The organism is Agromyces sp. NPDC058104 (assembly GCF_042884835.1).
Lineage (GTDB): Bacteria > Actinomycetota > Actinomycetes > Actinomycetales > Microbacteriaceae > Agromyces.
This window is the reverse complement of record NZ_JBHVTD010000005.1, coordinates 53381-109178: the sequence shown is the minus strand read 5'-3', so window position 1 is coordinate 109178 and position 55798 is coordinate 53381. Positions and strand designations below refer to the sequence as shown.

The window sequence follows — 55798 nt, the reverse complement described above, 5'->3', positions numbered from 1 at the left end:
GAAGCCGAACTCGCGGGTGTTCCAGAGGATGATCTCCTCGGAGATGCGCGACAGGTCGATGCCGATCATCGTGGTGACGAAGGCGAACTCGGCGACGACGTCGCGGCTCGCCGTGCCGTCGATCGAGTTCTCGGCGGGCGAGGCGAGCCCGAGGTTGCGCGCGACGGCGGCGGCGTCGAGGCCGAGCGTCGATCCCGCGAGGGCTCCCCCGCCGTACGGCGAGACGTCGGCGCGCTTCGTCCAGTCGACGAGGCGTTCGAGATCGCGGCCGAGCGCCCACGCGTGCGCGAGCAGGTGGTGCGCGAGCAGCACGGGCTGGGCGTGCTGGAGGTGCGTGCGCCCGGGCATGATCGCGCCGCGGTGCGCTTCGGCCTGCGCGGCGAGCGCGTCGATGAGGTGCACGAGCTGCTGCCCGATGACGGCGGCGTGGTCCTTCAGGTACAGCCGGACGAGCGTCGCGATCTGGTCGTTGCGGCTGCGCCCTGCGCGCAGCTTGCCGCCGAGCTCGGGCCCCACGATGCCGATGAGCGCCGCCTCGAGCGCGCCGTGCACGTCCTCGTCGCTCTCGGCCGCGATGATCTCGCCCGACAGCACGCGGGCCTCGAGGGTGTCGAGCCCCGCGAGCATGGTCGCGAGCTCGTCGTCGCCGAGGTAGCCGGCCGCGGCGAGCGCCCGGGCGTGCGCCCTCGACCCGGCGAGGTCGTAGCCCGCGAGCTGCCAGTCGAAGTGCGTCGACTTCGAGAGCCGGGCGAGTTCGGGCGACGGGCCGCTCGCGAAGCGGGCGCCCCAGAGCGAGCCCTCGTTGGTGCCGTGCTCGGCCATCATGCGTCCTTCCGGTTCAAGAGCGAAGCGAGAGCTGTCAGCGCAAGAGTGCCGTGCTCGGCCATCATGCGTCCTTCCGGTTCAAGAGCGAAGCGAGAGCTGCCAGCGCAAGAGTGCCGTGCTCGGCCATCATGCGTCCTTCCGGTTCAAGAGCCAGGTCAGCAGCGCCTTCTGCGCGTGCAGGCGGTTCTCCGCTTCGTCCCAGACGACCGACTGCGGGCCGTCGATGACCTCGGCGTCGACCTCGACGCCGCGATAGGCGGGCAGGCAGTGCAGGAAGATCGCATCGTCGGATGCCTCCGCCATGAGCGACTGCGTGACCCGGTAGTCGCCGAAGGTCGCGAGGCGCTCGGCCTTCTCGGCCTCCTGCCCCATCGACACCCAGGTGTCGGTGACGATCACGTCGGCACCCGATGCTGCGACGCCAGGGTCGGTGGTGACGAGCACGGAGCCGCCCGTGGAGGCGGCGATGCGCTCCGCGTCCGCGACGATGTCGGCGCGGGGCGCGTAGCCGGCCGGCGCGGCGATGCGCACGTGCATTCCGGCGGTGGCGCCGCCGAGCAGGTAGGAGTGCGCCATGTTGTTCGCGCCGTCGCCGAAGTACGACATCGTGAGCCCCGCGAGCTCGCCCTTCCGCTCGCGCACGGTGTGCAGGTCGGCGAGGATCTGGCAGGGGTGGAAGTCGTCGGAGAGGGCGTTCACGACGGGCACCGCGGTGCCGGCCGCCATCTCCTCGAGGCCCGACTGGGCGTAGGTGCGCCAGACGACCGCGGCGACCATGCGCTCGAGCACGCGGGCCGTGTCGGCGACCGACTCCTTGCCGCCGAGCTGGCTCTCGTTCGAGGCGATGACGAGCGGCACGCCGCCGAGATCGGCGATGCCGACCGAGAAGGAGACGCGCGTGCGGGTGGAGGTCTTGTCGAAGATGACGGCGACGGTCTGCGGCCCCTCGAGCGGACGCTCGGCGAAGCGGTCGGACTTGAGTCGGGCGGCCAGCTCGAGGACCTCGGCCTGTTCGGCCGGGCTGAGGTCGTCGTCGCGGAGGAAGTGGCGGGTCATGGGATCCGTTTCGTTCGGGAGGAGTTCAGTGGCTGGCGACGGCGTCGAGCGCGCGGGAGAAGCGCTCGACGAACTCGTCGATCTCGGCGTCGCCGATGATGAGCGGGGGCGCCATGCGGATGGTGGCGTCGTTCGCCGCGTTCACGATGAGTCCGTCGTCCATCGCTGCGGCGACGAGGTGGCCCGCGACGGGCTCGGACAGCCCGATGCCGATCAGGAGGCCGCGACCGCGCACCCCTGCGACGAGCGGGGAGTCGAGCTCGAGGATGCGCTCGCGCAACTGCGCACCGCGCGTCCGCGCGTTCTCGACGAGTCCCGACGACTCGATCTCGCCGAGCACCGCGTTCGCGACGGCGGTCGCCAGCGGGTTGCCGCCGAAGGTCGAGCCGTGCTGGCCCTTCGTGTAGAGCGACGACGCGTGCCCGTAGGTCACGAGGCCGCCGATCGGGAAGCCCCCTCCGACGCCCTTCGCGAAGGTGATCGCGTCGGGCGCGATGCCCGCGTGCTGGAACCCGAACCAGGCGCCGGTGCGCCCGGCGCCGGTCTGGATCTCGTCGACGATGAGCAGCGCGCCGTGGCGGTGCGTCAGTTCGCGCGCCGCCTCGAGGAAGCCGTCGGGCAGCTCGACGACGCCGGCCTCCCCCTGGATGGGTTCGACGATGAGCGCCGCGACCGCGTCGTCCATCGCGGCCTCGAGCGCCTCGAGCGTCGCCGGGATGTGCTCGACCCCGCCGGGCAGCGGCAGGAACGGGTCGCGCATGTGCGCCTTGCCGGTGAGGGCGAGCGAACCCATCGTGCGCCCATGGAACGCGTCGACGAGCGCGAGCACCCGCGTGCGCGCGCCGCCCGAGTTGTTGAGGCGCGCGAGCTTGAACGCGGCCTCGTTCGCCTCGGCGCCGGAGTTGCCGAACCACACGCGGCCCTCGTCGCCCGCCCCGGCGAGCCGGGTGATCCGCTCGGCGAGCTCGAGCGTCGGCTCGGTCGTGAAGTAGTTGGAGACATGGGCGAGCGTCGCGGCCTGCCGGGAGACCGCCTCGACGAAGGCGGGATGCGCGTGCCCGAGCGCGTTGACCGCGATGCCGGCGAGGAAGTCGAGGTAGGACTTGCCGGAGTCGTCCCACACGCGCGCGCCCTCGCCACGCTCGAGCTTCGCGAGCGGCATGCCGATCGAGCGCATGATGCGGGTGTCGAACCGCTGCTGCCAGTCGTTCACTCGGCACCTCCGGCGCTCTGGGGCACGACCTCCGTGCCGATTCCGGACTGGGTGAAGACCTCGAGCAGGATCGAGTGCGGCACGCGGCCGTCGATGATCGCCGCCTTCGCGACGCCGCCCTCGACGGCGTCGAGGCAGGCGCGCATCTTGGGGATCATGCCCGATTCGAGCGTGGGCAGCAGGGACAGGAGCTCGGGCACCTCGATGACCGAGACGAGCGAGTCGCGGTTCGGCCAGTCGCGGTAGAGCCCGGCGACGTCGGTGAGGATGACGAGCTTGGCCGCACCGAGCGCGACCGCGAGGGCCGCAGCCGCCGAGTCGGCGTTCACGTTGAGCGACTGGCCCGGCGTGTCGGCATCCGGCGCGATCGACGAGACGACGGGGATCCGCCCGGCGTCCAGCTGCGCCTGCACCGCCTCGGGGTCGACCGCCACGACGTCGCCCACCAGGCCGAGGTCGATCTCGACGCCGTCGACGACGGCTCCGCGACGACGACCGGTGAACAGCCCCGCGTCCTCGCCGGAGAGCCCGGCCGCGAGCGGCCCGTGCCCGTTGATGAGCGAGACGAGCTCGCGATTGACCTGGCCCGTGAGCACCATGCGCACGACGTCCATCGCCTCGGGCGTGGTCACCCGATACCCACCGCGGAACTCGCTCTCGATGCCGAGCCGCTCGAGCATCGCCGAGATCTGCGGGCCGCCGCCGTGCACGACGACGGGCTTGATGCCGGCGTAGCGGAGGTAGACCATGTCCTCGGCGAACGCGCGCTGCAGCTCGGGGCTGACCATCGCGTTGCCGCCGAACTTCACGACGATCGTCTCGCCGTGGAACCGCTGCAACCACGGCAGCGACTCGATGAGCACCCCGGCCTTCTGGGCGGCGAGGTCTGCACCGCTCTGCGCGGCATCCGTCTCGATCTCGCTCATGCGCTCAGCTCGCGTAGGCGCTGTTCTCATGCACGTAGTCGTGCGTGAGGTCGTTCGTCAGGATGGTCGCGGTCGCCTCACCGGCGTGCAGCTCGATGAGCACGTGGGTCGCGCGCGGCGTCAGGTCGACCTCGTCGCGCGGGCGGTCGGGCCGCCCCGCGTGGCAGACGCGCACCCCGTTCATCGACACGTCGACGAGGTACGGGTCGAACGGCGCCTGCGTGGTGCCGATCGCGGCGAGCACGCGGCCCCAGTTGGGGTCGTTGCCGAAGATCGCGGCCTTGAAGAGGTTGTTGCGGGCGACCGAGCGACCCACCTCGACGGCGTCGTCCTCGGTCTCGGCGCCGCGCACCTCGATCGTGATGTCGTGGCTCGCTCCCTCGGCATCGGCCTGCAGCTGCGCCGCGAGGTCGAGGCAGGCCGCGGTGAGCGCCTCGGTGAACGCCGCCTCGTCGGGCACGACGCCCGAGGCGCCGCTCGCGAGGAGCGTCACCTGGTCGTTGGTCGACATGCAGCCGTCGGAGTCGAGTCGGTCGAAGCTGACCCGGGTCGCCTGCCGCAGCGCCCGGTCGAGGGCGGATGCCTCGAGCTCGGCGTCGGTCGTGAGGACGACGAGCATCGTGGCGAGGCCCGGTGCGAGCATGCCCGCGCCCTTCGCGATGCCGCCGATGCGCCACCCGGCGCTCTCGACGACGACGGTCTTCGGCGTCGTGTCGGTCGTCATGATGGCCCGGGCCGCATCGGCTCCGGACTGGGCCTCGGCGGAGATGCGGTTCGCGGCGCTGAGCACACCCTCCTCGAGGACCTCGCCGTCGAGCTGGTCGCCGATGAGCCCCGTCGAGCAGACGAGCACGTCGCCGGACGACACGCCGAGTGCCGACGCGGCCGCCTCAGCCGTGCGGTGCGTGACCTGGAAGCCCTCGGGCCCGGTGAAGCAGTTCGCCCCGCCCGAGTTGAGCACGATCGCGGCGACCTGCCCGTCGGCGATGACCTGCCGCGACCAGATGATCGGGTTCGCCTGCGCGCGGTTCGAAGTGAACACCGCGGCCGCCTGCTGCGACGGCCCGCGGTTCACGATGAGGGCGAGGTCGAGCGCCCCGGTGCGCTTGATCCCGGCGGCGATGCCGGCGGCTTCGAATCCGGCGGGGGCGGTGACGGTCACGGGGCGACTCCGTTCACGGGGAGGCCGGTCGACTCGGTGAGTCCGAGCGCGAGGTTCGCCGACTGGATGGCGGCACCCGCGGTGCCCTTGACGAGGTTGTCGACCGCCGTGACGACGACGACGCGACCCGCGCGCTCGTCGACCGCGAGGCCCATGAGCGCGGTGTTGGCGCCGAGCACGTCGGCGGTGCGCGGGAACTGCCCCTCGGGCAGCAGCTGCACGAAGCGCTCCCCCGCGTACGCGTCCTCCCAGGCGGCGCGCACCGCCGCCGGGTCGGTGCCGGGCATGATGCGCGCCGTCGACGTCGCGAGGATGCCGCGCGACATCGGCACGATCACCGGCGTGAACGAGATGGTCGGGTCGGCGGCCCCGGCCCAGCGGAGCGCCTGCTGGATCTCGGGGATGTGCCGATGCACTCCGCCCACCGAGTAGGGGTTCGCGGAGCCCAGGATCTCGGAGCCGAGGAGGTGCGCCTTGAGGCTCTTGCCCGCGCCCGACGGCCCGACGGCGAGCACCGACACCAGGTCGCGGTCCTCGATGACGCCGGCGCGGATGCCGGGCGCGAGCGACAGCGCGACGGTGGAGGCGTTGCAGCCGGGTGCGGCGATGCGGCGCGACTTCGCCAGCCGGTCGCGCTGGGTGCTCGAGAGCCGCGGCAGCTCGGGCACGCCGTACGTCCACGCGGGGTGGAAGTCGCCCCCGTAGAAGGCCTGCCAGTCGGCGGCGTTCTCGAGGCGGTGGTCTGCGCCGCAGTCGATGACGAGGGTCTCTGGCGAGAGCTCGGCCGCGACCGCCCCAGAGGCGCCGTGCGGGAGCGCCAGGAACACCACGTCGTGGCCGGCGAGCGTCGCGGCGCTCGTCTCCTGCAGGGTGAGGTGCGTGTAGGTGCGCAGGTGCGGCTGCACCGCGACGAGCGGCTGGCCGGCGTTGGAGTGCGCGGTCACGGTGCGGACCTCGAACTCGGGATGATCGGCGAGCAGCCGCAGGATCTCTCCTCCGGCATAGCCGGACGCGCCGGAAACGGCGACGGAGTACGTCATGGAATCCACCTTAGGGTCTGTCTGGTCGGGGCGATGTTCCGGCGACGCCCCGCGACAGGCCGCTACGCCTGTGCAGGGGTCGCCGAGATTCGGCGGCCGCCACGGCGTCGGCTGCGCACGACCGAGACACGCGAGACGCGTGCGGTGGCGACGAACCGGGTGATGGACATGGATCGACCCTATCCGCGCGGCGCGGCGGGGTGCAAACCGAGTGGCGGTGTGCGTCGGAATGCGACGACGGCGCCGCGCGGAGTGCGCGGCGCCGTCGTCGGCGTCCCGAGTTCGAGCGGGTCGGGCGGCCTCAGTCGCGGATCGTCGCGCCGGTGCGCTCGGCCGCGAGGGCCGCACCCGCGAGCTTGGCCTCGCTCGCCTCGGCCGCGGTGAGCGTGCGATCGGGCGCGCGGAAGCGCAGCGCGAAGGTCAGGCTCTTCGACCCCTCGGGCAGGCCCTGTCCGCGGTAGTCGTCGACGAGGCCGAGGTGCTCGAGCAGTTCGCCCGCGCCCTCGCGCACCGCTGCGGCGACCTCGGCGGCCGGCACGGCGGCGTCGACGAGGACCGAGAGGTCCTGCGTCGCCGCGGGGAACGTGCCGATCGGCGACGCCTCGACCGCGGGGTCGGCGGCGGCGATGACGGCGTCGAGGTCGAGCTCGGCGACCGCGACGACGCGCGGCAGGTCGAGCTCCTCGGCGAGCGCCGGCAGCAGCTCGCCGGCGAAGCCGACGACCCGGCCGCCGACGCGGAGCTCTGCGGTGCGGCCAGGGTGCAGCGCCTGGTGCGACCCCTGCACGATCTCGAGCTCGGCGCCCGTCGCGAGCGCGACCCGGCGCGCGGCGTCGAGCGCGTCGACGAGGCCGAACGGCTCGGCCGGCTGGCCCGGCTGCTTCGCGATGCGGTCGCCCACGAGCAGCACGCCGAGGTGGCGCGGCTGCGGCGGGATGCCCGCGTCGAGCGCGGCGAGCGTCTCGTCGCTCGGCTTCGCGTCGCCGACGGGCAGCTCGGCGGAGCCGTAGGCGCGCCCGGCCTCGGGCAGGAAGACGAGTCCGAGCTCGAACAGGTCGACGTCGACGAGCCCGCGCGAGCGGTTGCGCTTCGCCGCGGCGATGAGCCCCGGCAGCAGCGAACGGCGCAGGTAGGGCGTCGACTGGTCGAGGGCGTTCGCGAGGCGCACGGATGCCACGGGCGAGCCGTCGGCGCTGCCGAAGCGGGCGTTCTCGGCCTCGGTCGCGAACGGGAAGCTCAGCACCTCGGTCGAGCCGGCGCCCGCGAGCACGTCGGCGGTCTGCCGGCGGAGACGCTGCGAGCGGGTGAGGCCGCGCCCGGGAGGCGCGACCGGCAGTACCGAGGGGATGCGGTGGTAGCCGACGAGTCGGGCGACCTCCTCGGCCAGTTCCTCACGGCCCGTGAGGTCGGGGCGCCACGCAGGGGGCACGACCGAGAAGCCGCCGTCGACGCGGGTGAGCACCCCGCCGATCTCGGCGAGCGCATCGTGCACCTCGTCGCTCGTGTACTCGACGCCGATGAGCTGCGAGACGAAGCCGTCGGGCAGCACGATCGCGTCGCGCGCGGGCGTCGTCTGGATCAGGGATCCCCCGGCGTCGGCGGTGCCGCCCGCCAGGTCGACCATGAGCTGCGCGACGCGCGCGACCGCGACGGTGCCGATGGTCGGGTCGATGCCGCGCTCGTAGCGCTTCGCCGCCTCGCTCGGCAGCTTGTGACGGCGGGCCGTGCGCGCGATCGACACCGGGTCCCAGTGGGCGGCCTCGATGAGCACGTTCGCCGTGCCCTCGCCCATCTCGGTCTCGGCGCCGCCCATCACGCCCGCCAGGCCGATGGGGCCGCGGTCGTCGGTCACGACGATGTCTTCCGCGTGGAGCGTGCGCTCCTTGCCGTCGAGCGTCGTGAACCGCTCGCCCGACTCGGCACGGCGCACGACGATGCCGCCGCGCAGCGCGTCGAGGTCGTAGCCGTGGATCGGCTGGCCGAGCTCGAGCATGACGTAGTTGGTGATGTCGACGAGCACGGAGATCGACCGGATGCCCGCGAGCTTCAGCCGCGCGATCATCCACGCCGGCGTCGGCTTCGAGGCGTCGAGGCCGCGCACGATGCGCGTGGCGAACGCGTTCGACGCGAGCCTGCCGCGCAGCGGCGCCCGGTCGTCGATGACGACGGGGAAGCCGTCGTCCGAGACATCCGTGGCGGGGGTCTGCAGCGCCGGGTCGCGGAACACCGCGCCCGTCGCGTGCGCGTACTCGCGCGCCACGCCGCGGATCGAGAAGGCGTAGCCGCGGTCGGGCGTGACGTTGATCTCGATCGCGGCGTCGTCGAGGCCGAGGAGCGAGATGGCGTCGCTGCCGACCGGGGCGTCGAGGCCGAGCGTCGACAGGCGGAGGATGCCGTCGTGCTCGTCGCCGAGGCCGAGCTCGCGCGCCGAGGCGATCATGCCGTCGGAGACGTGGCCGTAGGTCTTGCGCGCGGCGATCGGGAACGGCCCGGGCAGCACGGCGCCCGGGAGCGTCACGACGACCTTGTCGCCGACAAAGAAGTTGCGGGCGCCGCAGACGATGCCGTGCACGGCGTCGCCGCCGTCGGCCGCCTGCTCGCCGTCGGGTGCGACGCGCACCTGGCACCAGCGGATCGTCTTGCCGTTGGACTGCGGCTCCTCGACGAACTCGAGCACCTCGCCCACGACGATCGGGCCCTGGAGCTCGAAGGTGTGCACGTCCTCCTCTTCGAGGCCGACCTTCACGAGGGCGGCGTGGACGTCTTCGGGCGTCGTGCCCGGCACGAGCTCGACGTACTCGGCGAGCCAGCTGAGGGGTACTCGCATCGTTTAGACCACCATTCCGAACTGCTGGGAGAACCGCACGTCTCCCTCGACCATCTCGCGCATGTCCTGCACGTCGTTGCGGAGCATGAGGCCGCGCTCGACCCCCATGCCGAAGGCGAAGCCCGTGTGCACCTCGGGGTCGATGCCCGCCGCGCGCAGCACGTTCGGGTGCATCATGCCGCAGCCGCCCCACTCGATCCAGCGCGCGCCGCCCTTGAAGGTCGGGTGCCAGAAGTCGAGCTCGGCGCTCGGCTCGGTGAACGGGAAGAAGCTCGGGCGCAGGCGGATCTTCGCCTCGTCGCCGAAGATCGCCTTCACGAAGTGGTCGAGCGTGCCCTTGAGGTGGGCCATGGTGAGGCCCTTGTCGACGGCGACGCCCTCGAACTGCATGAAGACCGGCAGGTGGGTCGCATCGAACTCGTCGGTGCGGTACACGCGCCCCGGTGCGAGCACGTACAGCGGAAGCTCGCGGTCGAGCATCGACCGGATCTGCACGGGGCTCGTGTGCGTGCGCATCACGAGGTGCGCCTCGGGCGGGTCGACGAAGAAGGTGTCCTGCATCGCACGGGCCGGGTGGTCGGCGTCGAAGTTCAGGGCGTCGAAGTTGAACCACTCGCTCTCGACCTCGGGGCCTTCGGCGATCTCCCACCCCATGCCGGTGAAGACGTCGCACACGCGGTCCTGCAGCAGGGCGAGCGGATGCCTCGCGCCCGCCGTGATGCGCGTCGGCAGCGCCGTGACGTCGACGGCCTCGGCGGCGAGCTGGGCGGACGCCTCGGCCTCGACGATCTCGGCCTCACGGGCGGCGAAGGCCTGGTTGACGCGCCCGCGGGCGCCGCCGACCAGCTTGCCGAGGGCGGCCTTCTGGTCATTGGGGACGTTGCGCAGTTGCGCGTTGAGGAGCGCGAGCGCCGACTTCTCGCCGGTGTGCTCGCTGCGAACGGTCTTCAGGGCGGCGGAGTCGCCGGCCGACGCGATCGCCGCGAGGGCTGCGTCGACCGCGGACGCGACCGCGGATTCGGTGATTTCGAGGGGCTCGGACACGAAGACCGAGTCTACCGGCGCGGAGACCTGCCGATGCGACCGTCAGGTCGCGCCGCCCATACCGCCGGTCTGGTCCGATTGGCGGGCCGAGGCCGACGCCTGCGCGACGAGGATCGCCTGGTTCGGGTTGTCGGGATCGAGCTTCCTGCCGCTCGACTTCGACGCCGTGCGACGCGACAGCCAGCGCGCGAACCACGAGAGCGAGAGGTTCATGATCAGGTAGAGCACCAGCGTGACGACGAACAACGAGAACAGGTAGCGGTTGCCGAAGAAGCTCGCCATGTTGTTGAGGGTCACGCGCATGAGCTCGACGTAGCCGACGATGTAGCCGAGCGAGGTGTCCTTCAGGAGCACGACGAGCTGCGCGACGATGATCGGCAGCATCTGCCGGAACGCCTGCGGGAACTCGACGAGCATCTTCGACTGCAGGGGCCGCATGCCGAGGCTGAGCCCCGCCTCGCGCTGCCCGCGCGGCAGCGCGGCGAGCCCGGCGCGCAGCGCCTCGCCGATGAGCGCGCCGTTGTACAGCGTCAGCGCGACGACGACCGCCCAGAACGCCGGGACGCTGAACACGAGCAGGATGAACAGCATCATGAGCAGCAGCGGCATGCCGCGGAAGAACTCGAGGACGACCGCGGTCGGCACCCGGATCCACCGGATCTCGGAACTGCGGAGGAGCGAGAACACCATGCCGAGCACGATCGCGAACACCGAGGCGGTGAGCGCGGCCTGCAGGGTGCCGCCGACGCCGACGACGAGGATGCGCTCCCACACGACCGGGTCGGTGAAGATGTCCCATCGGCTCGGGTCGAAGAAGCCCGGCAGGGTGATGCCGCCGCTCTCGCGCGGGGCGGCGAGCGTCATCACGATCCAGGCGAGCCCGGCGACGATCACGACGCCGGTGACGATCGACGAGATCAGCGAGAGACGCCGGGCGCGAGGCCCGGGGGCGTCGAAGAGCACGCTGGAGCCGCTCATCGCTGCACCACCCACTTCCGTTCGAGTTGGGCGGCGATGACGCCGAGCGGGATGGTGATCACGAGGTAGAGCGTCGCCGCGGCGAGCAGGATCGCGATCACGGCGTTGCCGTTGGCGTTCGCGAGCTCTCGGGTCGCGGCGAAGAGCTCGAAGACGAAGAAGCCGCCCGCGACCGAGGTGTTCTTGGTCAGGGCGATGAACACGTTGATGAGCGGCGGGATCGTCATGCGGAAGGCCTGCGGCAGCACGATGAGGCTCACGGTCTGGCCGAACCCGAGGCCGACGCTGCGCGCCGCTTCGGCCTGCCCGACCGGCACGCCGTTGATGCCCGACCGCAGCGCCTCGGCGACGAAGGGCGAGGTGTAGACCGAGAGCCCGATCATCGCGGCGGTCACATAGTCGAGGCGCGAACCGAGGTAGGGCAGGATGATCGCGCAGAAGAACAGCACGAGCGTCAACGGGGTGTTGCGCACGAGCTCGGTGTAGACGGTGGCGAAGGTGCGCAGCGACGCCACCGGCGAGATGCGCATCGCCGCGATCAGCGTGCCGATCACGAGCGCCGAGACGCCGCTCACGCCGAGCAGCAGCAGGGTCATGCTGAACCCGCGCCAGTAGGTCGGCAGGTTCTCGATGACGGCGTCCATGCGCCTCCTTCAGGACGGGTCGCGGTCCGGGCGCTCGCGCGCCCGGACCGCGAACGGATCAGTAGCGGTCGACCGCCGGCGGGTCGACGAACGGCAGCACGGTTCCGGCGGTGGCGTTCCACGCCTCCTCGTACCGGCCGTCCTCGTACGCCTCCTCGAGCACGTCGTTGATCCACATGCGGAAGTCGGTGTCGTCGAGCTTCAGTCCGATGCCGTAGGGCTCCTCGGTGAACGGCTCGCCCACGAGCTTGAACTCCCCCTCGTTCTGGGAGACGAGCCCGGCGAGGATCACGTTGTCGGTCGACACCGCGACGACCTGGCCGCTGCGGAGCGGTTCGAGGCAGTTCGAGTACGTGTCGGTCTCGATGACCTCAGCGCCGAGCTCCTTCAGGTTGGCGGCCGGGGTCGAGCCCGTGACCGAGCAGACCGGCTGGCCCACGAGGTCGTCCTCGCTCGTGATGTCGTCGTTGTCGGCGAGCACGAGGATCGACTGGCCGGCCGTGTAGTACGGGCCCGCGAAGGAGACGACCTCCTTGCGCTTGTCGTTGATCGTGTACGTCGCGACGACGATGTCGACGTCGCCGTTCTCGATGAACGGCTCGCGGTTCGCCGAGACCGACTCGACCCACTCGATCTTGTCGTCGGCGATGCCCAGTTCCGAGGCGATGATCTTCGCGATCTCGACGTCGAAGCCGACGGGAACCCCGTCGGGCCCGACGAGTCCGAACAGCGGCTGGTCGAACTTCGTGCCGACCGTGATGGTGCCCGCCTCGGCGAGCTTCGCCATCGTCGTGCCCTCGTCGAAGGTCGGCGCCGGCTCGTCGGACGGCTCGGCCGAGTCGCCGCCCCCGCTCGAGCAGCCGGCCAGTGCGAGCGCGGTCACCGCCGCGGCCGCGAGGAGTGCGATGCTGTTGCGTTTCATGTCCCTGCCTCTTCTCCTGTGATGGTCCTCGCGACTCGTGATCGCGGAGGTCTAGTGTTCGAGGATCTTCGAGAGGAAGTCCTTCGCACGATCGGACTGCGGGTTGTCGAAGAACTCGGCGGGCGTCGCCTCCTCGACGATGCGACCGTCGGCCATGAACAGCACCCGGTCGGCCGCCTTGCGGGCGAAGCCCATCTCGTGGGTGACGACGATCATCGTCATGCCGTCCTTCGCGAGGCCGACCATGACGTCGAGCACCTCGTTGATCATCTCGGGGTCGAGCGCGCTCGTCGGCTCGTCCATGAGGATGAGCTTCGGGTTCATCGCGAGCGAGCGGGCGATCGCCACGCGCTGCTGCTGGCCGCCCGAGAGCTGCGCCGGCAGCTTCTTCGCCTGGTTCGCCACGCCGACGCGGTCAAGCAGCTCCATCGCCTTCGCATCGGCGTCCTTGCGCGACATCCGCTTCACCCGGATGGGCGCCAGCGTGACGTTCTCGAGCACCGTCTTGTGCGCGAACAGGTTGAACGACTGGAAGACCATGCCGACGTCGGCGCGGAGCCTCGCGAGCGCCGCCCCCTCTTCGGGAAGCCGCTCGCCGTCGATCGAGATCGACCCGGAGTCGATGGTCTCGAGGCGGTTGATCGCCCGGCACAGCGTGGACTTCCCGGAGCCCGACGGCCCGATGACGACGACGACCTCGCCGCGGTTCACGACCGTGTTGATGTCGTTGAGCACGTGCAGCTCGCCGTAGTGCTTGTCGACGTGGTCGATCACGACGAGCGGCTCGCCGCGGCGGACGCTGATGTTCGAGGTCGGCGGCGCGGGCTGGGTGGGCTCCATACCCCCAAAACTAGGGAGATTTCGACCCCGGCCGCCACTGTTCGACGCCGCGGTTACCGATTCGTGACCCGCGGTACGTGCCCGGCGCGGTTCAGCTGCGCTGCGCGAACGCGCTCTCGTAGAGGCACACCGAGGCGGCCGTCGCGAGGTTCATCGACTCGGCCTTGCCGTAGATCGGCACGATGACGACGCGATCGACCAGGGCGAGCTGCTCGTCGGGAAGGCCGCGGGCCTCGTTGCCGAAGAGCCACGCCGTCGGCTTCGCGAGCACGCCCTCGTTGCGGGCGGTCAGGAGGTCTTCGCCCTTGACGTCGGCGGCGAGCACGGTGAGCCCGGCGGCGCGTGCGCGCTGCAGCACGTCGTCGAGGTCGGCGCCGACCGCGACCGGCAGGTGGAAGATCGATCCCGTCGAGGAGCGGACGACCTTCGGGTTGTACAGGTCGACGGCGCGACCCGTGAGGATGACCGCGTCGGCGCCCGCGGCGTCGGCGGCACGCACGATCGTGCCGAGGTTGCCCGGGTCGCGCACCTCCTCGAGGATCGCGATGAGCCGGGGCCCCGCGGCGAAGACGTCCTTCACGGCCGTCGGGAACTGCCGGCAGACCGCGACGAAGCCCTGCGGCGTCACCGTGTCGGCCATCGCCGCGAGCACCTCTTCGGTGACGAACTCGACCTCGATGGCGGCGCGCACCGCGTCTTCGGCGATGCCGGTGTACCGCTCGAGCGCGGTCGGCGTGGCGTAGAGCTCGACGACGAGCTCGGGCCGGAACTCGAGCGCCTCGGCGACCGCCTGCGGCCCCTCGAGCAGGAACAGCCCGCTCTCGGCGCGGGCGGCCTTCTTCGCGAGTTTCGCGACGGCACGGACGCGCGGCGAGCGGGGGTTCTCGAGCATGGTCTCAGTCTATTCAGCGAGATGTCCCGGTCGAGGCATCCTCGGAACACCCGCGCGGCGACATGCGAAACGGCCCGTCGCTCTGCTGAGGCAGAGCGGCGGGCCGTTCGAGGAGAAGCCTGCGCTTACGCGGCGGTCTTCGGAGCCGAGGTGTCGGCGGGGAGCGCCTTCTTGGCCGACTCGACGAGCGCGGCGAAGGTCGCGGGCTCGTTGACCGCGAGCTCCGCGAGGATGCGGCGGTCGACCTCGATGCCGGCGAGGCCGAGGCCCTGGATCAGACGGTTGTACGTGAGGCCGTTCTGACGCGAGGCCGCGTTGATCCGCTGGATCCAGAGGCGACGGAAGTCGCCCTTCTTCTTGCGGCGGTCGTTGTACGAGTAGACGAGGGAGTGGGTGACCTGCTCCTTCGCCTTGCGGTACAGGCGCGACCGCTGGCCGCGGTAGCCCTCGGCACGCTCAAGGATGACCCGACGCTTCTTGTGCGCATTGACTGCGCGCTTGACTCTTGCCATTGCTCTGTTTCTTCCTTAACGGGTCTCGCGGCTCAGTGGCCGAGAAGCTTCTTGATGTTCTTGGCGTCGGGCGCCGACACGACCTTGTCCTGGTTCAGGCGGGCCTTGCGCTTCGAGGCCTTGACCTCGAGGTTGTGGCGCATCCCGGCCTGCTGCTTCTTGACCTTGCCGGTGCCGGTCAACTTGAAGCGCTTCTTGGACCCGGAGTGGGTCTTCTGCTTCGGCATCTCGTGTTTCTCCTTGGTTCTGCCGTCACGCGAGTGACGGACGGGGGTGTTGGCTAAGCCTCGGTCGACTCGGCCGTCCGCGACTCGGCGTCGGCCGGGGCATCCGCCGCCGGTCGCACCTTCGCCGCAGCACGCTGTGCATTCGCCTCGGCCTTGGCCTCGGACTTGTTCTTCAGGGGCGCGATGACCATGACCATGTTGCGGCCGTCGATCGTCGGGTTGTGCTCGACCGTGCCGAACTCCACCACGTCTTCGGCGAAGCGCTGCAGGAGGCGGACACCCATCTCGGGGCGCGACTGCTCGCGGCCGCGGAAGAGGATCATCGCCTTGACCTTGTCGCCGGCCTTCAGGAAGCCGACGGCGCGCTTCATCTTGGTCTCGTAGTCGTGCTTGTCGATCTTGAGGCGGAACCGGACCTCTTTGAGGATGGTGTTCGCCTGGTTGCGCCGGGCCTCTTTCGCCTTCTGCGCAGCCTCGTACTTGTACTTGCCGTAGTCCATGATCTTGGCGACCGGCGGCTTGGAGTTCGGTGCGACCTCGACGAGGTCGAGGTCGGCCTCCTGCGCGAGCCGCAGGGCCACCTCGATCTTCACGACGCCGACCTGCTCTCCGCCAGGGCCCACGAGGCGGACCTCGGGAACGCGGATGCGGTCATTGGTACGGGGATCGCTGATGCGTGTACTCCTCTACTCAAGCTGTCTGTGCGCCGAAGGAGGAGAATTCACGTAGTTCGCGCGGAATCTCACCGCTGCTCGTACGGCACCCTGCCTACTTCCCTGCCGTGACCCTGACGGACCACCGCGTGGAAGCGGAGTGCAATCGACCCGGTAACCTTGATGAAGCGGTATGCGCGGGTGGGAGAATCTCCACTTTCGTACCGGGGAGAAGCCCCGGAGCCCGAAGTAGTCTAGCAGAGGAAGTCTGTGTCACATAGTTCGCCCACCAACCCGGGTTCCGACGAGTCCACCCACCGCTACGAGGAGGCCGTCAACGAGTCGGTCGAGGGCGCGGTCCGCGACATCGCCGACGTGCCCGCCGTCGAGATCATCACGACCGCCGCGGTGCATCTCATGAGCGCCGCCGCCGTGAAGCTCGGACTCGCCGACGACCCCGACGAGCAGCTCGACCTCGACGAGGCCCGCAAGCTCATCAACGCCCTCGCCGGACTCATCACCGCCGGTGCACCCGAGGTCAGCGACATGCACGCGCGATCGCTGCGCGACGGGCTCCGCTCGCTGCAGCTCGCCTTCCGCGAGGCGTCGTCCATCCCCGACCCGATCGGGCAGGGCCCCGGCGAGAAGTGGACCGGCCCCGTCAGCTGACGCCGCGACGGCTCCGGCGCCCCGGCCGCCCCATCAGCGCTGGCAGTTCGGGCACCGGTAGGTGACGCGCTCCTGCGGGTCGTCGCCGGCCCGCACCTCGCGGCCGAGCGAACCGCGCTCGATCGTCGTGCCGCAACGCAGGCACGGCGACCCCGCGCGGCCGTAGACCCACAGTCGACGGCCGCGCCGGTCGACCCCGGTGGTCACGCGCGCCGGACGATCGCGGTTCGCCGCGATCAGCCGGCGCGCGAGCGCCACGACGGCGGGCAGCTCGGGCACGTCGGCCACGAGGCGATCGGGCCGGATGCCGCGGAGGAAGCACAGTTCGTTGACGTAGACGTTGCCGAGCCCGGCGAGGTTCCGCTGGTCGAGGAGGGCCACCGCGATCGGCGTCGCCGGGTGCGCCGCGAGCCGGCGTACCGCCTCCTCCGCGCTCCAGTCGGGGCCGAGCAGGTCGGGGCCGAGGTACGCGAGCGCCTGCTCGTCGTCGGCTCGGGCCAGCACCTCGACGAGCCCCAGCTCGAAGCCGACCGCGACCGACCGCCGGGTCTCGAGCACGACCCGCGCCAGGTGCGCGGGCTGCGGCCAGCGCTCCCCCGGCGCGAGCACGCGCCACTCCCCCTCCATCTTCAGGTGCGAGTGCACCGTGCGCGTCGGCGTGCGGATGAGCAGGTGCTTGCCCCGGGCGAGCACCTCGTCGACGGGCTCGCCCGCCAGGTCGGTCGTCGCGAACGCGGGGACGCGGAAGTCGGTGCGGGTGAGCACCTCGCCCGCGAGCGCCGACCGGAGTCGCGCCGCCGCCTGGTAGACGCTGTCACCTTCGGGCATCGAGCCGCACTCCGCGAGGGGTCTCGCCGAAGCCGACCGCGCCGAGCGCCCGGCCGAAGGGGGTGCCGAGCACGAACGCCCCGTTCACCGACTCGACGGCGAGGCGCCGCACGCGACCCGCGACGACCGTTGCGGCGAGCGCACCCGCGGCGAGCGCGAGCCGCTCGTCGTCGTCGTGATAGACGAGCACCGTCTTGCCGCCGCGTTCGACGTAGGCGATGAGCTCGCCGTCGACGAGCACGACCATGGCTCCAGCCTTGCGTGCCGCGCGGTGCGAGCTCTCGCCCGGCGGCTCGGGCCAGGGCAGTGCCGCGCCGTAGGCGTTGGCCGGGTCGGTCGCGGCGAGCACGAGTGCGGGGCCGGTGTCGCGCCCGGGGCGGGCCTGCTCGGACGAGCCCGCGCTCGACTCCACCGCCGGATCTGCCAGCGCCCGCAGCCGGTCGACCGCGCCGGGAGCGGCGAACTGCGCCGCACCGAGGCGCTCGACGAAGTACCCGCGGCGAGCGCGGCCCGACTCCTCGAAGCCGCGCAGGGTGCGGTAGACGAGGGCGAAGCCGCCGAGCACGCCCTCGGCGACGGCCGCGCCCCGCGTGACGACGCCGTAGCGGTCGAGCATCGTCTCGCCGAGGGCGTGACCGCGACGGGTGGCGTCGGTCTCGGCCACGGGGAGGATCGACCAGCGCCCCGCGACCGACGGCGGTCCGGTACGGCTCGGCATGGTGGCCCGCGGCAGGCTGCGCCCCCGAAGGGCGCGTGCGCGAGGGCTCGGGCGCTGCGGCTTGTGCGCGCTGCGCCCGCCCGCGACGAGGGCGCGCAGCGGGGCCGCGGTGTCGTTCGTCACGAGGCCCGACCAGACGAGCGACCAGAGCGCGTCGACGAGGGCCGCGTCGTCGGGCGGGGCCTCGAACGACCCGGCGGCGCCGACCGCGTCGGCGAGCTGGCGGAAGAAGAAGCCGCCGCCGGATCCGAGTGCGAGCAGCACCTCGCGCTCGAGCGCGTCGAGGTCGACCTCGGGCGACCAGGGCAGGGTCAGCGGAGCCGATTCGGCGAGGTGCAGGCTCACCCACCCGTCGTCGCCGGCGAGCGCGCCCGAGCCGGCCCAGAGCACCTCGCCCGAGCTCATGAGCTCGTCGAGCATCGCCGGCGAGTAGTCGGCGACGCGGGCCGGCAGCACGAGCGACTCCCACGCCGAGGCCGGCAGTCGCGCGCCCTCGAGCTGCTCGATCGCCGAGAGCACGCCGTCGATGCCGCGGACCCCGGTGCCGACACGCTGCCACGCCGGCAGGAACCGGGCGAGCGCGAGCTGGGGCACCGGTTCGATCTCGTGCCGCAGCGCCGCGAGCGAACGGCGCCGGAGCCGGCGCAGCACCTCGGCGTCGCACCACTCGGTCGACGTGCCGTGCGGGCGGAACTCGCCCTCGACCACCCGGCGGTCGTCGGCCAGCCGACGCAGCGCGCCGCGGGCGACGGCCACGCCGACGCCGAAGCGCGCGGCGAGGTCGTCGGCGGTGAACGGGCCGTGGCTGCGGGCGTAGCGGCTGACGAGGTCGCCCAGCGGGTCGGCGACGTGCGCTTCGAACGCCGCGGCGACCCCGGGCGGCACGGGCACCCCGAGCGCGTCGCGCAGCCGCCCGACGTCTTCGACCGCGGCGAGCTGCTCGCGTCCCGCGAAGCCGACGCGGACCGCCCGGCGGGCGGCGACGAGCTCGGCGACCGCCGACGGCGCGTCGGTCTCGGCATCGAGGCGGGCGCCGATCTCGTCGAGCGTCAGCGGGCCGAGGGCGCGCAGCAGGTCGGCGACGCCCTCGACGCCGCGGGCGCGCCGCTCGGGGGCGAGCCGTTGCAGCTCGGCCTCGACCTCGTCGAGCACGGCGGGATCGAGCAGCTCGCGCAACTCGACGCGGCCGAGCAGTTCGCCGAGGAGCGCCTGGTCGATCGCGAGCGCGGCGGCACGCCGCTCGGCGAGCGGGGCGTCGCCCTCGTACATGAAGGCGCCGACGTAGCCGAAGAGCAGCGCGCTCGCGAACGGGCTCGGCGACTCGGTCGTCGTCTCGACGACACGGATCTTGCGGGAGGCGATCTCACCGGCGACGGCGACGAGCGCCGGCACGTCGTACACGTCTTGCAGGACCTCGCGCAGCGTCTCGAGGATGATCGGGAAGGTCGGGTACTCGCTCGCGACCTCGAGGAGCTGGGCCGACTTCTGCCGCTGCTGCCAGAGCGGCGAGCGCTGGCCGGGCCGATAGTGGGGCAGCAGCAGCGCCCGCGCCGCGCACTCGCGGAATCGGCTCGCGAACAGGGCCGAGCCGCCGACCTCCTCGGTCACGAGCGGCTCGAGCTCGGCGGCGTCGAAGACGAACAGCTCGGCGCCGGGCGCCTCGCCGCCCGTGTCGGGGATGCGCACGATGATGCCGTCGTCGGCCGCGATGGCGGCGCCGTCGACGCCGTGCCGCTCGCGCACGCGGGTGCCGACGGCGAGCGCCCAGGGCGCGTGCACCGGCATGCCGTACGGCGAGTGCAGGATGATGCGCCAGTCGCCCAGCTCGTCGCGCGAGCGCTCGACGACGAGCGTGCGGTCGCTCGGCACGGCGCCCGTCGCGGCACGCTGGTCGGCGAGGAACCCGAGCAGGTTCGTCGAGGCGTTCGCATCGAGGCCCGCGGCGGCCACGCGCGCGAGCGCCTCGGGCTCGTCGGCGGAGGAGAGCTCGCGCATGAAGCCGCCGAGCGCGCGGCCGAGCTCGGCGGGCCGCCCGATGGCGTCGCCCTTCCAGAACGGCACACGGCCCGGCTGGCCGAAGGCCGGCACCACGTTGACCCGGTCGAAGGTGATCTCTTGAATGCGCCAGCTCGTCGCGCCGAGCGCGAAGACGTCGCCGACCCGGGACTCGTAGACCATCTCCTCGTCGAGCTCGCCGACCCGGCGGCCGGTGGCGTCGTCGCCGACGAGGAAGACGCCGAACATGCCCCGGTCGGGAATGGTGCCGCCGCTCGTCACCGCGAGGCGCTGGGCGCCCGGCCGCCCCGAGATCGTGCCGCCCTCGCGATCCCACACGACGCGCGGCCGCAGCTCGCCGAAGCGGTCGGAGGGGTAGCGGCCGGCGAGGAGGTCGAGGGTCGCCTCGTACGCCGAGCGGGGCAGGTGCTGGAACGGGGCGCTTCGCCGCACCGTCTCGAACCACGCCTCGACGTCGAGCTCGTCGACCGCGGCGGCGGCGATCGTCTGCTGGGCGAGGATGTCGAGCGGGTTCGCCGGCACCCTGAGGGTCTCGATCCGCCCCGCCAGCATGCGCTCGGAGGCGACGGCGGTGTGCACGAGGTCGGCGCGGTGCTTCGGGAACATGATGCCCCGGGAGACCTCGCCGACCTGGTGGCCTGCGCGGCCGAGCCGCTGCAGCCCGCTCGCGACCGACGGCGGCGACTCGACCTGCACGACGAGGTCGACCGCGCCCATGTCGATGCCGAGCTCGAGGCTCGAGGTCGCCACGACGCACCGCAGCCGGCCCGACTTCAGGTCGTCCTCGATCTCGGCTCGCTGCTCCTTGCTCACCGAGCCGTGGTGCGCGCGGGCGACGACGGGCGGCGCCCCGCTCGTCTGCCCCGACTGGGCCATGAGCGCGGCGGGCGGCCCGCTCGCGGCGGCGGCCGCCACGAGGGCCCGCTGCTCGTCGGCCTCGAGCGCCAGCTCGTTGAGCCGGGCCGTCAGCCGTTCGGCGAGCCGTCGCGAGTTGGCGAAGACGATCGATGATCGGTGCGCGAGCACGCGGTCGAGGATCGCCTGCTCGACGTGCGGCCAGATCGACCCCGTCGCGTCGTCGCTCGCGGGCAGGCGCGCCATGTCTTCGACCGGCACCTCGACCCGCAGCTCGAAGCGCTTCTCGCTCGGCGGGGCGACGACGGTCACCGGGGCCGCGGCAGAGAGGAACCGGGCGACCTCGTCGAGCGGGCGCACCGTCGCGGAGAGGCCAATGCGCTGGGCGGGCTTCGCGAGCAGGGCGTCGAGCCGTTCGAGCGAGACCGCGAGGTGCGCGCCGCGCTTCGTGCCGGCGACCGCGTGGATCTCGTCGATGATGACGGTCTCGACGCCGCGCAGGGTCTCGCGCGCCTGCGAGGTGAGCATGAGGTAGAGCGACTCGGGGGTCGTGATGAGGATCTCGGGCGGCCTCGCGACGAGCGCGCGGCGCTCGGCGGCGGGCGTGTCGCCCGAGCGCACGCCGACCGAGACCTCGGGCACCTCGAGGCCGTGCGCCGCGGCGGTGCGGGCGATGCCGATGAGCGGTGCCCTGAGGTTGCGCTCGACGTCGACGCCGAGCGCCTTGAGCGGCGAGAGGTAGACCACCCGGGTGCCCGCGGTCGCCGGGTCGGATGCCTCGTGGTGCAGCCGGTCGATCGCCCAGAGGAACGCGGCGAGCGTCTTGCCCGACCCCGTCGGCGCGACGACGAGGGCGTGCTCGCCCCGCGAGATCGCCTGCCACGCACCGCGCTGCACCGCGGTCGGCTCGGTGAACGACTCGGTGAACCACGCCCTGGTCGCGGGCGAGAACTCCGCGAGCGCCTCGGTCATGCCTCCATTCAAGCGGATGCCACCGACGCGAGCGCCGAGGCGGGCGCCGGTGCGCCGCACCGGCCCCGCGGGGACGGCGGTCGCGGCGGCGGTGCGTGCTCAGACAGCGGTCGCGGCGGCGGTGCGTGCTCAGTCGGACGCGGCTGCGGCGAGCGCACGCGCGACGGCGTCGACCGTGCGGCGCACCTCCGCGGCATCCGTGCGCCAGTTGCTCACCGAGAAGCGCACGACGGCGCGATCGTGCCAGCGCGACGTCATCGCGAGCACCTCGCCCTCGGCCCAGAGCCGCTCGCTGAGCGCCGCGGTCGCGGCGTCGTCGGCGAGCGCGATGCAGACCTGGGTGAAGACGACCTCGTTCAGCACCTCGACGCCGGGCAGGCGCCCGACGCCGTCGGCGAGGCCCTCGGCCGCGGCCGCCAGTCCGTCGACGAGCTCGGCGACGCCCGAACGGCCGAGCGCGCGGAGCACCGCCCAGACCGGCACGCCGCGCGCCCGCCGCGAGAGCTCGGGCACGCGCTCGTGCGGGTCGGCGCCGACCTCGGTCGCCTGCAGGTAGCTCGCGTGCATGCTGAGCGCGCGGTGCATGGCGCGGCCGTCGCGCACGATCGCGAGGCCCGAGTCGTAGGGCACGTTGAGCGTCTTGTGCGCGTCGGTCGACCACGAGTCGGCATCCGCCATGCCGTCCGCGAGATGCCGGAGGTTCGGCGACGCCGCGGCCCAGAGCCCGAACGCGCCGTCGACGTGCACCCAGGCGCCCGCCTCGTGCGCGGCGGCGATCGCGTCGCCGAAGTCGTCGAAGGCGCCCGAGTGGATGTTGCCGGCCTGGAGCAGCACGATCGCCGGGCCCTCGCCCGCGGCGAGCGCCTCGCGGAGCGCATCGACGCGGATGCGCCCCTCGACGTCGCTCGGCACGACGATCGGCGCCCCGAGCCCGAGGTAGCGAGCGGCGAGGTCGACCGTGCCGTGCCGCTCCTCGCCGGCGAGGTACCGGATGCGCGGTGCGCCCGCGAGCCCGTCCTCCGCGACGTCCCAGCCGACCCGGGCGAGCACCTCGTCGCGCGCCGCGGCCATGCAGGTGAACTGGGCCATCGTCGCCCCGGTGGTGAAGCCGACCTCGCTCCCCCGCGGCAGCCCGAGCAGGTCGACGAGCCACATGCCCGCGAGTTCCTCCGCCGCGGCCGCCGCCGGCGTGATCGTGCGCAGCCCGGTGTTCTGGTCCCAGCTCGACACGAGCCAGTCGGCGGCGAGCGCCGCGGGCTGCGTGCCGCCGATCACCCAGCCGTAGAAGCGCGGCGAGCCGATCGCGATGAGCCCGGGCTCGGCTGCGACGGCGAGGTGGTCGATCACGGCCGCCGCAGGCTCACCGTGCTCGGGCAGCTCGCGGCCGAGCCGGTCGAGCATCTCCTCGGTCGTCGCGCGGGGCGGGACGGCGCGCTCGCGCACGCCGTCGAGCCACGCGCGCGCGTGCAGCACGGCGCGGTCGAGTGCGGCGCCGTAGCCGTCGTCGTCGCGGCGGTCGCCGCCGTCGTCTCGTCGTTCCGTGCCGGGCTGATCGGTCATGGCCGCACCTGATTCCGCGCCGTCGCGCCCTCCGATCATGCTCCCCCGGCCGGTCGGGCGGCAAGCCACCAGAACGGGGTCGCCGCGCACGGCGCGACCCGGGAACGCGTCGGGCTCGCGTCGGGCTCAGGCGTCGGATGCCGCGGCGACGAGTTTCACCGCGAGCGAGTCCACGCCCGTGGCGATCGCCTCGTCGGCCGCCCAGCGGTGCGCCAGCCGGGTGGTCGTCGCGTCGAGCGCCTCGCGGCTGAGGCCGGCGACGAGCTCGAGGCGCACGATCAGCTCGGGGCCGGCGAGCCTCGCTTCGGGGTCGCCCGCCAGGAGCGTCACCCCGAGCACCGAGAGCTCGCGCTCGGCCGCGCGCGCGAACGCGTCGCGCACGGCCTCGGACTCGAACGGAGGCAGCCACGGCAGCGACTGCGCGACCGCCCAGACGGCGGGACGCCGCAGTACGAACTCGCCGGGCGACCCGGGGTCGAGCACGACGAGCTCGGTGCCGTCGTCGGCGGCCGCGAGCGCGACGCGCACTCCGTCGGCCGGCACCGGCCGCGCGACCGGATTCCATCGCGACATCGCCTCGACCGAGGAGAACACCGGCAGCACCGCACGCCCGTCGGGACCGGCGACGGTGACGATCGAGAGCTCCTGGCTCTTGTCGACCGCGAGCCCGTGCGCGCCCGTCTCGGTGCCGCCGTCGCCGAGCTCGGCGAGCAGCGGGATCAGCAGGCGCGAGCCGGCGAACGCTCGGACGACATCGGCCTGACCGCCCTCGCCCGCGCGGAACCGCTCGATCGCCGCCGCGAGCCCGGCCGGAGCGCTGCCGTCGTCGGCGGCGTGCGGGTTCGCCTCGAACGAGCGCCCCGCCCACGGCACGCCCGCGGAGTCCGCGGCGGGCGGCCGGGGCGCCGTGGCATCCCCGTGCGCGCCCGCCCGGTCGTCAGCGTGAGGCGACATCCAGCGCCTCGGCCAGCGTGAACGCGCCGGCGTAGAGGGCCTTGCCGACGATCGTGCCCTCGAGGCCGAGCGGCACGAGCTCGCGCAGCGCCACGATGTCGTCGAGGCTCGAGATGCCGCCGGAGGCGACGACCGGCCGCTCGGTGCGCTCCATGACCTGGCGGAGCAGCTCGAGGTTCGGGCCCTGGAGCGTGCCGTCCTTCGTGACGTCGGTGACGACGTAGCGGGCGGCGCCCGCCTCCTCGAGGCGGTCCATGACCTGCCAGAGGTCGCCGCCGTCCTTCGTCCAGCCGCGGGCGGCGAGCGTGGTGCCGCGCACGTCGAGGCCGACCGCGATCGCCTCGCCGTACTGGGCGATGACCGAGGCGGCCCACTCGGGGTTCTCGAGCGCCGCCGTACCGAGGTTGATGCGCTTCGCACCGATCTCGAGTGCGTGCTCGAGCGACTCGTCGTCGCGGATGCCGCCCGAGAGCTCGACGTTCACGCCGCGCACTTGACGGATGACCTTCTTCAGGATGCCGCCGTTCGACCCGCGACCGAAAGCCGCGTCGAGGTCGACGAGGTGGATCCACTCGGCACCCTGGTCGGCCCAGTCGACGGCCGCGTCGACCGGGTCGCCGTAGTTCGTCTCGGTGCCGGCTTCGCCCTTCGTCAGGCGGACGGCCTTGCCGCCGGCCACGTCGACTGCCGGAAGCAGCACGAGGCCGGGGGTCTTGTTGAACTCACTCATCACTGTCCTCGTTCGCGGAATGCCGCCGGGAAATCGACGGTCGGCACAGTCACAGAATCTTAGTCGCCTCCCGCTCGAGCGACGTGTTCGTGACGGGCCTGGTCTCGGCGGGTCGTCAGCCGAGGGTGCCGATCCAGTTGGACAGCAGCCGGATGCCGGCCTCGGCGGACTTCTCGGGGTGGAACTGGGTCGCCGAGAGCGGGCCGTTCTCGACCGCGGCGAGGAAGGAGCCGCCGTGCTCGGCCCAGGTCAGCTTGGGTCCCGGGAAGGGCGGGATCACGTCGAGGTGCCACTCCTGCGCCGCGAAGGAGTGCACGAAGTAGAAGCGCTCGTCCTCGATGCCGTCGAACAGCACCGAGCCCGCGTCGGGCGTCACCGTGTTCCAGCCCATGTGCGGCAGCACCGCGGCCGGGAGCTCGGTGACGCTGCCCGGCCACTCGCCGAGCCCCTCGGTGTCGACGCCGCGCTCGACGCCGTGCTCGAAGAGCACCTGCATGCCGACGCAGATGCCGAGCACCGGACGGCCGCCCGCGAGGCGCCGATCGATGATCTCGTCGCCGCGCACCGCGCGAAGCTGCTCCATGACGGCCTTGAACGCGCCGACGCCCGGCACGAGCAATCCGTCGGCCTCGCTCGCCGCGCGGCGGTCGGACGTGACCTCGACCTCGGCGCCCGCGGCCTCGAGCGCCTTCGCGGCCGAGTGCACGTTGCCCGAGCCGTAGTCGAGCACGACGACGCGACGGGTGCCCCTCACAGCGCGCCCTTCGTCGACGGGATGCCGGTGACGAGCGGGTCGAACGCCTTCGCCTGGCGGAACGCGCGCGCGAACGCCTTGAACTCGGCCTCGGCGATGTGGTGCGGGTCGCGGCCGCCGAGCACGTTGACGTGCACGGTGAGCCCCGCGTTGTACGTGATCGCCTCGAAGACGTGGCGCACCATCGACCCCGTGAAGTGGCCGCCGATGAGGTGGAACTCGAAGCCGGCGGGCTCGCCCGTGTGCACGAGGTAGGGACGACCAGAGATGTCGACGACGGCCTGCGCGAGCGCCTCGTCGAGGGGCACGAGTGCGTCGCCGTACCGCGAGATGCCGCGCTTGTCGCCGAGTGCCTGCCGGATCGCCTGGCCGAGGACGATGCCCGTGTCCTCGACGGTGTGGTGCACGTCGATGTGGACGTCGCCCGAGGCGCGCACGGTGAGGTCGGTGAGCGAGTGCTTCGCGAACGCCGTCAGCAGGTGGTCGTAGAACGGCACGCCGGTCTCGATGTCGCTCGCACCGGTGCCGTCGAGGTCGATCGAGAGGTCGATGCTCGACTCGCTGGTCTCGCGCTGCACGCGCACCGCGCGGTTGTGGGTCTGGCCGCTCATGCGTCGATCCTATTCTCGGCGGCGCCCGCCGCCCGGTTCGGGGCGAACACGGCGATCGCCTCGAGGAACGCGGTGGTCTCGGCTTCGGTGCCCGCGGTCACGCGCAGGTGCCCCGGGATGCCGAGTTCGCGAATGAGGATGCCCCGCGCGAGGAGCGCCTCGAAGACCGCGTGCGGGTCGTCGACGCCGCCGAAGAGCACGAAGTTCGAACCGCTGCGGTGCGGCGCGAAGCCGAGCCGCGCGAGCTCGACCGAGATGCGCTCGCGCTGGCCGCGGATCTCGTCGACCATCGCGAGCATCTCACCCGAGTGGGCGAGGGCGCCGAGGGCGGCGGCCTGGGTGAGCGCGGAGAGGTGGTACGGCAGCCGGACGAGGCGCAGTGCATCGATCGTCACCGGATCGCCGGCGAGGTAGCCGACCCGGGCGCCCGCGAAGGCGAACGCCTTGCTCATCGTGCGCGAGACGACGAGGCGCGGCCGCCCTTCGAGCAGGGTGAGGGCGCTCGGCGTTCCGGGGTCGGCGAACTCGAAGTACGCCTCGTCGACGATGACGATGCCCCGGGCGGCGTCGGCGACCGCCCGGATCGTGTCGAGGTCGAGCGGGGTGCCCGTCGGGTTGTTCGGCGCGCAGAGCAGCACGAGGTCGGGGTCGTGCTCGTGCACGGCGGCGACCGCGGTCTCGGGCGTGAGTTCGAACTCCTCGTCGCGAGGCGCGGCGATCCACTCGGTGCCGGTGCCCGAGGCGAGCAGCCCGTACATCGAGTAGGTCGGGTCGAAGCCGAGCGCGCGTCGGCCCGGGCCGCCGAAGGCCTGGAGCAGGTGCTGGAGCACCTCGTTCGACCCGTTCGCGGCCCAGATGTGGTCGGGCGTGAGCCCGTGGCCGAGGTAGCCGGCGAGCGCCTCGCGCAGCTCGGTGAACTCGCGATCGGGATAGCGGTTCAGCCGGAGGATCGCCGCCGCGACGCGGGCCACGATGTCGTGGGCGACGTCTTCGGGGATCGGATGCGTGTTCTCGTTGACGTTGAGCGCCACGGGGACGGACTTCTGCGGAGCGCCGTACGGCGAACGCCCTCTGAGGTCGTCACGGATGGGGAGGTCTTCGAGACTCGTCACCGAACCATGCTAGCCACGCGGGCGCAGGCGGTCGGCCCGTGCGACCCCGTGTGACCCGGGGTCGCGATCACTCGCCCGCCGGGACGGCGAGTCGCTGGCCGGGGACGATCGTGGCCTCGTCGAGCCCGTTGAGTCGGAGGATCTCGGCGATCGTGTCGCGCGGGTCGGCGGTGGGGGCGACCGACTCGGCGATCTCCCAGAGGGAGCCGCCCACCTCGACGGTGACGTACTCGAGCGCCGCCCCTGCGCCCGCCCCGGCGACGTCGGCGGCCGCGCCGCCCGCACCCAGGACGAGCGCGAACGCCCAGACGACGAGCGGGAGTGCGGCGAGCGTCGTGAAGACGAACCGGCCGCGGGAGGTCAGCCGCAGGCGCGTGCGGACCGCAGCACCCTCGGCGGCCGCGGTCGCCCGAACGGTGCGTTCGGGCTCGCGGAGCGGCATCGGGCGGGACTGCACCGGGCCGTAGCCGCCGGTCATGATCGCTGCGCTCATCTCACACCTCCTGAGTGAATCGCATCCGGCCCTCGGCCGGGAGGGCCGAATGCGAATCTATGTTCCGAATATATCTTCGAATGAATTCGAAGGCAAGCACCCGGACACCCACGTTCTCGTGCACGAATACCCCGACACACTCGAACGAATGTTTGCCGCACCCCTGCGAGGCGGATACAGTTTCGAATGTCTGGACACAGTGCAACAGACACCACCGACATCCGATCGCGAGGCGATCGCAACGAGGGGCGGAGACCGTGAGCGACAACGACGTGCGTGAGATCGGGAAGGCGCGTCGACGCAAGAGCCTGAGCGCCAAGCAGCTCGCCATCCTCGAGGTCGTGCAGCGCTCGGTCGCGAGCCGCGGCTATCCGCCGAGCATGCGCGAGATCGGCGACGCGGTCGGGCTCTCCTCGCTCTCGAGCGTCACGCACCAGCTCAACCAGCTCGAGCTCGCCGGCTACCTGCGACGCGACCCCAACCGCCCCCGCGCGCTCGAGATCCTCATCGAGGTGCCGGGCCTCGAGGAGCGCACCCCCGCCGCGGGCGAGGCCACGCCCGTCGGCGACGCCGCGATGGTGCCGCTCGTCGGCCGGATCGCCGCCGGCGTGCCGATCACCGCCGAGCAGCAGGTCGAAGAGGTCTTCCCGCTCCCCCGCCAGCTCGTCGGCAAGGGCGAGCTCTTCATCCTCAAGGTCGTCGGCGACTCGATGATCGACGCCGCCATCTGCGACGGCGACTGGGTCGTCGTGCGCTCGCAGCGCACCGCCGAGAACGGCGAGATCGTGGCAGCCATGCTCGACGGCGAGGCGACCGTCAAGGTCTTCCGCCAGCGCGACGGCCACACCTGGCTGCTCCCCCGCAACAGTGCGTTCGAGCCGATCGTCGGCGACCACGCCGAGGTGCTCGGCAAGGTCGTCTCGGTGCTGCGCGCCGTCTGACGCTCACCACGGGTCGGCGCGGGCCGGCCGCACGAACACCCGCGCGCGTCCCACGGAGACGTCGAAGGGGCGGATGCCGCGCAGCACGCGGCATCCGCCCCTTCGCTCGTCGGTCGACTAGCCCGCGAGCGCCGGCTCGGTGCGCGCCTCGAGCTCGGCGCGCACGGCGCGCGTCGCCTCGAGGATGTTCTCGAGCGAGGCGACCGTCTCGTCGTAGCCGCGGGTCTTCAAGCCGCAGTCGGGGTTCACCCAGAGCCGCGACGCCGGGATCTCGGCGACCGCGCGCTCGAGGAGCGCCTGCACCTCGGCCGTCGACGGCACGCGCGGCGAGTGGATGTCGTAGACGCCCGGGCCGATGCCGTGATCGAAGCCGCTCGTCGAGAGGTCGTCGACGACCTCCATGCGGCTGCGCGCCGCCTCGATCGAGGTCACGTCGGCGTCGAGGTTCTTGATCGCGTCGATGACGACGCCGAACTCCGAGTAGCAGAGGTGCGTGTGCACCTGCGTCGCCGCCGCCGCGCCCGCGGTCGCGAGCTTGAACGAGCCGACCGACCAGTCGAGGTAGGCCGGCTGGTCGGCGAGCTTCAGCGGCAGGAGCTCGCGGAGCGCGGGCTCGTCGACCTGGATCACCTTGATGCCGGCCGACTCGAGGTCGGCGATCTCATCGCGCAGCGCGAGCGCCACCTGGCGAGCGGTGTCGCCGAGCGGCTGGTCGTCGCGCACGAACGACCAGGCGAGGATCGTCACCGGGCCCGTGAGCATCCCCTTGACGGGCTTCTCCGTCAGCGACTGCGCGTACGCCGACCATTCGACCGTCATCGGTGCGGGACGCGAGACATCCCCCCAGAGGATCGAGGGGCGCGTGCAGCGCGACCCGTACGACTGCACCCAGCCGTGCTCGGTGACGGCGAACCCGTCGAGCAGCTCGGCGAAGTACTGCACCATGTCGTTGCGCTCGGGCTCGCCGTGCACGAGCACGTCGAGGCCGATCTCCTCCTGGAGTCGCACGACGCGCTCGATCTCCTCGCGCATGAGCTGCGCGTAGCCGTCGGCGTCGAGCTCGCCCTTGCCGAGGCGGGCGCGGGCACGTCGGATGTCGCTCGTCTGCGGGAACGAGCCGATCGTCGTGGTCGGCAGCTCGGGCAGCTCGAGCTCGGCCTGGGCTGCGACGCGCGCGGCGTAGTCGCCGCGCTCGAAGTCGGCGTCGGCGAGCGCGGCGAGACGGTCGCGCACCGCGGGCACGCGCACGCCGGGCGCGGCGCTGCGGTCGGCGAGCGCGGCGGACGCCTCGTCGAGCTCGACCGCGATCGCGTCGCGCCCGTCGGCGAGGCCGCGGGCGAGGGTCGCCACCTGCGCGACCTTCTGGTCGGCGAAGGCGAGCCAGAAGACGAGGCGGGCGTCGAGCGCCTGCTCGTCATCGACGTCGTGCGGCACGTGCAGGAGGGAGGTCGAGGTTGAGACCGCCACGCTGCCCGAGAGGTGCTGCACCGCGGCGACCCGCTCGTATGCCGCTGCGAGGTCGCCGCGCCAGATGTTGTGCCCGTCGACCACGCCCGCCACGAGCGTCTTCGCGGCGAGCGACTCGGCGGTGGCGGGGTCGAGGCCCTCGGGCAGCGATCCGCGGACGAGGTCGAGGGAGATCGCCTCGACGGGGGTCGCCGCGAGCACCGGCAGCGCGTCGTCGAGCGAGCCGTACGGGGCTGCGACGAAGATCGCCGGGCGCTCGTCCTGCGCACCGAGCGCATCGTAGGCCGCGGCGGCCGACTCGAGCACGCGGGCGCGCGGCTCGTCGATCGACTCGCTGACGAGGGCGGGCTCGTCGAGCTGCACCCACTCGGCGCCCGCACGGGCGAGCTCGGCGAGGAGCTCGCCGTAGACCGGCACGAGCTCGCCGAGGCGGTCGATCGGCCGGAAGCCCTCGGGCGCGTCGTCGGCGGACTTCGCGAGGAGGAGGAACGTGACGGGGCCGACGACCACGGGACGCGTGAGGAAGCCCTGCGCCTTCGCCTCGGCGAACTCGGCGAGGATGCGCTCGGCGTGCAGCGAGAAGTCGGTGTCGGGGCCGATCTCGGGCACGAGGTAGTGGTAGTTCGAGTCGAACCACTTCGTCATCTCGAGCGGGGCGTCGTCGCCGACGCCACGGGCGATGGTGAAGTAGGCGCCGAGGTCGACGCTGCCGTCGTCGCCGAGGAAGCGGGCGAAGCGCGTCGGCACCGCGCCGACGGCGACCGCCGCGTCGAGGACCTGGTCGTAGAAGGAGAACGACTCGGGGATGGCGGAGCCGGCGCGGTCGAGGCCCTGCGCGGCGAGGCGCTCGCGGGTCGCGGCGCGGAGCTCGGCGGCGCGCGCCTCGAGCTCGCCGGCGTCGATCGTGCCGGCCCAGAACGCCTCGACGGCGCGCTTGAGCTCACGGCGGCGGCCGATCCGGGGGTACCCCAGGATCGTGCCGGTGGGGAAGGCGGGTGCGGTCATCGTGCGGTGTTCCTCTCATTGACGAGCTGTGATGGGACTCCGAGGTCGAGCCGGGCGAGCACGCCCAGCACGGCCTCGTGACGGTTGAAGGTGTAGAGGTGCAGGCCGGGCGCGCCGCCCGCGAGCACCCTGTCGGCGAGCTTCGCGGCGTACGCGACGCCGAGCTCGGCCTGCGCCTCGGGATCGGGCTCGATCTCGAGGTCGATGGCGAGCTCGGCCGGGGCCTCGACCCCGGTGAGCTCGGCGAGACGGGCGAGCCTGGCCGGCGTCGTGACGGGCATGATGCCCGGCAGGATCGGAATGGTGACGCCGGCCGCGCGGGCGCGCTCGACGTAGCCGAGGTAGTCGTCGGCGTGCCAGAACAGCTGCGTGATCGCGAGGGTCGCTCCGGCGATCTCCTTCGCGAGCAGGGCGTCGACGTCCTGGTGGGCGCTCCGCGAGCGCGGATGCCCCGTGGGGAACGCCGCGACCGCGACGCGCTCGGGCCGGGGCCGCTCGCGGATGCGCGACGCACCGGGCACCCCCGGCACGCCGACCTGGGCGAACGGCTCTCGCTCCTCCTGCACGCGGTGGATGAGCTGCACCAGTTCGGCGGCGCTGCCGAGGTCGCCGATGCCCGCGTCGGGGCCGGCCCCCTCCGGCGGGTCGCCGCGGAGGGCGAGGAAGCTCGTCACCCCGGCGTCGAGGAACTCGCGCACGAGCCGGTTCGCCTCCGCGTGCGAGGAGCCGACGCAGGTGAGGTGCGCCATCGGCTCGACCGCGGTGTGCTCGAGCATGTAGCGGAGCACCGTCAGCGAGCGGTCGCGCGACGAGCCGCCCGCGCCGAACGTCACCGAGATGAATGCGGGGTCGGCCTCGGCGAGCCGGTCGATCGTGCGGCCGAGCGCGAGCGCCGCGGCATCCGATCGAGGTGGGAACAGCTCGAACGAGACGGGCGGGCGCGGCCGACAGTCCGCATCCCGGAGGTCGGAACCGGTGGCTGCCATGGGACTCCTGCGTGGCGCAGCCGATGCGGCGGAAGCGCGGCAGGCCGCGTCCCCCGGCCGGAATCGGCGGGTGGGTCTCGCGGGCGGGTGCCGGGCTCGGCGGTCGCTCCTGGTGCCCGGCATCCGGCCGTGCACCGACGATCAGGAGCGACGATACGCGCGGATCAGGCCTGCCGGGCCTCTATGACGCGAGGTGACGCCGGGTGACGCGAGGCGTCCCAGGCGGCACCGATGCGGGCTCGCGCCGACGGCCGCGCCGCGGTCGCGGGCGCCTCAGGCGTCGACGGGAGCCGTGAAGACGGCCAGCTGCGCGGAGAGCTCGGGCGACACCATCGCACGCACGCGGGTGCCGTCCTCGAGGTAGTCGACCGAGAGCACCCGGCCGGACTCGTGCAGCGTCGACACGACGTCGCCCCGGTCGTACGGCACCACGAGGTCGATCTCGACCGCCGGGTCGGGCAGCATGCGCGTGATCGCGGCGAGCACCTCGTCGATGCCCTCCCCCGTGCGCGCCGAGGCGAACACGGCGCCGGGCTCGAGCCCGCGCAGCACCAGCCGGTCTTCGGGCGTCACGAGGTCGGCCTTGTTGAAGACGATCAGCTCGGGGATGTCACGTGCCCCGACCTCGCCGATGACGTCGCGCACCGTGGCGATCTGCCCGGCCGGGTCGGGGTGGGCCGCGTCGACGACGTGCACGATGAGGTCGGAGTCGCCGACCTCCTCGAGGGTCGAGCGGAACGCCTCGACGAGCTGGTGCGGGAGGTTGCGCACGAAGCCGACGGTGTCGGCCAGCGTGTAGACGCGCCCGTCGGCGGTCGTGTTGCGGCGCACGGTGGCGTCGAGGGTCGCGAACAGGGCGTTCTCGACGAGGAGCCCTGCGCCCGTGATGCGGTTCAAGAGGCTCGACTTGCCGGCGTTCGTGTACCCGGCGATGGCGACCGAGGGGATGGCGTTGCGCCGACGGTTCGCGCGCTTCGCGTCGCGCGCCGGCTTCATGCCCGCGATCTGCTTGCGCAGCTTCGCCATGCGGGAGTGGATGCGGCGACGGTCGAGCTCGATCTTCGTCTCACCGGGGCCGCGGGAGCCCATGCCCGCGCCGCCGCTCCCGACCTGACCACCGGCCTGTCGCGACATCGACTCGCCCCAGCCGCGCAGGCGCGGCAGGAGGTACTCGAGCTGCGCGAGCTCGACCTGCGCCTTGCCCTCGCGGCTCTTCGCGTGCTGGCTGAAGATGTCGAGGATGACGGCCGTGCGGTCGATCACCTTCACCTTGACCGCGTCCTCCAGCGCACGCCGCTGGCTCGGCGCGAGCTCGGTGTCGGCCACGACGGTGTCGGCGCCGAGCGAGGCGACGATGTGCCGCAGCTCCTCGACCTTGCCGCGGCCGAGGTAGGTCGACGGGTCGGGGTGCGGACGGCGCTGCAGCACGCCGTCGAGCACGCGCGCGCCCGCCGTCTCGGCGAGGGCCGAGAGTTCGCGCAGCGAGTTCTCGGCGTCGTCGAGGGAGCCCTGCGAGTAGACGCCGATGAGCACGACGTTCTCGAGGCGGAGCTGCCGGTACTCGACCTCGGTGACGTCCTCGAGCTCGGTCGAGAGCCCGGCGACACGGCGGAGCGCCGCACGCTCCTCGCGCTCGAACTGCTCGCCGTCGGTCTCTGCACCTGCTGCGGCGTCGGAGCCCTGCTCCATCAGCGCCTCGGCGGACCCCGAGCCGAAGCGCGTCAGCCCGGCCTTCGTCTCGGCGCCGCGCAGCACCCGCTCGACGGCGTCGTCAGCAGTGGTCTGTTCGGCGTCATTCATCACGTTCAAGCCTATTCCAATCGCTGCGATAGGTTCCCTGTATGGGTTCCGACCACTATTTCTCCGCGTCTCCGTCGAGCAGTTCGCGCACCCGCACCATCCGCGCGACCCTCGCCGGTCGCAAGGTCGAGCTCACCACCGCCGGCGGCGTCTTCAGCCCCGAGCACCTCGACCAGGGCACCCGCGTGCTCCTCGACGCCGTGCCCGCTCCCCCGTCGTCGGGCGATCTGCTCGACCTGGGCTGCGGGTGGGGGCCGATCGCGCTCTCGCTCGCGCTCCGGTCGCCGGATGCCACGGTGTGGGCCGTCGACGTCAACGAACGCGCGCTCGAACTTACGCGGCAGAACGCCGCACGACTCGGTCTGCACAATGTCAACGCCGTGCTGCCCGACGATGTTCCCGACGCGGTGCGTTTCGCCGCGATCTGGTCGAACCCGCCGATCCGCGTCGGCAAGGCCGAGCTGCACGCGCTCCTCGAGCGCTGGCTGCCCCTCCTCGACGGGGGCGATGCCGCGGCAGCCTGGCTCGTGGTCGCGAAGCACCTCGGCGCCGAGTCGTTGCAGCGCTGGATCGGCGAGGAGCTCGGGCTCGACGTCGAGCGCGCCGCGAACGCGAAGGGCTTCCGCGTGCTGCGCGTTGCCCGCGCGGCCTGAGCTTCGCGCCGCCCGTACCGCGGGCCCGACGTGCGCTCAGCCGTGCGCCCGAGTGTCCCGCCCGGAGCGCACCGCAGCCACGGTGGTGAGCACGAGGAAGGAGACGGTCGCGGCGAGGACCACCAGCATCGGCTGCTGCCAGGCCCCGCTCGACTCGTGCAGCGCGGCGAGCAGCGGCGGGCCCGCGGCCGCGAGCACGTAGCCGCCGGCCTGCACGAGCGCCGACATCTGCGTCGCCTCGCGGTCGTCGCGCGTGATGCGCACGACGGTCGAGATGATCACGACGAAGCCCGCCCCCTGCGCCACGCCTCCGAGCGAGATCCACAGGCCGTATCCCGCCGGGGCGACGAGGAGTCCCAGCGGCAGCGAGATCCAGAGCGCCCCGACGAGCGCGGGCTGCAGCCACACCGGCCGGGCGTTCGAGAGCAGCGGCGCGCCCAGCGCGCCGGCGATCGCCGACAGCTGGAACAACGAGGCGACCGCCCCGGCCGTCACGTCGCTCAGGCCGAACTCGTCGGCCACGAGGCTCGGCAACCACGCGGTGAGGCCGTAGAACGAGAACGACTGCGCCGCGAACGCCGCAGCCAGGAGCCAGGTCATCGGGTTGCGCCAGGCCGATCGCGACGTCGCCCGACGCTCGGGCTCGACCGCGGCGAGCGAACCCGTCACCGCGAGCACCTCCGCCTCCCTGGCCGCCGCGTTCTCGATCGTGGTGAAGCGCAGGTGCACGCCCCAGACGACCAGCGCCACGATCATGAACGCCGACCATGACAGGATCGCGAGCTGCCAGCCGATCACCTCCGCCAACGGCGCCGTGAGCAGGGCGGTCGCCAGCGAACCGATGTTCATCATGGCGGCGTACACGCCCGTCACCAGCTGCGCGCGCTCGGGCGGCACATCGCGCCGGATGACCACCGGGATGACGACGTTGCCGATCGCGATGGCGAGGCCGATCACGATGGTGCCGGCGAACGCCGCCGCGGTCGTGCCCCCCGAACGGATGATCGTGCCGGCGAGGGCGCCGATGAGCGAGACGGCGACCGCCCGCTCGGCGCCCGTGAGCCTGATCGTCCATGCGGCGATCGGCGTGCCGAGCGCGAAGCACAGCACCGGCAGGCTCGTCAGGAGGCCCGCGGCGGTCGCCGACAGACCGAGCTCCGCCTCGATGTCGCCGATCACCGGCGCGATGGCGACGAGGGGGCCGCGGAGGTTCACCGCGACGAGCGCGATCCCGACGAGCAGCAGCCAGGGGAAGGCGCCGCCGCGAGCGGGGGTGGAAGCGTCGCGGGTCACCGTTCGAGCGTAGCCCGCCCGTTCGCCCGGCCGTTCGCCCGGCCGGAGGCTCCGGGCGCGCTCAGGCGAGCGTGAGCACGCCGTCGAAGACGAGCTCGGCGGGGCCCGCCAAGGCCACGTGCTCACCGTCGGCGGCCTCGAACATGCGCACGCCGACCACACCGCCCGGCACCTGCACCCGCCAGTCGTTCGGCGCGGAGGCGCCCGCCCAGTGCCGGACGGCGAGCGCCGAGGCGACGGCGCCTGTGCCGCACGAGAGCGTCTCGCCGGAGCCGCGTTCGTGCACGCGCATGCGGATCCGGCCCACGCCGTCTTCGACGAGGGGCTCGGCCGGGACCACGAACTCGACGTTGGCGCCCGCCACGGGTTCGGGGTCGAGGATCGGCGCGTACGCCAGGTCGAGCCCCTCGAGCTCGTCGTCGTCGGCGAGGGCGACCACGACGTGCGGGTTGCCCACGTCGATGCCGAGGCCCGGCCGGGCGACCGGCAGCTGCTTCGCACGCACGAGCGGCTCGCCGCCCGCGAGATGCCAGGGCCCCAGGTCGACCTGGAAGCCGGTCGCCGTGCGGGTCACGAGTCGGACGCCGGCGCGGGTGCCGATCGCGATCTCGGCACCGGGGTGGAGCTCGGCGAGCCCCTGGTCGAGCAGGTAGCGCACGAACACACGGATGCCGTTGCCGCACATCTCGGAGACCGTGCCGTCGGCGTTCCAGTAGTCCATGAACCAGACCGCGCGCGGATCGGCCGCGAGGGCGGCGGCACCGTCGTCGAGGTTCTTCGACCGCACCGCACGGATCACGCCGTCGGCTCCGACGCCGAAATGCCGGTCGCACACGGCGGCGATCTGCGTCGGGGTCAGGGCGTTCTCACCCTCGGGATCGCTGAAGAGCACGAAGTCGTTGCCCGTGCCCTGGCCCTTGGTGAATCGCAGATCGAACGGCATGCGACTCAGTCTAGGGCGGCCTGGCGGGCCAGTTCGGCGCCCCTGGCCGCCACGTCGTCGGCGTCGATCACGACGGCGTCCCGGTAGCGCTTGAACCACCCGACCTGGCGCCTGGCGTAGGTGCGGGTGAGCTGCTGCGTCTCGGCCACGGCGTCGGCGCGGGGCATCCGGCCCTGCAGCTCGGCCAGCGCCTGCGCGTAGCCGATCGCCTTGCGCGCGGTGACCCCGCGCTCGAGGCCGAGTGGGACGAGCCCGCGCACCTCGTCGACGATGCCCTGCCGCCACATGTCGTGCACGCGCCCGTCGAGCCGTTCGACGAGCGCACCGCGATCGGATCGCAGGTGCACGATGCGATGCTCGCGCCAGGGCACCGGCTCGTCGGGGAGCCGCGCGGCGGCGGGCTCGCCCGTGACCTCGATCACCTCGAGCGCGCGAACCACCCGCCGGCCGTTCTGCGGGTCGACCTTCGCCGCGGTCTCGGCGTCGATGCCGCGCAGGCGCGCATGCAGCATGCCCGGGCCGTGCTCGGCGAGCTCGGCCTCGAGTCGTGCGCGCACCTCGGGGTCGGTGCCCGGGAAGCGGAAGTCGTGGATCACGGACGAGACGTACAGGCCCGACCCGCCGACGAGCAGTGCCACCCCGCCTCCGTCGACGATGGCGTCGATGCGTGCACGCGCGAGCGCCTGGTACTCGGCGACGGAGGCCTCATCGGTGACGTCGAGCACGTCGAGCAGGTGGTGCGGTACACCGCGGCGCTCGTCGACGGGGAGCTTGGCGGTGCCGATGTCCATGCCGCGGTAGAGCTGCATGGCGTCGGCGTTCACGACCTCGGCGCGGCGGCCGGTGCGTTCGAGGGCGTCGGCGAGGTCGAGCGCGAACGCCGACTTGCCGGTGCCGGTGGCGCCGACGACGGCGATGAGGCTCACGTCAGCGCTGGCCGTCGGTCGGGTCGTAGATCGGCATGGTGCCGACTCCGGGCGACACCAGCGGCTCGCCGCCGCGCACGCGCAGCGACGGCAGACCCAGCGAGACGCGGCCGCCGGCCGCCTGCCCGTCGGCGGAGCCCGTCGCGGGAACGCCGCAGCTCTCGGCCTGCGCCCGGTCCCACGCGTCGCCCGCGCGGGTGCGGCGCACCGTCAGCGGGGCGTCGTCGGTCGAGTCGGCGATGAGGTGGAACGGCGCGGCCTGCGTGATCACGACCGACACGACGTCGCCGGGGCGCGGCAGCTCGGACCCCGCGGGCACCTCGAAGTGCACGAGGCGGCTGTCTTCGGCGCGTCCGCTGAGGCGGTGGGTCTCGGCGTCCTTCTTGCCCTCGCCGTTCGCGACGAGCACCTCGACCGGGCGCCCGACCATGCGCTGGTTCTCCTCCCAGGAGATGTGCTCCTGGAGGGCGATGAGTCGCTCGTAGCGCTCCTGCACGACCTCCTTCGGCACCTGGTCGTCCATCGTCGCAGCGGGTGTGCCCGGCCGGATCGAGTACTGGAAGGTGAACGCCGAGGCGAACCGCGACGCCTCGACGACCCGCATGGTCTCGAGGAAGTCCTCTTCGGTCTCGCCGGGGAACCCGACGATGATGTCGGTCGAGATCGCCGCGTTCGGGATCTTCGCGCGCACGCGGTCGAGGATGCCGAGGAACTTCTCGGAGCGGTACGAGCGTCGCATCGCCTTGAGGATGCGGTCGGAGCCCGACTGGAGCGGCATGTGCAGCTGCGGCATGACGTTGGGCGTCTCGGCCATCGCGTCGATCACGTCGTCGGTGAACGCCGCCGGGTGCGGGCTCGTGAAGCGGATGCGCTCGAGCCCCTCGATCTGCCCGGCCGCACGCAGCAGCTTGCCGAACGCCTGCCGGTCGCCGAACTCGACGCCGTAGGAGTTCACGTTCTGCCCGAGCAGGGTCACTTCGATCGCCCCGTCGTCGACGAGCGCCTGGATCTCGGCGAGGATCTCGCCCGGACGCCGGTCCTTCTCCTTGCCGCGGAGCGCCGGCACGATGCAGAAGGTGCAGGTGTTGTTGCAGCCGACCGAGATCGAGACCCAGCCGCTGTAGCTCGAGTCGCGCTTCGTCGGCAGCGTCGAGGGGAACACCTCGAGCGCGTCGAGGATCTCGAGCTGCGCCTCGTCGTTGTGGCGCGCACGCTCGAGCAGGCTCGGCAGCGATCCCATGTTGTGCGTGCCGAAGACGACGTCGACCCAGGGCGCCTTCTCGAGGATGACGTTCTTGTCCTTCTGGGCGAGGCAGCCGCCGACGGCGATCTGCATGCCGGCGTGTCGGCGCTTGACCGCAGCGAGGTGGCCGAGGTTGCCGTAGAGCTTGTTGTCGGCGTTCTCGCGCACCGCGCAGGTGTTGATGACCACGATGTCGGGCTCGCTGCCGTCGGCCGGCACGTAGCCCGCCGCCTCGAGCGAACCGCTGAGGCGCTCGGAGTCGTGGACGTTCATCTGGCACCCGAAGGTGCGGACCTCGTAGGTGCGCGGCGCAGGCCTCGTCGCCTCGGCGCGGGCGACCTCGTGAATGGTGCTCATGATCGAACCAGTTTACGAGCCCTCACCGGCCAGTGCCGCCGTCACCGCCTCGCGCACGATGTCGCCGGGGTAGCCGCGGCGCTGCAGGAAGGCGGAGAGGCGGCGTTCGGCGGTCTGCCGGTCGAGGCCGCGAAGCTGTCGCGCCCGGCGCTCGGCGACCACGCGGGCGTTCTCGAGCTCGGTCTCGGGGTCGAGGTCTTCGACGGCCGCGCGGGCGACCGCCTGGTCGACGCCCCGGCGCCCGAGCTCTTGCAGCAGTGCGCCGCTGCCCTTGCCGCGGCGCACGCCCTGGCTGTGCACCAGCTGCTCGGCCAGGCGCGCGTCGTCGAGGTAGCCGAGCCGCTCGTAGCGTTCGATCCACTGCTCGACCTCAACCTCGTCGAGGCCGTGCTCGGCGAGCACGGCACGCACCTCGCGGACCGAGAGGGCCGAGCGTCGCAGCCGCGAGACCACGAGGCGGTCGATGCGCTCGTCGCGCTCGACGCCCGACTCGACGGGCTCGGCGTCGATCTCGGCCGAGCCGATGCTCCTGACGGGGCGAGGGGCGCCGGCGCGAGGCCGACGCTCGGCGCGCTCCTCGGGCTTCGCGCGCGACGGTCGCGTCTCGGCGGGATCGCTCCCTGTGGAGGCCGGCGCGCGCGACTCGTCGGGGTCGACGTACCAGCCGTCGGCGGGGTCGGGGGCAGGCTGTTCTCCGAGCAGCTCGGATGCCCGGCGAGGCCGACGCGCCGGTGCAGATCGACGCGCCGTACCCGCCTCGCCGGGACGTTCTTCGGCCGTGGGCGCGACGTCGTGCCGCACCCACGGCAGGTAGGTGACCGGGGCGAGGTGCTCGGCCGACGGGTCGTCCATGCTGCCCTCCTGCCCGGTCATCGTGTACTGCTCGCCGCTCAGGCGCCCTTGCGCTTCGCGGTGATCGACTCGACGTTCGCCGGCGCCGTGTTCGCAGCCGCAGCGCCCGCCTGGCCGATGCCGAGCTTGACGAGGATCTTCTGCTCGATGTCGGCGGCGATGTCGGGGTTCTGCAACAGGAAGTTGCGGGCGTTCTCTTTGCCCTGGCCGAGCTGGTCGCCGTCGTAGGTGTACCAGGCGCCCGACTTCTTGACGATGCCCTGGTCGACGCCGTAGTCGATGAGGCTGCCCTCGCGCGAGATGCCGACACCGTAGAGGATGTCGAACTCGGCCTGCTTGAAGGGCGGCGCCATCTTGTTCTTGACGATCTTCACGCGAGTACGGTTGCCGACCGCCTCGGTGCCGTCTTTCAGGGTCTCGATGCGGCGGATGTCGAGACGCACGGAGGCGTAGAACTTCAGCGCCTTGCCGCCCGCGGTCGTCTCGGGGCTGCCGAAGAAGACGCCGATCTTCTCGCGGAGCTGGTTGATGAAGATCATCGTGGTGTTGGTCTGGTTGAGGCCACCGGTCAGCTTGCGGAGCGCCTGCGACATGAGGCGGGCCTGGAGGCCGACGTGGGAGTCGCCCATCTCGCCCTCGATCTCGGCGCGGGGCACGAGCGCCGCGACCGAGTCGATCACGATGAGGTCGATCGAGCCCGAGCGCACGAGCATGTCGGCGATCTCGAGCGCCTGCTCGCCCGTGTCGGGCTGCGAGACGAGCAGCGCGTCGATGTCGACGCCCAGCTTCTTGGCGTACTCGGGGTCGAGCGCGTGCTCGGCGTCGACGAACGCGGCGATGCCGCCGGCGCGCTGCGCGTTGGCGATCGCGTGGAGCGTGAGCGTCGTCTTTCCCGACGACTCGGGGCCGTAGATCTCGACGATGCGGCCGCGCGGGAGTCCGCCGACGCCGAGGGCGACGTCGAGGGCGATCGAACCGGTCGGGATGACCTCGACGGGGGCGCGCTCTTCGCTGCCGAGGCGCATGACCGACCCCTTGCCGAACTGGCGGTCGATCTGCGCGAGCGCGGCTTCGAGCGACTTCTCGCGGTCTGCGGGTGATGCCATGGTGTGGACTCCTTCGATGCTCGTGTGCTGCTGCCTCTAGGCTGTCGTTCCACGTCGCGGGCCCCGGCTGACCGGTGCTGACCCGCGGCGTCTCGCGACAAGGCGGTTGCGGTGTGTTCCGACGCATCGACCGTATGGTCGACCACCGACATCCCCTGCCCGTGCGGGCCGGGATGTGGACGGTCACGCCGTTCCTCCTGCTGTTGAGGAGCCTAGCGCAGGATCCGAATGAATGTTCGAACCGACGCGCCGCGTGTCGAACGCGTCTTCGGAACGGCGTGAGCCCGCGCCGGGGCGGACGTCAGCGCCCCGAGGCGCCCCGGGACTCCCCCGGCACCGGGCGGCCCGCGCCGTGCCGGTGCGACTCGGGGACATCCGTCGCCTCGCAGAGCGCGAGCCACACCTCGCGCGGCCGGGCGCCCGCGGCGAGCGCCTCGCGCGCCGTGCGACCGCCGAGGGAGGCGAGCACGAGGTCGTTCACGACGACGCCGCCGTAGCCGGCGCCGAACTCGGCGTCGACGGCGATCTGGAATTCGCTGAGCTTCACGGGACCTCCGGACATGGCTTCGGCCGGTCCGGGGACCGGCCGAAGCGAGAGAAGAACGATCGGGTCAGCGTGCTCAGCGGACCATGAGGTCGGCGTCGAACTCGGCGACGAGCTCGTCGGGCAGGCTGTCGGGCACCACGGAGAGGCCCTCGAGCACCGCGATGCGGTCGCCGACCTCGTGCATGATCACCGAGATGGGCGTATCGAGCGCCTCGGCGACCGAGGCGAGGATCTCGGACGAGGCCTCTTTCTGACCCCGCTCGACCTCGCTCAGGTAACCCAGGGCGACGCTCGCCTTGGACGCGACCTGCCGGAGCGTGCGCCCCTTCTGCAGGCGGAAGTCCCTCAACACGTCGCCGATCTCCTGTCGAACCAGAACCATCGGGGAACCTCCTTCTACACTGCCTCGACTCCGCCGGAGCCGGAAACGGGAGCGTCAGTTTACCTGATGCTCTTGGCTTCCGAATCTAGCGTTGCACACTGGGCCTTTCGTGTGAACCTGCCACATGTAACAGGGTGTTCACGAAGACTATTCCGCGCTCCCGGCACGAGATCCGAAGCGGGCGGCGCGGCGGCGATCGGCGCGGCGGGATGCCTCGGGCGGACCCCGCGGCGCTCAGCCGGCCTCGAGGCGGCGAAGGGCATGCCCGATGAGCGCACGCACCGTGGCTCGGCGGACCTCGGCGCGGTCGCCGATCAGCGCGAGCTCGATCGCCTCGTCGCCGCCCGGGCGCTGACCGTCGGTCGCGCCGTCGTCGCCGACGGTGCCGCCCTCGTCGCCGAACGACAGGCCGAGGAAGACGGTGCCGGGCGGGCGGCCGCCCTGCCAGTCGGGGCCGGCCACCCCCGTCGTCGCGAGGCCGACGTCGGCCGGACGACCGTCGATCGCGAGCGCCGCGCGCACGCCGCGCGCCATCTGCCGCGCGACCTCGGGATGCACCGGCCCCTCGCGCTCGAGGAGCGCGCCGTCGACGCCGAGCAGCGAGGCCTTCACGGCGGTGTCGTAGGCGACGATGCCGCCGGAGACGACGAGCGAGGCACCGGGCACAGAGGTGAGCTCGGCCGCGACGAGCCCGCCCGTGAGCGACTCGGCGACCGCCACGCGCAGCTTCCGCCGCGTGAGCAGCTCGACGAGCGCCCTCGTCGACGCGTCAGGGTGAGACATCCGGTCGCTCGTCTCCTCGGGCACGACGCTCAGCTCGCGGCGCCCGCGCTCCGAGCCAGACGCACCGCGTCGCGCACGTAGAGCAGGCCCGACCAGAGCGTGAGCACGAGCGCCAGGCCCATGACCGCCCAGTTGACCCAGAGGATCCAGTCGCCGACGATCGTCCACAGCGGGACGAGGGCGAGTGAGATCGCGACGGCCTGCACCACCGTCTTGAGCTTGCCACCCGAGGAGGCCGGCACGACGTTGCCGCGGCGCAGTTCGACGAGGCGCCACACGGTGATGCCGACCTCGCGCACGATGATGAGGATCGTCACCCACCACCACAGCTCGCCGAGGATCGAGAGGCAGACGAGCGCGCCGCTCGTCAGCAGCTTGTCGGCGATCGGGTCGAGGATCTTGCCGAGGTCGGTGATCAGCCCCCGCGAGCGGGCGATGTGCCCGTCGATGCCGTCGGTCGCGATCGCCACGATGAACAGCGCCGCCGCCCACCAGCGGAGCGGGCCGTCGGCGCCGTCGTCGGCGAGGAGCAGCCAGAAGAACACGGGCGCGGCGAGGATGCGCACGACGGTGATGGCGTTCGGGAGATTCCAGTTCGCCGATCGCCCGGGGGTGCCGGCGGAGGAGGTCATACGCCCAAGGATACCGGCCGATCAGTCGCGGCCGGTGAGCCCCCAGGCGTCTTCGTCGCCGTCGGCCTCGACCTCTTCGAGCCCCTCGGGGATGCGCCCGACCGGGTCGTCGTAGCGGTCGTCGGGCGCGTCGTACGCCTCGTTCGGCGCGACGGGCGCCGCGGCGGGCACCGCCTGCGGCGCCGACGGCGCGCTCGGCCCGCTGGGCTCCCCGCGGAGCTTCGCGAGCACGCCGGGCAGCTGTTCGGCCGTGACGAGCACGTCGCGCGCCTTCGAGCCCTCCGACGGGCCGACGATCTCGCGCGACTCCAGCAGGTCCATGAGGCGGCCCGCCTTCGCGAAGCCGACGCGCAGCTTGCGCTGGAGCATCGAGGTCGAGCCGAACTGGGTCGACACGACGAGCTCGGCCGCCGCGAGCAGCAGCTCGAGGTCGTCGCCGATGTCGGAGTCGATCTCCTTCCGCTCGACGGCGGCCGCGACATCCTGCCGGTACTCGGGCCGTGCCTGGCGCGTGACGTGGGTGACGACCTTCTCGATCTCGGCCTCGGTCACCCAGGCGCCCTGCACGCGCAGCGGCTTCGACGCCCCCATCGGCAGGAACAGGGCGTCGCCCTGGCCGATCAGCTTGTCGGCGCCCGGCTGGTCGAGGATGACGCGCGAGTCGGTGACGCTCGTCACGGCGAACGCGAGACGCGACGGCACGTTGGCCTTGATGAGGCCCGTGACGACGTCGACCGACGGCCGCTGGGTCGCGAGCACGAGGTGGATGCCCGAGGCGCGCGCGAGCTGCGTGATGCGCACAATCGAGTCCTCGACGTCGCGCGGGGCGACCATCATGAGGTCGGCGAGCTCGTCGACCACGACGAGCAGGTACGGGTACGGCTTGAGCTTGCGCTCGCTGCCCGCGGGCAGGATGATCTCGTCGTTCACGACGGCCTTGTTGAAGTCGTCGATGTGGCGGAACCCGAACGACGCGAGGTCGTCGTACCGCATGTCCATCTCCTTCACGACCCACTGCAGCGCCTCGGCCGCCTTCTTCGGGTTCGTGATGATCGGCGTGATCAGGTGCGGGACGCCGGCGTACGGCGCGAGCTCGACGCGCTTCGGGTCGATGAGCACCATGCGCACGTCGGACGGCTTCGCCCGCATCAGGAGGCTCGTGATCATCGAGTTCACGAAGCTCGACTTGCCCGAGCCGGTGGAGCCGGCGACGAGGAGGTGCGGCATCTTCGCGAGGTTCGCGACGACGTAGCCGCCGCCCACGTCCTTGCCGACGCCGATGGTCATCGGGTGCTTCGCGCCGACGGACGCCTGGGAGCGCAGCACGTCGCCGAGGGTCACCGTCTCGCGGTCGGCGTTCGGGATCTCGACGCCGATCGCGCTCTTGCCCGGGATGGGCGAGAGGATGCGCACCTCGTTCGAGGCGACCGCGTAGGCGAGGTTCTTCGAGAGCGCGGTGACGCGCTCGACCTTCACGCCGGGGCCGAGCTCGATCTCGTACTGCGTGACGGTCGGCCCGCGCGAGAATCCCGTGACCTTCGCGTCGACCGAGAACTGGTCGAGCACCCCGGTGATCTGGCGCACGACCTCGTCGTTCGCCTGCGAGCGCGTCTTCGCCGGCGGACCCGCCGCGAGTGTCGAGGCCGACGGGAGGAAGTACGGGCGCTCGGGCGCGTCGTCGCCCATGCCGTCGAACTCGGATGCCTCGCCGCCGGCGCCGGCCGCAGCGCCGGCCCGGTCGTCGGCGAAGTCGGCGCCCGCGTCGTAGAGCGGCACCGCCTGGGTGGCCCCGGCGTCGTCGCCGCGCAGCCCGCGGCCGCCCTGCGGCGCCTCACCGGTGAACTGCTGCAGCGCCGACTCGGCGCGCTCGAGGTCGCCGAGCACCTCGGTGCCGTACTCCCCCGCCACACCGGCGGCACCGCCGCCGACGCCCTCGATCGGGCTCTCGAAGCTGCCTGCCGCCGAGCCCTGGCCGAAGACCTCGGTGAGCCCGTCGACGCCGGGTGCCTCGAACTCGGGGTCCTCCTCGCGGTTGGAGGCGTTGCGTCGCCACCAGGGCAGGAGCCCGGTGGGCTCGTCGTCGTCGCCCTCGCCGTCGATGCCGTCGAGCTCGGTCTGCACGCTCTTGCGCCGGTCGCGACGTGACGGCTTCGGCTCGGCCTCGGGCTGCTCGGCCGCCTCGGGGGCGCCGAACAGCCACGCGTACAGCTCGCGGAAGCGCGCCGGGATGCGGTTCGGCGGGGTCTTCGTGATGATGAGGAGCGCCAGCAGCACGAGCAGGATCACGACGATCGTGGCGCCCACCTCGGTGAGGAGGAGGATCAGCGGGGCCGCGAGCATCCATCCGAGGATGCCGCCCGCGCGCGCGAGCACGGCCATGCCCTCGCTCGGCTCGGGCTGGCCGCCGAAGATGTGGCACAGCGCCGAGACGCTGACCAGCAGGATGCCGACGCCGATGCCGATGCGCGTGTTGTCGTGCACCGAGCTCGGGTGGCGGAACAACCAGACGGCGAAGATGAGCAGGATGATCGGCAGCGCGAACGCCACGCGGCCGAAGAGCATGCCGAAGGTCCACGCGTCGAGCGTCTGGGCGACGGGCTCGTTGATGAAGAACCACTCGACGACCGCCCCGGCGATCGCGAGCAGGACGAGGAAGAACGGGAGGCCGTCGCGGCGCTCCTCTTTGGTGAGCGTCTCGGGGCCGAGGGCGCGCGCCGCCCCGCCGGTGACGTGGGCGAGCCCCATCCACATGCGGACGAGAAGGTTGGGACGATCGGATGCCGCGGCCGCGGCCTTCTTCGCGGCGGCGCCGCGAGTCGTCTGCGCGGGCAGCTTCTTGGTCGGGGCCGTGCGCGAGCCACCGCCGCGGGACGAGGTGCCCGAGGCGCGCCCGTTCGACTTGGTGCTCGTAGCCATGACGACAAGGCTAAGGCCGACGGCCGACGCACACCCGCATCACGGGGCGAGTGTCTGCGATCCGGCGGCGGTGCGGCACCCTGTCACGCGAGCGTGCGCACCATGGTGTCGCGCCCGCCGGCCGTCTCGACCACCGCGAACCCCTCCGAGCGGTAGAGCACGCCCGCGAAGTTGCCGTGCTCGACGGAGAGGGTCAGCCTCGCGAACCCGGCCGAGCGCGCGGCATCCGCGAGCCCCTGCAGCATCGCCCTGCCGACGCCCTGCGCCCGCCACAGCGGGCGCACCCCGATGATGAGCTCGGGCACGCCGGTCGCGACGAAGCCGTGCGCCCGCTGCTCGACCGAGAACAGGCGGTACCAGGCCGCGCCCACTGGGCGGCCGCCGTCGTCGACCGCGACCACGCCGCGATCGGCCGGCCGCTGCCACCCCGCGATGTAGCCGCGGGAGATCGGATCGGCGAGCACCTCGGGTCGCGGCCTGGCCGCGCCCTGCCGCCAGTTCGCGGCCTCGACGACCATGTCGGCGAGGAACGCCCCGTCGGAAGGGGCGGCGGGGCGCAGCGTGAACGTCGACATGCGCGGATGCTACGACCGAGGTGTTTCGGCCGTGTTTCGTGTGACGGCGGCGGGCCCGCGCGGGCTCACTCGCGGCGTGCCGCGTGCCGCGTGCCGCGAGCCGCGAGCCGCGAACGCCGCCTACGCCTCGATGACGAGCGGCACGAGCATCGGGCGGCGACGCAGGCGCCGGTTCACCCAGGTGCCGAGCGTGCGGCGCACGAGCTGCTGCAGGGCGTGCGAGTCGCGCACGCCGTTCTGCGCGGCCTCGGCGAGGGCGGCCACGATCTTCGGCTTGACGTCCTCGAACACGGCGTCGTCCTCGGCGAAGCCGCGGGCGTGGATCTCGGGGCCCGAGATGACGTGTCCGGTCGTGGCATCCACGACGACGATCACCGAGATGAAGCCCTCTTCACCCAGGATGCGGCGGTCCTTCAGGTCGGCATCCGTGATCTCGCCGACCGTCGACCCGTCGACGTAGACGAAGCCGAGGTCGAGCTGGCCGGCCTCGCGCACGACGCCGTCGGTCATGTCGTAGACGGTGCCGTTCTCGCCGATGAAGACGTTCTCGGCGGGGATGCCCGTGTCGCGCGCGAGCTTCGCGTTCGCCTGCAGGTGGCGGTACTCGCCGTGGATCGGCAGCACGTTGGCCGGCTTCAGGATGTTGTAGCAGTAGAGCAGCTCGCCCGCAGCCGCGTGGCCCGAGACGTGGACCTTCGCGTTGGCCTTGTGCACGACGTTCGCGCCGAGCTTCGTCAGCCCGTCGATGACGCGGTAGACCGCGTTCTCGTTGCCGGGGATGAGGCTCGACGCGAGGATCACCGTGTCGCCCTCGCCGATCTCAATCTGGTGGTCGCGGTTCGCCATGCGGCTGAGCACCGCCATCGGCTCGCCCTGCGACCCCGTCGACATGTACACGATCTTCTCGTCGGGGATGTCGCCGGCCTTCTTGTAGTCGACGAGCACCCCCTCGGGCACATTGAGGTAGCCGAGGTCGGCGGCGATGGTCATGTTGCGCACCATGCTGCGACCGAGGAGGGCCACGCGTCGCCCGTTCGCGTGCGCCGCGTCGAGCACCTGCTGCACGCGGTGCACGTGGCTCGAGAAGCTCGCCACGACGACCTTCTTCGGCGCACGCGAGATGACCTGGTCGAGCACCGGGCCGATCTCGCGCTCGAGCGGGGTGAACCCCGGGACATCCGCGTTCGTGGAGTCGACCATGAACAGGTCGACGCCCTCCTCGCCGAGCCGCGCGAACTCGCGCAGGTCGGTGAGGCGGCCGTCGAGCGGCAGCTGGTCCATCTTGAAGTCGCCGGTCGCGAGCACCGTGCCCGCGTCGGTGATGATCGCGACGGCGAGCGCGTCGGGGATGGAGTGGTTCACCGCGACGAACTCGAGGTCGAACGGGCCGATCTCCTCCTGCTGCCCCTCCTTCACGGTGTGCGTGTAGGGAGCGATGCGGTGCTCCTTCAGCTTCGCCTCGACGAGTGCGAGGGTCAGCTGCGAGCCGATCAGGGGGATGTCGCGACGGAGCTTCAGGAGGTACGGCACCGCACCGATGTGGTCTTCGTGGCCGTGCGTCAGCACGACGCCGACGATGTCGTCGAGGCGGTCGCGGAGGAAGCCGAAGTCGGGCAGGATCAGGTCGACGCCCGGCTGGTGCTCCTCGGGGAAGAGCACGCCGCAGTCGACGATGAGGATCTTGCCGTCGATCTCGTAGCTCGTCATGTTGCGGCCGACCTCCCCGAGGCCGCCGATCGGGATGATGCGGAGCGTCCCTGCTTCGAGCGGAGCGGGATCGATGACGGTGTCGGGCACAGTGCCCTCCTAACGTTGCGGTGTTCAGTTCGGTGCGACGCTCACGGCGCCGCGGATGTCTCGTGGTGAGGTGGACCGCCGCCCGCTCAGCGGGTGGTGCCGGCCACCTTCGGCAGTGCGCCGCCGGCGGCGGCGTTGCGGTCGGGTCGGAAGTTGTGGAAGTCGACGCCCGGGATGCCGCTCACGAGGTCGATCTCGTCCTCGATGAGCGCGGCCTCCCACTCCTCGGGTCCGACGAGGGGCAGACGCACCCGCGGGCTCGAGATGCGGCCGAGGCCGTGCAGGATGTACTTCGCCGCGACGGTGCCCGGCACATGGGTCATCACGGCGCGCACGAGCGGCTCGAGCTGCTGGTGCGCCTCGGTGGCGGCCTTCAGGTCGCCGCGGTTCACCGCGTCGACGATGGTGCGGTACGGCGCGGGCGCGATGTTCGCCGTGACGCCGATGAGGCCCGTCGCGCCGATCGCGAGGTGCGGCAGCACGTTCGCGTCGTCGCCCGAGAAGTACATCAGGTCGGTCTGGTTGAGCACGCGGCTGACCTCGGAGAAGTCGCCCTTCGCGTCTTTCACGGCGAGGATGTTCGGGTGCTTCGCGAGCCGCAGGATCGTCTCGTACTTGATCGGCACGCCCGTGCGCCCGGGGATGTCGTACAGGATCACCGGCAGGTCGGTGGCGTCCGCGACCATCCGGAAGTGGGTGAGGATGCCGGCCTGGGTCGGCTTGTTGTAGTACGGCGTGACGATCATGATGCCGTCGGCGCCGGCCTGCTCGGAGTGCTTGTACAGCTCGATCGCGTGCGCGGTCTCGTTCGAGCCGCCGCCCGTGATGATCTTCGCGCGCCCCGCCGCCACGTCCTTGCCGACCTCGACCAGCCGGATCTTCTCGGGGTCGGTCAGGGTCGAGGTCTCACCCGTGGTGCCCGTGACCACGATGCCGTCGGCACCGCCCTGGATGAGGTGATCGATGTGCTTCTCGACCCCGGGCCAATCGACCTCGCCGTCCGCCGTGAACGGCGTGACGAGCGCGACGAGCACTTGTCCGAAGGGGTTCTCTTGAGTCACGCCCACCAGCGTATCGGTTCGAGCGGATGCCTCGGGGCGGCGTGACCCACCGGGTCATGCGGTGCACCGCGCTCCGCCTGCCCGGGCCCGGACGTCGTCGCGGAGTGTCGAGTCGCAGGACCGGTCGGCCGACGCGCCTCGGCTCAGCTGCTGCGCGCCGGATCGTCCTGCGACTCGTCAGAGCGCGCGCATCGCGGAGCGGCAAGTCGAAGGCCCGGCCATGCGACACGCCGCGACGGGGACGACGCGGAGGAGTTTCATCCGACGACTCGTCGCGCACGTCGCCGCCGCGCACGGGCGACCGCGGCGAGAATCGCCGCTTCGACGAGCGGCCAATCGTGCACCACGAGCGCGTAGTCGAAACGCAGGGTCTCGAGCCCGTGCGCTGAGGCAACGGCATCGCGCACGAGGTCCTTGTGCCTCGAGATCAGCGAGTCCGCGTGGCCGGGCACGCCGTCGACCTCGACGACGACGAGGCCGACGAGGACGAAGTCGACTCGCCCGACTCCGGGAATCCGGACCTGCGGGGCGAGATCGAGGCCGGACCTCCGGAACCGGAGTCGCAGCAACGACTCGAGACCGCTGTCGGCGTCCCATCTCGCGAAGTCGACGAGATGGCGGTGCTGCGCCTGCACGCGAGCCCGAAGCCGCTGCACTCCGGACCTCGACAACCGACGCTTCCGCATCGCGGACTCGAGTGCGACGAAGAAGTCCTCAGTACCCCGGCACTGGAGCAACTGCACGAGCGCATCGACGAGCGGGGCCGTGCCGCCGTCGGTCGTGGTCGCGGTCCAATGGCTGACGCACTCGCACCCGTCGTGCGGCCTGCGGCGACCGGTCGGCGGCATCGACACGTGGACGCGTTCGTCGCAGCCGATGAGCCACAGCCCTTCGGCCCGCAACCGATTCGCGCATCCGAGCGCGCCGCCGTGGAGGACCGCGGTGATGACCTCGGCACCGGTGTCTGGAGTCGCATACACCCCTTCGCGAACGCGCCGCAGCTCGCCCGCCTCGAGCGCTGCTCGGAGGGAGTCCGATCGACGCCGACGCGGGCGAGCTCGGCGGTGCGTGCGACTCCGCCGAGGCTCTCGCACCACCGACGAACCTCGACCGGGTGGATGCGCATGCCACGATCCTGCCGATCTCGGCTGCGGCCGCTCGTTCGCCTCGGGCGGACGGTGGATCGCACCGCGGGCGCGGCCTGTGGAGGAGCGGTGAGGGGCAGGGCGTTCGTCGAGTCGCAGGAGCCGGTCGACGAAACACGCCCGACCGGCGGCGCGTCGCCGCGATCATCCTCCGACTCGCTCGGCGCCACGCACCGGCGCGCCGCGAGTCGCCGGACCTGCCTGGTGGAACTGCCCGTTCGAGCGGGGTGTCGAGGGTCCTGTCCTGCGACTCGCCCCGAGCGGCGTGCGGCCGGTCAGGCGCGGCGGTAGCTGAGGAAGCGGTAGCGGATGCCGGTGCGGGAGGTGTGCGTGCCGTCGGCCGGGTCGGCGGCGACGACGGCGAAGGCGGGCGGCACGGCCGGGGCGAGCACGTCGCCGGGCTCGGGCGCGAAGCCGCCGGGGTGGACGAGCTCGGTCACCTCCAGCAGGTCGGCGCGGCCGATCGCCTCGGCGAAGAGCTGCCCGCCGCCGATGACCCAGACCCGGTCGACGTCGGCGGCGAGCGCGAGCGCCTCGTCGAGCGAGCCGGCGCGCTCGGCGCCCCCTTCGGCCCAGTCCTCCTGGCGGGTCACCACGATGTTGCGGCGCCCGGGCAGGGGCCGATACCGGGGGTTCAGCGAGTCCCAGGTCTTGCGGCCCATGACGACGGGGGCGCCGAGCGTCACGGCCTTGAAGTGGGCGAGGTCCTCGGGCACGTGCCACGGCATTCCGCCGTCGCGGCCGATCACTCCCCCGTCGGCCTGCGCCCAGACGAGCCCGATGCGCGCGGGCACGACCTCGGATGCCTCGCGCTCACCCGGGCGGGGCGCGCCGACGCCGTGCGGGGCACGCGCCGGGGCATCCTCGCTCATACCGCGACGGCGGCGCGGATCGCCGGGTGGTGCTCGTAGCCCTCGACCACGAGGTCGTCGTACTCGTAGTCGAAGATCGAGTCGGGCGTGCGGGCCAGGCGCAGCGTCGGCGGCGCGAACGGCGCGCGGGTGAGCTGCTCGGTCACCTGCTCGACGTGGTTGTCGTAGATGTGGCAGTCGCCGCCCGTCCAGACGAAGTCGCCGACCTCGAGGCCGGTCTGCGCGGCGACCATGTGGGTGAGCAGCGCGTACGAGGCGATGTTGAACGGCACGCCGAGGAAGAGGTCGGCGCTGCGCTGATAGAGCTGGCACGACAGCCGGCCGTCCGCGACGTAGAACTGGAACAGGGCGTGACAGGGGGCCAGCGCCATGGAGGGGATGTCGGCGGGGTTCCACGCCGAGACGATGAGGCGGCGCGAGTCGGGGTTCTCGCGGATCTGCGCGACCACGTCGGCGATCTGGTCGATGACCTCGCCCGACGGGGTCGGCCACGACCGCCACTGCACCCCGTAGACGGGGCCGAGCTCGCCGTCGGCGTCGGCCCACTCGTCCCAGATGGAGACGCCGTGCTCCTGCAGCCAGCCCACGTTCGAGGAGCCCTGGAGGAACCACAGCAGCTCGTACGCGATCGACTTGAAGTGCACGCGCTTCGTCGTGATGAGGGGGAACCCCTCGGCGAGGTCGAACCGCAGCTGCCGGCCGAACACGCTGCGCGTGCCGGTGCCGGTGCGATCGGTCTTCGGCGTGCCGTGCTCGAGCACGTCGCGCAGGAGGTCTTCGTACGGGGTTGCGATCGTCTCGGACATCGCATCAAGGCTAACCCGCGGATGCCTCGGTGCGGGCGTCATTCGTCGTCACAGTCGTCGCGCCGCGACCGGGCGGGCCTACCTTCGTCCCATGGACCTCCTGCCCGCGCTCGCGATCGGCGTCGCGCTCGTCGCGGTGACGACCGTCGCCGGCCTCGCCTGGCGCGCCGCGCAGGGTCGCGCCGTGCGCGGTTCGGGCGAGCGGGTGCGCCCGAGCGAGCTCGGGCTCGCGGCCGACGGCTTCGGCACCCGGGCGACGCTCCTCCAGTTCTCGACCGAGTTCTGCAGCCGCTGCCCCGCCGCCGCGCGTCTGCTCGGCGCGATCGCCGACGACGAGGCCGGCACCCGCCACGTCGAGGTCGACCTCACCCACCGGGCGGATCTCGCCGCGCGCTTCCGGATCAGCCAGACCCCCACGATGCTGCTCCTCGACGCCGACGGCGCCGTGCGGGCGCGCATCGGCGGAGCCCCGCGCGCCGAGCTCGTGCGCGCCCGACTCGACGACATCCTCGGGAGGAACCATGTCGGCATCCACTGAGCAGACGAACGGGCGCGCGACTGCCGCGGGCATAGACCCGCGGGGCCCGCGCTTCGGGGCGGCGATCACCGCGAGCCTCCTGCTCGTCACCGTCGTGCTCGCCGTCGCCGGCGCCGCGACGCCGGCCTTCTGGTTGCTCGTCGCGCTCACGGCGCTCTTCGCGTGGGGCGCCTTCGCCGGCATCCGTCGCCACCCGTTCGGACTCCTGTTCGCGCGCTTCGTCCGACCTCGCCTGGCGCCGCCTGCCGAGCTCGAGGACCCTCGCCCACCGACGTTCGCGCAGGGCATCGGCTTCGCCGTCGCCGCTGCCGGGGTCGTGCTCGCCCTCCTCGGCGTGCCGTACGCCGTGCCGATCGCGGCGGCCGTCGCCTTCGTCGCCGCCTTCCTCAACGCCGCGTTCGACTTCTGCCTCGGCTGCCAGATCTACCTGCTGCTGGTGCGGGCGCGGGTGATCCGCACGGCGTGAGCGCGGGGCATCCGGCCGCCCGTCGATCGCGCCGGACGGCGCGACGAATCCTCCCGGCGCGTCCGGCCACGGCCCCGCTAGGCTGAGACTCCGGCTCGAAGTGGAGGAACCCGATGGCAATCACGAGTGAAGCGACGACCGTCTGGAAGGGCACGCTGTTCGAGGGCTCGGGCGAGGTCGGCCTCGACTCCTCGGGCCTCGCGAGCTTCCCCGTCAACTGGAAGGCCCGCGCCGAGGGCGTCGCGAACACGACGAACCCCGAAGAACTGCTCGCCGCGGCGCACTCCTCCTGCTTCTCGATGGCGCTCTCGCTCGCGCTCGCGCAGGCCGGCAACCCCGCCGAGAGCATCCAGACGACGGCCGCCGTGACCTTCGAGGCCGGCAAGGGCGTGCTCGGCAGCCACCTGCTCGTGAGCGCACGGGTGCCCGGCCTCAGCGAGGCCGAGTTCGAGGCCTTCGCCAACGACGCGAAGGCGGGCTGCCCGATCTCGCAGGCGCTCGCCGGCATCCCGATCACGATCGAAGCCGAACTCGCCTGAGCGATGCGGGTCCTGATCGCCGGCGCCTCGGGCTTCATCGGCGCGCCGCTCGTCGAGCGGTTGCGTCACGAGGGGCATGAGGTCGTCAGGCTCGTGCGCCGGCGGGCACAGGCCGGAGACGAGGTGTCGTGGTCGCCGGCGGCGGGCATCATCGACTTCACGGTGATGGACCGGGTCGACGCGGTCGTGAACCTCGCGGGCGCCTCGCTCGCGCGGCTGCCCTGGACGAAGGGCTACCGCGGCGAGATCCTCGACTCGCGCATCGGCGTGACGCGCACGCTCGCCGACGCGATGCGCAAGGCACGCAACCCGCCGTCGGTGTTCCTCAGCGCCTCGGCCGTCGGCTACTACGGCGACCGGCCGGGCGAGCTGCTCACCGAGTACTCGAGCGCAGGCACGGGATTCCTCGCCGAGGTCGTCGCGAAATGGGAGCAGGCCGCGACGCTCGCCCCCGAGGAGACCCGCACCGTGCACGTGCGGACCGGCCTCGTCGTCGGCCAGGGCGGCGCGATGCAGCGCGTGGGCACGCTGACGAAGATGGGCGTCTCGGGACGACTCGGCACCGGCGGCCAGCACTGGCCGTGGGTCGCGCTCGACGACGAGGTGGGCGGGCTCGTGCACCTGCTCGGCTCGAAGCTGTCTGGCCCGGTGAACTTCACGGGCCCGACGCCCGCCACCGCCGACCGGGTGATGACGTCCATGGCCGAGCGCATGAAACGGCCGTACGCCTTCGCGGTGCCCGAGCGTATGCTCGAGCTCGCGCTCGGCCGCGCGGCCGACGAGCTGCTGCTCTCGAGCCAGAAGGTCAGGCCGCAGCGCCTCCTCGACGACGGCTACCGCTTCACGCACCCCACGGTCGAGTCGGCGCTCGACGCGATGCTCAGCGCGAAGCGCGATCGAGCTGGATAGCCTGCCGCACGGCCTGGCGGGCGCGGCGGCGGTCGCCCGCCGCGTCGTACGCGAGACCGAGGCGCAGCCAGGCTCGCCATGAATCGGGCTCGGCCTCGGCCTCGGCCTTGAAGCGGCCGAACTCGGCCCCGGCGGCAGCACGGTCGGGGCGGCCGCTCGGCAGCAGGGGAAGCTCGAGGTCGAGCCCGCCCTCGGCCTCGAGGCGCTTCACGAGCGCCTGCGAGC

General features: G+C 72.3%; 53 protein-coding genes (2 of these 53 cut by a window edge). 7 read left to right on the top strand and 46 right to left on the bottom strand.

The window, feature by feature from the left end:
* The 16 genes from argH to infC form a co-directional block, all read right to left on the bottom strand.
* A protein-coding gene (gene argH / locus ACFVTH_RS19135) for an argininosuccinate lyase (protein ID WP_387094515.1) crosses the window boundary here: on the bottom strand, window positions 1-822 show its 5' portion. Its footprint begins 609 nt before the window's first position; the window shows 822 of its 1431 coding nt (coding positions 1-822); the start codon lies at window positions 820-822; the stop codon falls past the left edge of the window.
* A 129-nt stretch (window positions 823-951) separates the two neighbouring features.
* Window positions 952-1881, bottom strand: a complete 930-nt coding sequence (gene argF / locus ACFVTH_RS19130) for an ornithine carbamoyltransferase (RefSeq protein ID WP_387094512.1) — start codon at window positions 1879-1881, stop codon at window positions 952-954.
* 25 nt (window positions 1882-1906) lie between these two features.
* Window positions 1907-3058, bottom strand: a complete 1152-nt coding sequence (locus tag ACFVTH_RS19125; RefSeq protein ID WP_387094534.1) for an acetylornithine transaminase — start codon at window positions 3056-3058, stop codon at window positions 1907-1909.
* A 32-nt stretch (window positions 3059-3090) separates the two neighbouring features.
* Window positions 3091-4020: an acetylglutamate kinase gene (argB, locus tag ACFVTH_RS19120; RefSeq protein ID WP_387094510.1), complete on the bottom strand. Its 930-nt coding sequence runs from the start codon at window positions 4018-4020 to the stop codon at window positions 3091-3093.
* Window positions 4021-4024: 4 nt separating this feature from the next.
* Window positions 4025-5182 (bottom strand): bifunctional glutamate N-acetyltransferase/amino-acid acetyltransferase ArgJ, encoded by a 1158-nt coding sequence (gene argJ, locus ACFVTH_RS19115; protein ID WP_387094508.1) that lies wholly within the window; start codon window positions 5180-5182, stop codon window positions 4025-4027.
* Window positions 5179-6222: an N-acetyl-gamma-glutamyl-phosphate reductase gene (gene argC / locus ACFVTH_RS19110; RefSeq protein ID WP_387094505.1), complete on the bottom strand. Its 1044-nt coding sequence runs from the start codon at window positions 6220-6222 to the stop codon at window positions 5179-5181. Before argC ends, argJ begins: the two co-directional genes overlap by 4 nt.
* Before the next feature lie 301 nt (window positions 6223-6523).
* On the bottom strand, window positions 6524-9049 hold the full coding sequence (gene pheT / locus ACFVTH_RS19105) for a phenylalanine--tRNA ligase subunit beta (protein WP_387094502.1): 2526 nt from the start codon (window positions 9047-9049) through the stop codon (window positions 6524-6526).
* Between the two features lie 3 nt (window positions 9050-9052).
* A complete protein-coding gene (gene pheS / locus ACFVTH_RS19100; protein ID WP_387094499.1) occupies window positions 9053-10093 on the bottom strand; it encodes a phenylalanine--tRNA ligase subunit alpha in 1041 nt (346 codons plus the stop codon).
* A gap of 42 nt (window positions 10094-10135) precedes the next feature.
* Window positions 10136-11071: an amino acid ABC transporter permease gene (locus ACFVTH_RS19095; protein WP_387094496.1), complete on the bottom strand. Its 936-nt coding sequence runs from the start codon at window positions 11069-11071 to the stop codon at window positions 10136-10138.
* A complete protein-coding gene (locus ACFVTH_RS19090; RefSeq protein WP_387094493.1) occupies window positions 11068-11715 on the bottom strand; it encodes an amino acid ABC transporter permease in 648 nt (215 codons plus the stop codon). Before ACFVTH_RS19090 ends, ACFVTH_RS19095 begins: the two co-directional genes overlap by 4 nt.
* A gap of 58 nt (window positions 11716-11773) precedes the next feature.
* Complete coding sequence (locus tag ACFVTH_RS19085) at window positions 11774-12637, bottom strand: glutamate ABC transporter substrate-binding protein (RefSeq protein ID WP_387094490.1); 864 nt, start codon at window positions 12635-12637, stop codon at window positions 11774-11776.
* Between the two features lie 51 nt (window positions 12638-12688).
* Window positions 12689-13477, bottom strand: a complete 789-nt coding sequence (locus tag ACFVTH_RS19080) for an amino acid ABC transporter ATP-binding protein (protein ID WP_387094488.1) — start codon at window positions 13475-13477, stop codon at window positions 12689-12691.
* A 91-nt stretch (window positions 13478-13568) separates the two neighbouring features.
* The gene (locus ACFVTH_RS19075; RefSeq protein ID WP_387094485.1) at window positions 13569-14369 is read right to left on the bottom strand and encodes a TrmH family RNA methyltransferase; all 801 of its coding nucleotides are present in this window, start codon (window positions 14367-14369) and stop codon (window positions 13569-13571) included.
* 125 nt (window positions 14370-14494) lie between these two features.
* Window positions 14495-14881, bottom strand: a complete 387-nt coding sequence (gene rplT, locus ACFVTH_RS19070; RefSeq protein WP_157422736.1) for a 50S ribosomal protein L20 — start codon at window positions 14879-14881, stop codon at window positions 14495-14497.
* 32 nt (window positions 14882-14913) lie between these two features.
* Entirely contained in the window at window positions 14914-15108 is a 195-nt protein-coding gene (gene rpmI, locus ACFVTH_RS19065) for a 50S ribosomal protein L35 (protein ID WP_387094482.1), read from the bottom strand.
* A gap of 53 nt (window positions 15109-15161) precedes the next feature.
* On the bottom strand, window positions 15162-15782 hold the full coding sequence (infC, locus tag ACFVTH_RS19060; RefSeq protein ID WP_387094532.1) for a translation initiation factor IF-3: 621 nt from the start codon (window positions 15780-15782) through the stop codon (window positions 15162-15164).
* Between the two features lie 249 nt (window positions 15783-16031).
* Between infC and ACFVTH_RS19055 the strand changes: the two genes are divergently transcribed.
* Window positions 16032-16430 (top strand): DUF1844 domain-containing protein, encoded by a 399-nt coding sequence (locus tag ACFVTH_RS19055; protein ID WP_386942133.1) that lies wholly within the window; start codon window positions 16032-16034, stop codon window positions 16428-16430.
* Between the two features lie 33 nt (window positions 16431-16463).
* On the opposite strand, the gene ACFVTH_RS19050 is transcribed toward ACFVTH_RS19055, so the two are convergent.
* From ACFVTH_RS19050 to ACFVTH_RS19010, 9 genes are all read right to left on the bottom strand, one after another.
* The gene (locus tag ACFVTH_RS19050) at window positions 16464-17258 is read right to left on the bottom strand and encodes a DNA-formamidopyrimidine glycosylase family protein (RefSeq protein ID WP_387094479.1); all 795 of its coding nucleotides are present in this window, start codon (window positions 17256-17258) and stop codon (window positions 16464-16466) included.
* Entirely contained in the window at window positions 17245-21819 is a 4575-nt protein-coding gene (locus ACFVTH_RS19045) for an ATP-dependent helicase (RefSeq protein WP_387094476.1), read from the bottom strand. Before ACFVTH_RS19045 ends, ACFVTH_RS19050 begins: the two co-directional genes overlap by 14 nt.
* 129 nt (window positions 21820-21948) lie before the next feature.
* Window positions 21949-23379 (bottom strand): pyridoxal phosphate-dependent decarboxylase family protein, encoded by a 1431-nt coding sequence (locus tag ACFVTH_RS19040; protein ID WP_387094474.1) that lies wholly within the window; start codon window positions 23377-23379, stop codon window positions 21949-21951.
* A 126-nt stretch (window positions 23380-23505) separates the two neighbouring features.
* The gene (locus ACFVTH_RS19035) at window positions 23506-24333 is read right to left on the bottom strand and encodes an SseB family protein (protein WP_387094471.1); all 828 of its coding nucleotides are present in this window, start codon (window positions 24331-24333) and stop codon (window positions 23506-23508) included.
* Complete coding sequence (priA, locus tag ACFVTH_RS19030; RefSeq protein ID WP_387094468.1) at window positions 24317-25063, bottom strand: bifunctional 1-(5-phosphoribosyl)-5-((5-phosphoribosylamino)methylideneamino)imidazole-4-carboxamide isomerase/phosphoribosylanthranilate isomerase PriA; 747 nt, start codon at window positions 25061-25063, stop codon at window positions 24317-24319. Before priA ends, ACFVTH_RS19035 begins: the two co-directional genes overlap by 17 nt.
* A gap of 115 nt (window positions 25064-25178) precedes the next feature.
* A complete protein-coding gene (hisH, locus tag ACFVTH_RS19025) occupies window positions 25179-25817 on the bottom strand; it encodes an imidazole glycerol phosphate synthase subunit HisH (RefSeq protein ID WP_387094465.1) in 639 nt (212 codons plus the stop codon).
* Entirely contained in the window at window positions 25814-26428 is a 615-nt protein-coding gene (hisB, locus tag ACFVTH_RS19020; protein WP_387094462.1) for an imidazoleglycerol-phosphate dehydratase HisB, read from the bottom strand. The genes hisH and hisB overlap by 4 nt, the downstream gene beginning before the upstream one ends.
* A complete protein-coding gene (locus tag ACFVTH_RS19015; protein ID WP_387094459.1) occupies window positions 26425-27540 on the bottom strand; it encodes a histidinol-phosphate transaminase in 1116 nt (371 codons plus the stop codon). Before ACFVTH_RS19015 ends, hisB begins: the two co-directional genes overlap by 4 nt.
* Window positions 27541-27607: 67 nt before the next feature.
* Window positions 27608-28033 carry a LysM peptidoglycan-binding domain-containing protein gene (locus ACFVTH_RS19010; RefSeq protein WP_387094456.1) on the bottom strand — a complete coding sequence of 142 codons (426 nt, stop codon included), beginning with the start codon at window positions 28031-28033 and terminating at the stop codon, window positions 27608-27610.
* Window positions 28034-28290: 257 nt separating this feature from the next.
* Here ACFVTH_RS19010 and lexA point away from each other — a divergent pair, with 257 nt between their 5' ends.
* Window positions 28291-28974, top strand: a complete 684-nt coding sequence (gene lexA, locus ACFVTH_RS19005; RefSeq protein WP_387094453.1) for a transcriptional repressor LexA — start codon at window positions 28291-28293, stop codon at window positions 28972-28974.
* Between the two features lie 117 nt (window positions 28975-29091).
* Here lexA and metE read toward each other — a convergent pair whose 3' ends face one another.
* From metE to hflX, 3 genes are all read right to left on the bottom strand, one after another.
* Window positions 29092-31446 carry a 5-methyltetrahydropteroyltriglutamate--homocysteine S-methyltransferase gene (gene metE, locus ACFVTH_RS19000; RefSeq protein ID WP_387094450.1) on the bottom strand — a complete coding sequence of 785 codons (2355 nt, stop codon included), beginning with the start codon at window positions 31444-31446 and terminating at the stop codon, window positions 29092-29094.
* Entirely contained in the window at window positions 31443-32432 is a 990-nt protein-coding gene (locus ACFVTH_RS18995; protein WP_387094447.1) for a methylenetetrahydrofolate reductase, read from the bottom strand. Before ACFVTH_RS18995 ends, metE begins: the two co-directional genes overlap by 4 nt.
* Window positions 32433-32705: 273 nt before the next feature.
* Entirely contained in the window at window positions 32706-34232 is a 1527-nt protein-coding gene (hflX, locus tag ACFVTH_RS18990; protein ID WP_387094444.1) for a GTPase HflX, read from the bottom strand.
* Window positions 34233-34273: 41 nt separating this feature from the next.
* Here hflX and ACFVTH_RS18985 point away from each other — a divergent pair, with 41 nt between their 5' ends.
* On the top strand, window positions 34274-34885 hold the full coding sequence (locus ACFVTH_RS18985; protein WP_387094440.1) for a class I SAM-dependent methyltransferase: 612 nt from the start codon (window positions 34274-34276) through the stop codon (window positions 34883-34885).
* 36 nt (window positions 34886-34921) lie between these two features.
* On the opposite strand, the gene ACFVTH_RS18980 is transcribed toward ACFVTH_RS18985, so the two are convergent.
* From ACFVTH_RS18980 to ACFVTH_RS18900, 17 genes are all read right to left on the bottom strand, one after another.
* Entirely contained in the window at window positions 34922-36178 is a 1257-nt protein-coding gene (locus tag ACFVTH_RS18980) for a CynX/NimT family MFS transporter (protein ID WP_387094438.1), read from the bottom strand.
* 61 nt (window positions 36179-36239) lie between these two features.
* The gene (gene dapF, locus ACFVTH_RS18975; protein ID WP_387094435.1) at window positions 36240-37121 is read right to left on the bottom strand and encodes a diaminopimelate epimerase; all 882 of its coding nucleotides are present in this window, start codon (window positions 37119-37121) and stop codon (window positions 36240-36242) included.
* A gap of 5 nt (window positions 37122-37126) precedes the next feature.
* On the bottom strand, window positions 37127-38047 hold the full coding sequence (miaA, locus tag ACFVTH_RS18970) for a tRNA (adenosine(37)-N6)-dimethylallyltransferase MiaA (protein ID WP_387094432.1): 921 nt from the start codon (window positions 38045-38047) through the stop codon (window positions 37127-37129).
* Window position 38048: 1 nt separating this feature from the next.
* Window positions 38049-39647 carry a tRNA (N6-isopentenyl adenosine(37)-C2)-methylthiotransferase MiaB gene (miaB, locus tag ACFVTH_RS18965; protein WP_387094429.1) on the bottom strand — a complete coding sequence of 533 codons (1599 nt, stop codon included), beginning with the start codon at window positions 39645-39647 and terminating at the stop codon, window positions 38049-38051.
* A gap of 12 nt (window positions 39648-39659) precedes the next feature.
* Entirely contained in the window at window positions 39660-40520 is an 861-nt protein-coding gene (locus ACFVTH_RS18960; RefSeq protein WP_387094426.1) for a regulatory protein RecX, read from the bottom strand.
* Between the two features lie 17 nt (window positions 40521-40537).
* The gene (gene recA / locus ACFVTH_RS18955) at window positions 40538-41605 is read right to left on the bottom strand and encodes a recombinase RecA (protein ID WP_387094423.1); all 1068 of its coding nucleotides are present in this window, start codon (window positions 41603-41605) and stop codon (window positions 40538-40540) included.
* 301 nt (window positions 41606-41906) lie between these two features.
* Entirely contained in the window at window positions 41907-42152 is a 246-nt protein-coding gene (locus ACFVTH_RS18950; protein WP_387094420.1) for a DUF3046 domain-containing protein, read from the bottom strand.
* Between the two features lie 73 nt (window positions 42153-42225).
* Complete coding sequence (locus ACFVTH_RS18945; RefSeq protein ID WP_386942111.1) at window positions 42226-42534, bottom strand: helix-turn-helix domain-containing protein; 309 nt, start codon at window positions 42532-42534, stop codon at window positions 42226-42228.
* Window positions 42535-42768: 234 nt separating this feature from the next.
* Window positions 42769-43317 carry a CinA family protein gene (locus ACFVTH_RS18940; RefSeq protein ID WP_387094418.1) on the bottom strand — a complete coding sequence of 183 codons (549 nt, stop codon included), beginning with the start codon at window positions 43315-43317 and terminating at the stop codon, window positions 42769-42771.
* Window positions 43318-43346: 29 nt separating this feature from the next.
* Window positions 43347-43949 (bottom strand): CDP-diacylglycerol--glycerol-3-phosphate 3-phosphatidyltransferase, encoded by a 603-nt coding sequence (gene pgsA / locus ACFVTH_RS18935; RefSeq protein WP_387094415.1) that lies wholly within the window; start codon window positions 43947-43949, stop codon window positions 43347-43349.
* A 21-nt stretch (window positions 43950-43970) separates the two neighbouring features.
* Window positions 43971-46865 (bottom strand): DNA translocase FtsK 4TM domain-containing protein, encoded by a 2895-nt coding sequence (locus tag ACFVTH_RS18930; protein ID WP_387094411.1) that lies wholly within the window; start codon window positions 46863-46865, stop codon window positions 43971-43973.
* A gap of 83 nt (window positions 46866-46948) precedes the next feature.
* Entirely contained in the window at window positions 46949-47440 is a 492-nt protein-coding gene (locus ACFVTH_RS18925) for a GNAT family N-acetyltransferase (protein WP_387094408.1), read from the bottom strand.
* A 120-nt stretch (window positions 47441-47560) separates the two neighbouring features.
* Entirely contained in the window at window positions 47561-49237 is a 1677-nt protein-coding gene (locus ACFVTH_RS18920) for a ribonuclease J (protein ID WP_387094405.1), read from the bottom strand.
* Between the two features lie 86 nt (window positions 49238-49323).
* A complete protein-coding gene (dapA, locus tag ACFVTH_RS18915; protein WP_386942101.1) occupies window positions 49324-50298 on the bottom strand; it encodes a 4-hydroxy-tetrahydrodipicolinate synthase in 975 nt (324 codons plus the stop codon).
* A 257-nt stretch (window positions 50299-50555) separates the two neighbouring features.
* Complete coding sequence (locus ACFVTH_RS18910) at window positions 50556-51278, bottom strand: hypothetical protein (protein WP_387094403.1); 723 nt, start codon at window positions 51276-51278, stop codon at window positions 50556-50558.
* Between the two features lie 440 nt (window positions 51279-51718).
* Window positions 51719-52315 carry a dihydrofolate reductase gene (locus tag ACFVTH_RS18905; RefSeq protein WP_387094401.1) on the bottom strand — a complete coding sequence of 199 codons (597 nt, stop codon included), beginning with the start codon at window positions 52313-52315 and terminating at the stop codon, window positions 51719-51721.
* The gene (locus ACFVTH_RS18900) at window positions 52312-53121 is read right to left on the bottom strand and encodes a thymidylate synthase (RefSeq protein WP_387094398.1); all 810 of its coding nucleotides are present in this window, start codon (window positions 53119-53121) and stop codon (window positions 52312-52314) included. The genes ACFVTH_RS18905 and ACFVTH_RS18900 overlap by 4 nt, the downstream gene beginning before the upstream one ends.
* 91 nt (window positions 53122-53212) lie before the next feature.
* Here ACFVTH_RS18900 and ACFVTH_RS18895 point away from each other — a divergent pair, with 91 nt between their 5' ends.
* From ACFVTH_RS18895 to ACFVTH_RS18880, 4 genes are all read left to right on the top strand, one after another.
* Window positions 53213-53659 carry a TlpA family protein disulfide reductase gene (locus tag ACFVTH_RS18895; RefSeq protein WP_387094395.1) on the top strand — a complete coding sequence of 149 codons (447 nt, stop codon included), beginning with the start codon at window positions 53213-53215 and terminating at the stop codon, window positions 53657-53659.
* Window positions 53643-54125: a DUF4395 domain-containing protein gene (locus ACFVTH_RS18890; RefSeq protein WP_387094392.1), complete on the top strand. Its 483-nt coding sequence runs from the start codon at window positions 53643-53645 to the stop codon at window positions 54123-54125. The genes ACFVTH_RS18895 and ACFVTH_RS18890 overlap by 17 nt, the downstream gene beginning before the upstream one ends.
* A 113-nt stretch (window positions 54126-54238) precedes the next feature.
* Window positions 54239-54664, top strand: a complete 426-nt coding sequence (locus tag ACFVTH_RS18885; protein ID WP_387094390.1) for an OsmC family peroxiredoxin — start codon at window positions 54239-54241, stop codon at window positions 54662-54664.
* 3 nt (window positions 54665-54667) lie between these two features.
* Window positions 54668-55573 carry a TIGR01777 family oxidoreductase gene (locus ACFVTH_RS18880; protein WP_387094387.1) on the top strand — a complete coding sequence of 302 codons (906 nt, stop codon included), beginning with the start codon at window positions 54668-54670 and terminating at the stop codon, window positions 55571-55573.
* On the opposite strand, the gene ACFVTH_RS18875 is transcribed toward ACFVTH_RS18880, so the two are convergent.
* Window positions 55545-55798: the 3' portion of a hypothetical protein gene (locus ACFVTH_RS18875; RefSeq protein ID WP_387094385.1), read on the bottom strand. It continues 187 nt past the right edge of the window; the window shows 254 of its 441 coding nt (coding positions 188-441); the start codon falls outside the window, past its right edge; its stop codon occupies window positions 55545-55547. The genes ACFVTH_RS18880 and ACFVTH_RS18875 overlap by 29 nt on opposite strands.

What these genes read in the sequence shown, in the direction of transcription:
- ACFVTH_RS18880 (WP_387094387.1), top strand. Translation starts at nt 54,668, where the DNA reads ATGCGGGTCCTGATCGCCGGCGCCTCGGGCTTCATCGGCGCGCCGCTC.
- argC (WP_387094505.1), bottom strand. Translation starts at nt 6,222, where the DNA reads ATGACGTACTCCGTCGCCGTTTCCGGCGCGTCCGGCTATGCCGGAGGA.
- ACFVTH_RS19035 (WP_387094471.1), bottom strand. Translation starts at nt 24,333, where the DNA reads ATGTCGCCTCACGCTGACGACCGGGCGGGCGCGCACGGGGATGCCACG.
- recA (WP_387094423.1), bottom strand. Translation starts at nt 41,605, where the DNA reads ATGGCATCACCCGCAGACCGCGAGAAGTCGCTCGAAGCCGCGCTCGCG.
- rpmI (WP_387094482.1), bottom strand. Translation starts at nt 15,108, where the DNA reads ATGCCGAAGCAGAAGACCCACTCCGGGTCCAAGAAGCGCTTCAAGTTG.
- ACFVTH_RS19080 (WP_387094488.1), bottom strand. Translation starts at nt 13,477, where the DNA reads ATGGAGCCCACCCAGCCCGCGCCGCCGACCTCGAACATCAGCGTCCGC.
- ACFVTH_RS18985 (WP_387094440.1), top strand. Translation starts at nt 34,274, where the DNA reads ATGGGTTCCGACCACTATTTCTCCGCGTCTCCGTCGAGCAGTTCGCGC.
- ACFVTH_RS18960 (WP_387094426.1), bottom strand. Translation starts at nt 40,520, where the DNA reads ATGACCGGGCAGGAGGGCAGCATGGACGACCCGTCGGCCGAGCACCTC.
- ACFVTH_RS18895 (WP_387094395.1), top strand. Translation starts at nt 53,213, where the DNA reads ATGGACCTCCTGCCCGCGCTCGCGATCGGCGTCGCGCTCGTCGCGGTG.
- hisB (WP_387094462.1), bottom strand. Translation starts at nt 26,428, where the DNA reads ATGAGCGGCCAGACCCACAACCGCGCGGTGCGCGTGCAGCGCGAGACC.
- dapF (WP_387094435.1), bottom strand. Translation starts at nt 37,121, where the DNA reads ATGCCGTTCGATCTGCGATTCACCAAGGGCCAGGGCACGGGCAACGAC.
- ACFVTH_RS19010 (WP_387094456.1), bottom strand. Translation starts at nt 28,033, where the DNA reads ATGAGCGCAGCGATCATGACCGGCGGCTACGGCCCGGTGCAGTCCCGC.
- priA (WP_387094468.1), bottom strand. Translation starts at nt 25,063, where the DNA reads ATGAGTGAGTTCAACAAGACCCCCGGCCTCGTGCTGCTTCCGGCAGTC.
- ACFVTH_RS19090 (WP_387094493.1), bottom strand. Translation starts at nt 11,715, where the DNA reads ATGGACGCCGTCATCGAGAACCTGCCGACCTACTGGCGCGGGTTCAGC.
- ACFVTH_RS18930 (WP_387094411.1), bottom strand. Translation starts at nt 46,865, where the DNA reads ATGGCTACGAGCACCAAGTCGAACGGGCGCGCCTCGGGCACCTCGTCC.
- hflX (WP_387094444.1), bottom strand. Translation starts at nt 34,232, where the DNA reads ATGAATGACGCCGAACAGACCACTGCTGACGACGCCGTCGAGCGGGTG.
- ACFVTH_RS18925 (WP_387094408.1), bottom strand. Translation starts at nt 47,440, where the DNA reads ATGTCGACGTTCACGCTGCGCCCCGCCGCCCCTTCCGACGGGGCGTTC.
- ACFVTH_RS19040 (WP_387094474.1), bottom strand. Translation starts at nt 23,379, where the DNA reads ATGACCGATCAGCCCGGCACGGAACGACGAGACGACGGCGGCGACCGC.
- pgsA (WP_387094415.1), bottom strand. Translation starts at nt 43,949, where the DNA reads ATGACCTCCTCCGCCGGCACCCCCGGGCGATCGGCGAACTGGAATCTC.
- ACFVTH_RS18940 (WP_387094418.1), bottom strand. Translation starts at nt 43,317, where the DNA reads ATGTCTCACCCTGACGCGTCGACGAGGGCGCTCGTCGAGCTGCTCACG.
- ACFVTH_RS18890 (WP_387094392.1), top strand. Translation starts at nt 53,643, where the DNA reads ATGTCGGCATCCACTGAGCAGACGAACGGGCGCGCGACTGCCGCGGGC.
- ACFVTH_RS18905 (WP_387094401.1), bottom strand. Translation starts at nt 52,315, where the DNA reads ATGAGCGAGGATGCCCCGGCGCGTGCCCCGCACGGCGTCGGCGCGCCC.
- ACFVTH_RS18885 (WP_387094390.1), top strand. Translation starts at nt 54,239, where the DNA reads ATGGCAATCACGAGTGAAGCGACGACCGTCTGGAAGGGCACGCTGTTC.
- ACFVTH_RS19050 (WP_387094479.1), bottom strand. Translation starts at nt 17,258, where the DNA reads ATGCCCGAAGGTGACAGCGTCTACCAGGCGGCGGCGCGACTCCGGTCG.
- pheT (WP_387094502.1), bottom strand. Translation starts at nt 9,049, where the DNA reads ATGCGAGTACCCCTCAGCTGGCTCGCCGAGTACGTCGAGCTCGTGCCG.
- argB (WP_387094510.1), bottom strand. Translation starts at nt 4,020, where the DNA reads ATGAGCGAGATCGAGACGGATGCCGCGCAGAGCGGTGCAGACCTCGCC.
- metE (WP_387094450.1), bottom strand. Translation starts at nt 31,446, where the DNA reads ATGACCGCACCCGCCTTCCCCACCGGCACGATCCTGGGGTACCCCCGG.
- ACFVTH_RS19085 (WP_387094490.1), bottom strand. Translation starts at nt 12,637, where the DNA reads ATGAAACGCAACAGCATCGCACTCCTCGCGGCCGCGGCGGTGACCGCG.
- ACFVTH_RS19095 (WP_387094496.1), bottom strand. Translation starts at nt 11,071, where the DNA reads ATGAGCGGCTCCAGCGTGCTCTTCGACGCCCCCGGGCCTCGCGCCCGG.
- ACFVTH_RS18945 (WP_386942111.1), bottom strand. Translation starts at nt 42,534, where the DNA reads ATGGTTCTGGTTCGACAGGAGATCGGCGACGTGTTGAGGGACTTCCGC.
- argF (WP_387094512.1), bottom strand. Translation starts at nt 1,881, where the DNA reads ATGACCCGCCACTTCCTCCGCGACGACGACCTCAGCCCGGCCGAACAG.
- miaB (WP_387094429.1), bottom strand. Translation starts at nt 39,647, where the DNA reads ATGAGCACCATTCACGAGGTCGCCCGCGCCGAGGCGACGAGGCCTGCG.
- ACFVTH_RS18900 (WP_387094398.1), bottom strand. Translation starts at nt 53,121, where the DNA reads ATGTCCGAGACGATCGCAACCCCGTACGAAGACCTCCTGCGCGACGTG.
- ACFVTH_RS19075 (WP_387094485.1), bottom strand. Translation starts at nt 14,369, where the DNA reads ATGCTCGAGAACCCCCGCTCGCCGCGCGTCCGTGCCGTCGCGAAACTC.
- ACFVTH_RS19125 (WP_387094534.1), bottom strand. Translation starts at nt 3,058, where the DNA reads ATGCGCTCGATCGGCATGCCGCTCGCGAAGCTCGAGCGTGGCGAGGGC.
- ACFVTH_RS19045 (WP_387094476.1), bottom strand. Translation starts at nt 21,819, where the DNA reads ATGACCGAGGCGCTCGCGGAGTTCTCGCCCGCGACCAGGGCGTGGTTC.
- rplT (WP_157422736.1), bottom strand. Translation starts at nt 14,881, where the DNA reads ATGGCAAGAGTCAAGCGCGCAGTCAATGCGCACAAGAAGCGTCGGGTC.
- ACFVTH_RS18995 (WP_387094447.1), bottom strand. Translation starts at nt 32,432, where the DNA reads ATGGCAGCCACCGGTTCCGACCTCCGGGATGCGGACTGTCGGCCGCGC.